72 protein-coding genes and 1 tRNA gene (2 of these 73 only partly in view) are annotated in these 56,248 nt (G+C 45.3%); 71 read left to right on the forward strand and 2 right to left on the reverse strand.

Annotation, left to right across the window (positions count from 1 at the left end; all coding sequences use genetic code 11):
* The 40 genes from flgB to T355_RS0109405 form a co-directional block, all read left to right on the forward strand.
* Positions 1-195, forward strand: the final stretch of a protein-coding gene (flgB, locus tag T355_RS0109210) for a flagellar basal body rod protein FlgB (protein ID WP_027397499.1). It extends 219 nt beyond the left edge of the window; only the last 195 of its 414 coding nucleotides appear in the window; its start codon lies beyond the left edge, outside the window; the stop codon is at positions 193-195.
* 64 nt (positions 196-259) lie between these two features.
* Positions 260-718, forward strand: coding sequence for a flagellar basal body rod protein FlgC (flgC, locus tag T355_RS0109215; RefSeq protein WP_027397500.1), 459 nt, complete (start codon positions 260-262; stop codon positions 716-718).
* A 13-nt stretch (positions 719-731) separates the two neighbouring features.
* Positions 732-1,034 (forward strand): flagellar hook-basal body complex protein FliE, encoded by a 303-nt coding sequence (fliE, locus tag T355_RS0109220; RefSeq protein ID WP_027397501.1) that lies wholly within the window; start codon positions 732-734, stop codon positions 1,032-1,034.
* A 44-nt stretch (positions 1,035-1,078) separates the two neighbouring features.
* Positions 1,079-2,668: a flagellar basal-body MS-ring/collar protein FliF gene (gene fliF / locus T355_RS0109225; protein ID WP_027397502.1), complete on the forward strand. Its 1,590-nt coding sequence runs from the start codon at positions 1,079-1,081 to the stop codon at positions 2,666-2,668.
* 11 nt (positions 2,669-2,679) lie between these two features.
* Complete coding sequence (gene fliG, locus T355_RS0109230) at positions 2,680-3,696, forward strand: flagellar motor switch protein FliG (protein WP_027397503.1); 1,017 nt, start codon at positions 2,680-2,682, stop codon at positions 3,694-3,696.
* A gap of 1 nt (position 3,697) precedes the next feature.
* Positions 3,698-4,480, forward strand: coding sequence for a FliH/SctL family protein (locus T355_RS0109235; protein ID WP_231483019.1), 783 nt, complete (start codon positions 3,698-3,700; stop codon positions 4,478-4,480).
* The gene (gene fliI / locus T355_RS0109240) at positions 4,480-5,787 is read left to right on the forward strand and encodes a flagellar protein export ATPase FliI (protein WP_037330078.1); all 1,308 of its coding nucleotides are present in this window, start codon (positions 4,480-4,482) and stop codon (positions 5,785-5,787) included. Before T355_RS0109235 ends, fliI begins: the two co-directional genes overlap by 1 nt.
* 24 nt (positions 5,788-5,811) lie before the next feature.
* A complete protein-coding gene (gene fliJ / locus T355_RS0109245) occupies positions 5,812-6,261 on the forward strand; it encodes a flagellar export protein FliJ (RefSeq protein WP_027397506.1) in 450 nt (149 codons plus the stop codon).
* A 32-nt stretch (positions 6,262-6,293) separates the two neighbouring features.
* A complete protein-coding gene (locus T355_RS0109250; protein WP_419670103.1) occupies positions 6,294-6,857 on the forward strand; it encodes a lytic transglycosylase domain-containing protein in 564 nt (187 codons plus the stop codon).
* A gap of 21 nt (positions 6,858-6,878) precedes the next feature.
* The gene (locus T355_RS14140; protein ID WP_071997195.1) at positions 6,879-7,502 is read left to right on the forward strand and encodes a MotE family protein; all 624 of its coding nucleotides are present in this window, start codon (positions 6,879-6,881) and stop codon (positions 7,500-7,502) included.
* A 128-nt stretch (positions 7,503-7,630) separates the two neighbouring features.
* A complete protein-coding gene (locus tag T355_RS14825) occupies positions 7,631-9,313 on the forward strand; it encodes a flagellar hook-length control protein FliK (RefSeq protein WP_027397508.1) in 1,683 nt (560 codons plus the stop codon).
* 23 nt (positions 9,314-9,336) lie between these two features.
* Entirely contained in the window at positions 9,337-9,834 is a 498-nt protein-coding gene (locus tag T355_RS0109265; protein WP_027397509.1) for a flagellar hook capping FlgD N-terminal domain-containing protein, read from the forward strand.
* An 18-nt stretch (positions 9,835-9,852) separates the two neighbouring features.
* Positions 9,853-10,245: a TIGR02530 family flagellar biosynthesis protein gene (locus T355_RS0109270; RefSeq protein WP_027397510.1), complete on the forward strand. Its 393-nt coding sequence runs from the start codon at positions 9,853-9,855 to the stop codon at positions 10,243-10,245.
* 93 nt (positions 10,246-10,338) lie between these two features.
* On the forward strand, positions 10,339-12,360 hold the full coding sequence (locus T355_RS0109275; protein ID WP_027397511.1) for a flagellar hook-basal body complex protein: 2,022 nt from the start codon (positions 10,339-10,341) through the stop codon (positions 12,358-12,360).
* A gap of 108 nt (positions 12,361-12,468) precedes the next feature.
* Positions 12,469-12,666 (forward strand): flagellar FlbD family protein, encoded by a 198-nt coding sequence (locus T355_RS0109280; RefSeq protein ID WP_027397512.1) that lies wholly within the window; start codon positions 12,469-12,471, stop codon positions 12,664-12,666.
* Positions 12,667-12,773: 107 nt separating this feature from the next.
* Complete coding sequence (locus tag T355_RS0109285; protein ID WP_027397513.1) at positions 12,774-13,292, forward strand: flagellar basal body-associated FliL family protein; 519 nt, start codon at positions 12,774-12,776, stop codon at positions 13,290-13,292.
* A gap of 45 nt (positions 13,293-13,337) precedes the next feature.
* Entirely contained in the window at positions 13,338-14,345 is a 1,008-nt protein-coding gene (gene fliM, locus T355_RS0109290) for a flagellar motor switch protein FliM (protein WP_027397514.1), read from the forward strand.
* Entirely contained in the window at positions 14,338-15,609 is a 1,272-nt protein-coding gene (gene fliY / locus T355_RS0109295; RefSeq protein WP_037330079.1) for a flagellar motor switch phosphatase FliY, read from the forward strand. The genes fliM and fliY overlap by 8 nt, the downstream gene beginning before the upstream one ends.
* Before the next feature lie 126 nt (positions 15,610-15,735).
* Complete coding sequence (locus tag T355_RS0109300) at positions 15,736-16,098, forward strand: response regulator (protein WP_027397516.1); 363 nt, start codon at positions 15,736-15,738, stop codon at positions 16,096-16,098.
* On the forward strand, positions 16,098-16,655 hold the full coding sequence (fliO, locus tag T355_RS0109305) for a flagellar biosynthetic protein FliO (RefSeq protein WP_071997196.1): 558 nt from the start codon (positions 16,098-16,100) through the stop codon (positions 16,653-16,655). The genes T355_RS0109300 and fliO overlap by 1 nt, the downstream gene beginning before the upstream one ends.
* Positions 16,656-16,676: 21 nt before the next feature.
* Positions 16,677-17,426 (forward strand): flagellar type III secretion system pore protein FliP, encoded by a 750-nt coding sequence (gene fliP / locus T355_RS0109310; RefSeq protein WP_027397518.1) that lies wholly within the window; start codon positions 16,677-16,679, stop codon positions 17,424-17,426.
* A gap of 11 nt (positions 17,427-17,437) precedes the next feature.
* Entirely contained in the window at positions 17,438-17,707 is a 270-nt protein-coding gene (fliQ, locus tag T355_RS0109315; protein ID WP_027397519.1) for a flagellar biosynthesis protein FliQ, read from the forward strand.
* 19 nt (positions 17,708-17,726) lie between these two features.
* Positions 17,727-18,509, forward strand: a complete 783-nt coding sequence (gene fliR, locus T355_RS0109320) for a flagellar biosynthetic protein FliR (protein WP_027397520.1) — start codon at positions 17,727-17,729, stop codon at positions 18,507-18,509.
* Complete coding sequence (gene flhB / locus T355_RS0109325) at positions 18,472-19,608, forward strand: flagellar biosynthesis protein FlhB (protein WP_027397521.1); 1,137 nt, start codon at positions 18,472-18,474, stop codon at positions 19,606-19,608. The genes fliR and flhB overlap by 38 nt, the downstream gene beginning before the upstream one ends.
* A gap of 27 nt (positions 19,609-19,635) precedes the next feature.
* Positions 19,636-21,711: a flagellar biosynthesis protein FlhA gene (gene flhA / locus T355_RS0109330; protein ID WP_027397522.1), complete on the forward strand. Its 2,076-nt coding sequence runs from the start codon at positions 19,636-19,638 to the stop codon at positions 21,709-21,711.
* Position 21,712: 1 nt separating this feature from the next.
* The gene (gene flhF, locus T355_RS0109335; protein WP_027397523.1) at positions 21,713-23,392 is read left to right on the forward strand and encodes a flagellar biosynthesis protein FlhF; all 1,680 of its coding nucleotides are present in this window, start codon (positions 21,713-21,715) and stop codon (positions 23,390-23,392) included.
* Between the two features lie 5 nt (positions 23,393-23,397).
* Positions 23,398-24,315, forward strand: coding sequence for a MinD/ParA family protein (locus T355_RS0109340; protein ID WP_027397524.1), 918 nt, complete (start codon positions 23,398-23,400; stop codon positions 24,313-24,315).
* 37 nt (positions 24,316-24,352) lie between these two features.
* Positions 24,353-25,033 (forward strand): flagellar brake protein, encoded by a 681-nt coding sequence (locus T355_RS0109345; protein ID WP_027397525.1) that lies wholly within the window; start codon positions 24,353-24,355, stop codon positions 25,031-25,033.
* 12 nt (positions 25,034-25,045) lie between these two features.
* Positions 25,046-26,290 (forward strand): protein-glutamate methylesterase/protein-glutamine glutaminase, encoded by a 1,245-nt coding sequence (locus T355_RS0109350; protein WP_027397526.1) that lies wholly within the window; start codon positions 25,046-25,048, stop codon positions 26,288-26,290.
* A 20-nt stretch (positions 26,291-26,310) separates the two neighbouring features.
* Positions 26,311-28,383 carry a chemotaxis protein CheA gene (locus T355_RS0109355; RefSeq protein WP_027397527.1) on the forward strand — a complete coding sequence of 691 codons (2,073 nt, stop codon included), beginning with the start codon at positions 26,311-26,313 and terminating at the stop codon, positions 28,381-28,383.
* Positions 28,384-28,401: 18 nt separating this feature from the next.
* Positions 28,402-28,869, forward strand: a complete 468-nt coding sequence (locus T355_RS0109360) for a chemotaxis protein CheW (RefSeq protein ID WP_027397528.1) — start codon at positions 28,402-28,404, stop codon at positions 28,867-28,869.
* Between the two features lie 20 nt (positions 28,870-28,889).
* Positions 28,890-29,507, forward strand: a complete 618-nt coding sequence (locus tag T355_RS0109365) for a chemotaxis protein CheC (protein WP_027397529.1) — start codon at positions 28,890-28,892, stop codon at positions 29,505-29,507.
* A 1-nt stretch (position 29,508) separates the two neighbouring features.
* Positions 29,509-29,994 (forward strand): chemotaxis protein CheD, encoded by a 486-nt coding sequence (locus T355_RS0109370; RefSeq protein WP_027397530.1) that lies wholly within the window; start codon positions 29,509-29,511, stop codon positions 29,992-29,994.
* A 12-nt stretch (positions 29,995-30,006) separates the two neighbouring features.
* Positions 30,007-30,402 carry a hypothetical protein gene (locus T355_RS0109375; RefSeq protein WP_155851709.1) on the forward strand — a complete coding sequence of 132 codons (396 nt, stop codon included), beginning with the start codon at positions 30,007-30,009 and terminating at the stop codon, positions 30,400-30,402.
* Between the two features lie 38 nt (positions 30,403-30,440).
* Positions 30,441-31,196: a FliA/WhiG family RNA polymerase sigma factor gene (locus T355_RS0109380; RefSeq protein ID WP_027397532.1), complete on the forward strand. Its 756-nt coding sequence runs from the start codon at positions 30,441-30,443 to the stop codon at positions 31,194-31,196.
* An 81-nt stretch (positions 31,197-31,277) separates the two neighbouring features.
* Entirely contained in the window at positions 31,278-32,957 is a 1,680-nt protein-coding gene (locus T355_RS0109385) for a DUF342 domain-containing protein (RefSeq protein ID WP_027397533.1), read from the forward strand.
* A gap of 21 nt (positions 32,958-32,978) precedes the next feature.
* Positions 32,979-33,320 carry a hypothetical protein gene (locus T355_RS0109390; RefSeq protein ID WP_027397534.1) on the forward strand — a complete coding sequence of 114 codons (342 nt, stop codon included), beginning with the start codon at positions 32,979-32,981 and terminating at the stop codon, positions 33,318-33,320.
* Positions 33,321-33,332: 12 nt separating this feature from the next.
* Entirely contained in the window at positions 33,333-34,325 is a 993-nt protein-coding gene (locus tag T355_RS0109395) for a hypothetical protein (RefSeq protein WP_027397535.1), read from the forward strand.
* Positions 34,326-34,519: 194 nt separating this feature from the next.
* Positions 34,520-34,595, forward strand: a tRNA-Ala gene (locus tag T355_RS0109400).
* A 72-nt stretch (positions 34,596-34,667) separates the two neighbouring features.
* Entirely contained in the window at positions 34,668-35,267 is a 600-nt protein-coding gene (locus T355_RS0109405) for a hypothetical protein (RefSeq protein ID WP_027397536.1), read from the forward strand.
* A 100-nt stretch (positions 35,268-35,367) separates the two neighbouring features.
* On the opposite strand, the gene T355_RS0109410 is transcribed toward T355_RS0109405, so the two are convergent.
* Positions 35,368-35,769 (reverse strand): hypothetical protein, encoded by a 402-nt coding sequence (locus tag T355_RS0109410; protein ID WP_051555510.1) that lies wholly within the window; start codon positions 35,767-35,769, stop codon positions 35,368-35,370.
* A gap of 14 nt (positions 35,770-35,783) precedes the next feature.
* Positions 35,784-36,617: a polysaccharide deacetylase family protein gene (locus T355_RS0109415; RefSeq protein WP_051555511.1), complete on the reverse strand. Its 834-nt coding sequence runs from the start codon at positions 36,615-36,617 to the stop codon at positions 35,784-35,786.
* A gap of 206 nt (positions 36,618-36,823) precedes the next feature.
* Here T355_RS0109415 and map point away from each other — a divergent pair, with 206 nt between their 5' ends.
* From map to secY, 31 genes are all read left to right on the forward strand, one after another.
* Positions 36,824-37,699 carry a type I methionyl aminopeptidase gene (gene map / locus T355_RS0109420; protein WP_027397539.1) on the forward strand — a complete coding sequence of 292 codons (876 nt, stop codon included), beginning with the start codon at positions 36,824-36,826 and terminating at the stop codon, positions 37,697-37,699.
* Positions 37,700-37,720: 21 nt separating this feature from the next.
* Positions 37,721-38,086 carry a chorismate mutase gene (gene aroH, locus T355_RS0109425; protein WP_027397540.1) on the forward strand — a complete coding sequence of 122 codons (366 nt, stop codon included), beginning with the start codon at positions 37,721-37,723 and terminating at the stop codon, positions 38,084-38,086.
* 35 nt (positions 38,087-38,121) lie between these two features.
* Positions 38,122-38,502, forward strand: a complete 381-nt coding sequence (locus T355_RS0109430; RefSeq protein ID WP_027397541.1) for a RidA family protein — start codon at positions 38,122-38,124, stop codon at positions 38,500-38,502.
* A 32-nt stretch (positions 38,503-38,534) separates the two neighbouring features.
* A complete protein-coding gene (gene tkt / locus T355_RS0109435) occupies positions 38,535-40,532 on the forward strand; it encodes a transketolase (RefSeq protein WP_027397542.1) in 1,998 nt (665 codons plus the stop codon).
* A gap of 480 nt (positions 40,533-41,012) precedes the next feature.
* Entirely contained in the window at positions 41,013-41,270 is a 258-nt protein-coding gene (locus tag T355_RS0109440) for a L7Ae/L30e/S12e/Gadd45 family ribosomal protein (protein WP_027397543.1), read from the forward strand.
* Positions 41,271-41,404: 134 nt separating this feature from the next.
* Positions 41,405-41,788, forward strand: a complete 384-nt coding sequence (gene rpsL / locus T355_RS0109445) for a 30S ribosomal protein S12 (protein WP_027397544.1) — start codon at positions 41,405-41,407, stop codon at positions 41,786-41,788.
* Between the two features lie 55 nt (positions 41,789-41,843).
* On the forward strand, positions 41,844-42,314 hold the full coding sequence (gene rpsG, locus T355_RS0109450) for a 30S ribosomal protein S7 (RefSeq protein WP_027397545.1): 471 nt from the start codon (positions 41,844-41,846) through the stop codon (positions 42,312-42,314).
* Between the two features lie 38 nt (positions 42,315-42,352).
* Positions 42,353-44,431, forward strand: coding sequence for an elongation factor G (gene fusA / locus T355_RS0109455; protein ID WP_027397546.1), 2,079 nt, complete (start codon positions 42,353-42,355; stop codon positions 44,429-44,431).
* Between the two features lie 20 nt (positions 44,432-44,451).
* Positions 44,452-45,639: an elongation factor Tu gene (gene tuf / locus T355_RS0109460; protein ID WP_027397547.1), complete on the forward strand. Its 1,188-nt coding sequence runs from the start codon at positions 44,452-44,454 to the stop codon at positions 45,637-45,639.
* A gap of 268 nt (positions 45,640-45,907) precedes the next feature.
* Positions 45,908-46,219 (forward strand): 30S ribosomal protein S10, encoded by a 312-nt coding sequence (gene rpsJ, locus T355_RS0109465; RefSeq protein WP_027397548.1) that lies wholly within the window; start codon positions 45,908-45,910, stop codon positions 46,217-46,219.
* 15 nt (positions 46,220-46,234) lie between these two features.
* Positions 46,235-46,879, forward strand: a complete 645-nt coding sequence (gene rplC, locus T355_RS0109470) for a 50S ribosomal protein L3 (protein WP_027397549.1) — start codon at positions 46,235-46,237, stop codon at positions 46,877-46,879.
* Between the two features lie 22 nt (positions 46,880-46,901).
* Positions 46,902-47,525 carry a 50S ribosomal protein L4 gene (rplD, locus tag T355_RS0109475; protein ID WP_027397550.1) on the forward strand — a complete coding sequence of 208 codons (624 nt, stop codon included), beginning with the start codon at positions 46,902-46,904 and terminating at the stop codon, positions 47,523-47,525.
* Complete coding sequence (gene rplW, locus T355_RS0109480; protein WP_027397551.1) at positions 47,525-47,806, forward strand: 50S ribosomal protein L23; 282 nt, start codon at positions 47,525-47,527, stop codon at positions 47,804-47,806. Before rplD ends, rplW begins: the two co-directional genes overlap by 1 nt.
* 25 nt (positions 47,807-47,831) lie before the next feature.
* Entirely contained in the window at positions 47,832-48,659 is an 828-nt protein-coding gene (gene rplB / locus T355_RS0109485; protein ID WP_027397552.1) for a 50S ribosomal protein L2, read from the forward strand.
* Positions 48,660-48,687: 28 nt separating this feature from the next.
* Complete coding sequence (gene rpsS / locus T355_RS0109490; protein ID WP_027397553.1) at positions 48,688-48,969, forward strand: 30S ribosomal protein S19; 282 nt, start codon at positions 48,688-48,690, stop codon at positions 48,967-48,969.
* 23 nt (positions 48,970-48,992) lie between these two features.
* A complete protein-coding gene (gene rplV / locus T355_RS0109495; protein WP_027397554.1) occupies positions 48,993-49,325 on the forward strand; it encodes a 50S ribosomal protein L22 in 333 nt (110 codons plus the stop codon).
* 18 nt (positions 49,326-49,343) lie between these two features.
* Positions 49,344-50,012, forward strand: a complete 669-nt coding sequence (gene rpsC, locus T355_RS0109500) for a 30S ribosomal protein S3 (RefSeq protein WP_027397555.1) — start codon at positions 49,344-49,346, stop codon at positions 50,010-50,012.
* Positions 50,012-50,455 carry a 50S ribosomal protein L16 gene (gene rplP / locus T355_RS0109505; RefSeq protein ID WP_027397556.1) on the forward strand — a complete coding sequence of 148 codons (444 nt, stop codon included), beginning with the start codon at positions 50,012-50,014 and terminating at the stop codon, positions 50,453-50,455. Before rpsC ends, rplP begins: the two co-directional genes overlap by 1 nt.
* The gene (gene rpmC, locus T355_RS0109510; protein WP_027397557.1) at positions 50,445-50,636 is read left to right on the forward strand and encodes a 50S ribosomal protein L29; all 192 of its coding nucleotides are present in this window, start codon (positions 50,445-50,447) and stop codon (positions 50,634-50,636) included. Before rplP ends, rpmC begins: the two co-directional genes overlap by 11 nt.
* Positions 50,637-50,674: 38 nt before the next feature.
* Complete coding sequence (gene rpsQ / locus T355_RS0109515; protein ID WP_027397558.1) at positions 50,675-50,932, forward strand: 30S ribosomal protein S17; 258 nt, start codon at positions 50,675-50,677, stop codon at positions 50,930-50,932.
* Between the two features lie 39 nt (positions 50,933-50,971).
* Positions 50,972-51,340 (forward strand): 50S ribosomal protein L14, encoded by a 369-nt coding sequence (gene rplN / locus T355_RS0109520; protein ID WP_027397559.1) that lies wholly within the window; start codon positions 50,972-50,974, stop codon positions 51,338-51,340.
* Between the two features lie 18 nt (positions 51,341-51,358).
* A complete protein-coding gene (rplX, locus tag T355_RS0109525; RefSeq protein ID WP_027397560.1) occupies positions 51,359-51,691 on the forward strand; it encodes a 50S ribosomal protein L24 in 333 nt (110 codons plus the stop codon).
* A gap of 21 nt (positions 51,692-51,712) precedes the next feature.
* A complete protein-coding gene (gene rplE, locus T355_RS0109530; RefSeq protein ID WP_027397561.1) occupies positions 51,713-52,252 on the forward strand; it encodes a 50S ribosomal protein L5 in 540 nt (179 codons plus the stop codon).
* Positions 52,253-52,269: 17 nt separating this feature from the next.
* Positions 52,270-52,455, forward strand: coding sequence for a type Z 30S ribosomal protein S14 (locus T355_RS0109535; RefSeq protein WP_027397562.1), 186 nt, complete (start codon positions 52,270-52,272; stop codon positions 52,453-52,455).
* Between the two features lie 36 nt (positions 52,456-52,491).
* Complete coding sequence (gene rpsH, locus T355_RS0109540; RefSeq protein WP_027397563.1) at positions 52,492-52,890, forward strand: 30S ribosomal protein S8; 399 nt, start codon at positions 52,492-52,494, stop codon at positions 52,888-52,890.
* 26 nt (positions 52,891-52,916) lie between these two features.
* Complete coding sequence (gene rplF, locus T355_RS0109545) at positions 52,917-53,468, forward strand: 50S ribosomal protein L6 (protein WP_027397564.1); 552 nt, start codon at positions 52,917-52,919, stop codon at positions 53,466-53,468.
* 23 nt (positions 53,469-53,491) lie between these two features.
* The gene (gene rplR / locus T355_RS0109550) at positions 53,492-53,851 is read left to right on the forward strand and encodes a 50S ribosomal protein L18 (protein WP_027397565.1); all 360 of its coding nucleotides are present in this window, start codon (positions 53,492-53,494) and stop codon (positions 53,849-53,851) included.
* A gap of 22 nt (positions 53,852-53,873) precedes the next feature.
* Entirely contained in the window at positions 53,874-54,374 is a 501-nt protein-coding gene (gene rpsE / locus T355_RS0109555) for a 30S ribosomal protein S5 (RefSeq protein WP_027397566.1), read from the forward strand.
* A gap of 13 nt (positions 54,375-54,387) precedes the next feature.
* Positions 54,388-54,570, forward strand: a complete 183-nt coding sequence (gene rpmD, locus T355_RS0109560) for a 50S ribosomal protein L30 (protein WP_027397567.1) — start codon at positions 54,388-54,390, stop codon at positions 54,568-54,570.
* Between the two features lie 24 nt (positions 54,571-54,594).
* Positions 54,595-55,035: a 50S ribosomal protein L15 gene (gene rplO / locus T355_RS0109565; RefSeq protein WP_027397568.1), complete on the forward strand. Its 441-nt coding sequence runs from the start codon at positions 54,595-54,597 to the stop codon at positions 55,033-55,035.
* A 1-nt stretch (position 55,036) separates the two neighbouring features.
* On the forward strand, positions 55,037-56,248 hold the 5' portion of the coding sequence (secY, locus tag T355_RS0109570) for a preprotein translocase subunit SecY (protein WP_027397569.1). The gene runs 45 nt beyond the window's last position; the window shows 1,212 of its 1,257 coding nt (coding positions 1-1,212); it begins with the start codon at positions 55,037-55,039; the stop codon falls past the right edge of the window.

The following is a 56,248-nucleotide window of genomic DNA, read 5'->3' on the forward strand; positions in this document are numbered from 1 at the left end:
CCTATTCCTATGAGGGAGCGGGCAGAGGCTACTGTGGTTATGGACGAAAGTACCACAATGAGAACAGATAAGAATAATGTTGATATTGACAAGGAAATGGCAAATATGGCCAAGAACCAGATTTATTACAATGCCATGACTAAGGAAATGGGCAGCTTTATTCAGAAGCTGAAGACTACTATTACCAGCAAGTAAAATAGCAAATTACAGAGTATATTATTAATTCTTTCATTATATATTACAGAATGGAGAACAGCTTATGAGTATGTTTGGTGGCATAGATGCGGCTGCTTCCGGTTTGACAGCTGAGCGTCTCAGAATGGATGTTATATCCAACAACATTGCTAATGTTAATACTACCCGTACTGAGAACGGTACCCCGTTCAAGCGTAAGTTCGTGGTATTTGAACCTAGAGAAATGCACAACAAGAATTTTGCCAGAGTTCTCTCCGGTGAAATTTCCAAGTCCGAGTTTGGCAAGAAGAGTGGCGATGGCGTTCGTGCTGTGGCTATTCAGGAGGATCCAAGTCAGGGCAAGCTGGTATATGATCCGGGCCATCCAGATGCAAATGCGGACGGCTATGTTGAGCTGCCAAATGTTAACATTGTAAATGAGATGGTGGATATGATTACTGCATCCCGCGCCTATGAGGCCAATGTTACTACCATTAATGCAGCGAAGAGTATGGCTACACAGGCCTTGAGTATCAGTAAATAAATGAGGTGACATGATGCAGATAGAAGCATTAAAAATGACTCCGGTTTCTATGCATGCTGAGAGCCATTTGGGTGAGACCCAGGAAGCTCCTGTCGTAAAGACCTTCGGTGAATATCTTGGGGATGCCTTGGGCAATGTAAATGCCCTTGAAAAAGAATCAGAGAAAATGAATGCCCTGCTGGCAGCCGGCCGGGTAGAAGATATATCTCAGGTTGTAGTGGCAGCTGAAAAGGCTGATATCGCATTGCAGCTTACCCTTCAAGTTCGCAATAAAGCTGTGGAGGCTTATCAGGAAATTATGCGCATGCAGGTGTAATTTTTTGATAAAATCATGCAAAACACAGCGAAGGGATTGAGATAATGGGCGAGTGGAAAGAAAAATACCTTCAGCTTTGGGAAAAAACCACTAAAAAACAGCGTTATTTGGCCATCGGCGGAATTGTACTGCTGGTGCTTCTGATTATTGGTGCCAGCTTCATGTATGGCGGCAAGCCTGATATGGTTCCTTTGTTCACGAATATGGAGACAAAGGATGCTGGTGAAGTAGCGGCAAAGCTCAAGGAAGATAAAATAGAATACGAGGTTCAGGAGACTAAGCAGGGCACCACAATTTTGGTTCCATCTGCCAATGTTCATGAAGCCAGACTGCAACTTGCTACCGAGGGACTCCCTCATGGTAACAAGGGCTTTGAGATATTTGATGATAGCAAGCTGGGCGTTACTGAGTTCCAGAACAAGGTTAACTATCTCCAGGCGTTGCAGGGCGAGCTGACCCGTACTATTGAACAGATTGAGGCTGTAGAGAAGGCCAGAGTGCATATTGTACTCCCGGAGGACAGCCTTTATAAGAAGAATGAAAAGCCAGCAACAGCATCCATTATGCTGAAGCTGAAGGCAAACACTCAGTTAAACAAAAAAGAAATAAAGGGCATTGTTAACCTGGCTTCCAATAGTATCCAGGGTCTTTCGCCTGAAAATATTACTGTAGTTGACGAAACTGGTAAAATCCTCAACGATCCAGATGATGAAGAGGAAAATAGTGTAAGCGTCAAGACCATGACTCAGCTGGAAATGACCCGCAAGGTTCAGGACCGTATGCAGAAGGATGTTCAGACCATGCTGGATCAGGCCTTGGGCGAGGGACGTTCCTATGTCCGTGTCAATGTGGAGCTTGATTTTGACCAGCGTCAGACTGATACTCAGACCTTTACTCCTGTAGTAGATGATTCTGGTATTATCCGCAGTGAGCAGACTGTCAATGAGTCCTATAATGGTACTTCTAATGCTCCAGGTGGTCCTGCGGGCACTCAGTCCAACGTACCAGGGTATGTGGCTACTGAGAATAATTCCAATGCTGAGTATTCCAAGAAGGAAACCACCAAGAACTACGAAATTAACGAAGCCAAGGCAAAGACCATTGCTTCACCTGGCTCCATTAAGCGTGTAAATATTGCCGTTCTGGTAAATGACGATATTACTCCTGCCCAGCAGGAGAGCATTTCCCGTTCTGTATCCTCTGCCGTTGGTATCAATCCGGATCGTGGGGACACAGTCTCTGTTGAGCCGTTGCCATTCAGCACAGAGCTGGCTGACAGACGTGCAGCTGAGGAACAGGCGGAAAAGGATCGTCAGGCCAGAAATATGTATATTGCCATCGGCCTGATACTCCTGATAATTGCTCTTATCGTTGGCTTCTATATCAGAAGAAAACGGGAAAAGGAGCGTTTGGCAAGGGAGGCTGCCGAGGAACAGGCAAGATTGGAAGAGGAAGAGAGATTGCGTTTGGAAGCAGAACGTGCTGCTGCTATTGAGGCTGGTACTGTTGAGCCAGACGAGCTCACTCCAGAGGAGCAGGAACATCTCAACGAGCGCCAAGTTATCGAGGAACTCATCCGTACCAAACCTGCCGAGATTGCTTTGCTTGTTAAGACTTGGCTGTCGGAGGACTAAAGACTATGGATATGTATGGTGATAAAGAACCAGAAATGACAAATCAGCAGAAAGCTGCGATTTTGTTTATAACCCTCGGCCCAGAGTATTCTGCCATGCTGTTCAAGCACATGAACGATGAAGAAATTGAAAAGCTTACATTGGAAATTGCTAATCAGAAGCAGATTTCTCCAGAGCAGAAAAGAGCCGTAATCAGTGAATTTTATCAGATGGCCATGGCCAAGAGCTACTTGTCCTCCGGTGGTCTGGAATATGCTCAGAACGTACTGGAAAAAGCCCTGGGCTCCGAAAAGGCGTCTGCTATTATCAGCCGTCTTACTACCAGCCTTCAGGTGCGTCCATTTGACTTCCTGCATAAGACTGACCCAAGCCAGCTGTTAAACTTTATTCAAAATGAGCATCCTCAGACCATAGCTCTGATCATGGCCTATCTTGACCCAGATCAGGCTGCTACCATTTTGGCTTCATTGCCAACGGAACGCCAGGCTGAGGTTGCCAAGAGAATTGCTATCATGGACCGTACATCACCAGATGTACTCCGTGAGGTGGAAAGAGTTTTGGAACGCAAGCTGTCTGCTCTGGTAACTCAGGACTTCACCGATGCCGGTGGTGTAAAGGCTATCGTAGAGGTACTGAACCGCGTAGACCGTGCTACAGAGAAGGGTATCGTGGATGCCCTGGAAGTGGACAACCCAGAGCTCACCGAAGAAATCAAGAAGCTCATGTTCGTATTCGAGGACATTGTAATGATCGACGACCGTTCCCTTCAGATGGTACTCCGCGAGGTGGATACCAAGGACCTTTCCTTGGCCCTCAAGGCTACCAATTCCGATGTTCAGGGCAAGGTTTTCAAGAACATGTCCAAGCGTGCCGGCGATATGCTGCGTGAAGAAATCGAGTTCATGGGCCCTGTTAAGATTCGCGACGTTGAGGAAGCTCAGCAGCGTATCGTAAATGTCATCCGTCGTCTGGAAGAAAAGGGCGAGATTGTTATTTCCCGTGGAAAGGGTGACGAAATGATTGTCTAGGGTGCTGAAAGGTGTAGTCTGGAAGGATGATCCCCATATAGTGGAGACTCCCAAATTTGAGCGTCCCAAGGAGCAGGTGGAAGACGATTCCCCGGAGATGAGCGAAGAAGCTCGTGAAAACATGTTGGCCAATATCCGCCGTAAGGAGGAGGCGGCCATTCAAAAGCTCAAGGATGCTGAAATAGCCAGTGAAATCACAAGACAGGAAGCCCGGGTTGAGGCAGAAAAAATTATTTCTGAAGCCACCACCCAGGCGGATAAGATAAAAGATGAAGCTAGGGAAGCCGGAAGACAGGAAGGCATTGAAGCCGGACGTCAGGAGGGCATGGAGCAGATCAAAGAGGAACAGCATCATATAATTGTTGATGCCAATGCCAAAGCTGAGAACACCGTAAAGGTGGCCCAGCAGGAGGCTCTTGATTATGTAACAAAGGCAGAAAATACCATTGCTGAAATGGTCATTGAAATTGCCAATAAAGTCATTCCCCAGCATTTTATTGATATACCACAGATGGTATTGCCATTGGTGCAAAATGCCATCGAAAAGGTCAAGGACCAGCCCCAGATTACTGTCCGGGTTTGCCCTGAGGCCTATGAATTGGTGCTTATGGCCCGCTCCGATTACCTTACCACCATGGAGGGAAAGTGTGAGCTGACCATTGAATCCGATGAAACCTTGAAATTAGGTGATGTGGTTGTTGAATCACCTAATGGAACTATAGATGCCAAGCTGAGCACTCAGCTTGAAGTAATTGAGCAGTCTATTAGGGATGTTATGAAATAATGGAAATCAACCTGAAAAAGTTTACTAACGCAGTTGAAAACAGCAAGCCTATGCGTATGATAGGCAAGGTGGTACAGATGGTTGGTCTGGTTATTGAGTGCCAGGGACCAAATGTAAGCATGGGGGAATTGTGCTATGTTAAGTCGCATTTTCCCGATGTGGAGCCAGTTCCTTCTGAAGTAGTAGGCTTTCGAGATGGTAAGGTTCTTCTCATGCCTTTGGGTGATTCCAAGGGCATTGGACCAGGCTGTGAGGTTGTATCCGCCCAAAAGGTTCTCCAAGTCAAGGTTGGTCCGGAGCTTTTGGGAAGGGTAATCGATGGTCTGGGAAATCCCATAGATGGCAAGGGTCCTATCCTTTGCAAGGAGGAATATCCCCTCCAGGCTGATCCGCCGGCCCCTCTTGACAGGCCGGTTATCAAGGAATCCCTTTATGTTGGTGTAAGGGCCATTGATGGCCTTATAACCATGGGACAGGGCCAGCGAATTGGTATTATGGCCGGCAGTGGTGTTGGTAAATCCACCCTTCTGTCCATGATAGCCCGTAATACCGAAGCCGATATCAGCGTAATATCACTGGTGGGGGAGCGTGGCCGTGAGGTGAAGGAGTTTATCGAGCGTGATTTGGGAGAAGAGGGCTTAAAGCGTTCTGTAGTAGTTGTAGCTACATCAGATAAGCCTGCACTGGTGCGCATCAAGGGCGCCATGACAGCCACTGCTATTGCGGAGTATTTCCGCGACAGAGGCCGTAAGGTTATCCTTATGATGGACTCAGTAACCCGATTTGCCATGGCTCAGCGTGAGGTGGGACTTACCGTTGGTGAGCCACCAGCCACAAGAGGCTATACACCGTCAGTATTCGCCCTTCTCCCAAGACTTTTGGAGAGAGCGGGTACCAGTGAAAAGGGTTCCATAACCGGGATTTATACTGTACTGGTTGATGGTGATGATATGAATGAGCCAATAGCCGATGCGGTGCGAAGTATTCTGGATGGTCATATTGTGCTTTCAAGAAATATTGCGGCCCAGAACCACTTCCCAGCCATAGATGTATTAGCCAGCGTATCCCGTGTAATGTCAGCCGTTGTGCCGGATGAACACATGGATGCCAACCGAAAACTAAGGGCCCTTATGGCAGTATATAAGGATGCCGAGGATTTGATACACATTGGTGCTTACGTCAAGGGCTCCAGCCCGAAAATTGACGAGGCCATACAGAAAATAGATGCCATAAATGACTTCCTATGTCAGGGGGTATTCGAGGTTCAGGGCTTCGATGAGACCATAGAGAGATTGGAAGCCATTTAGTATAGACGGTGGAGGCAGTGAAACATGAAAAAGTTTCGGTTCCAATTGGAAACCCTATTGAAGGTTACCAAAATGAATAAGGACCAGGCCCAGGTTGAACTGGCCACTGCCACCAAAAAGCTTGAAGAAGCAAGACATCACCTGGAGGAATTGCTGGAGCAGATGGCTCAAGGCCATAAGGATTACGATGCCCTTACCAGCAAGGGAACTATTACAGTGGGAACTCTGATGACCTATAACAGCTTCTTCAATTACAAGCGTGAACAGATAGAGCAACAGCAGCATTACATTATGGAATGCCAGGCTGAAAGGCAGAAACGCATGACAGAACTGGTGAAGATAATGAACAAGCTGAAGAGCATTGAACAGCTGAAGGAAAAACGGTTCCAACAGTACATGGCTGAGGTCCTCTTTGAGGAACAGAAGGTGCTGGATGAAATCGGCGGTCAGCTCTATTTCCGAAATATGGGTTAACACATCTATACATGTGAAGGTGATTTTAGATGATGAGAATAGAAGGGCTGGAAAGTGTTGTCCAGCGTATTAGTGAACTTAATGATAGATTTGGTATCAGCAAGCCTGCCTACAATGCCAATGCTGCAGGTAAAAACTCCTTTGCTACAGAGCTGAAGGCAGCGGAGGGCAAGCTGGACCCTACCAAGGATTTTAGTGGAACTAAGGTAGAGGCCACCTCCTTTGGGGGAGATACCTCTGCACTTATAAATGAAGCAGCCTCCAAGTATCACGTTGATCCGCGTCTTGTGGCAGCAATTGCCCAGACTGAATCCGGCGGCAATCAGGAGGCCGTATCCTCTGCAGGAGCTGTTGGCATTATGCAGCTTATGCCAGACACGGCTGCATCCTTGGGGGTTGACCCATATAACAAGCAGCAGAACATTGATGGCGGTGCCAAGTATATAAAGGAAATGCTTGATACCTTCAATGGTGACGTGAAGAAGGCCGTGGCCGCATACAATGCCGGTCCTCAGGCTGTTAAGGATTATGGTGGGGTTCCTCCTTATATTGAGACCCAAAATTATGTAAATAAGGTACTGGATATTTATCGATAATAAGTATATAGGGTGGATTTAATGGACGAGAATCAGAATGGCGAAGCTGAGAAAAAGCCAAGTAAATTCAAAAGAATATTGAAGTTTCTTCTGATAGCCCTGGCGCTGTTTATAATAATTGTTGCTGGCTTCTTTTTAGGCATCTATTTCAGAATCATTGACACCAATGAAGCTAATGAAAAATATGGTCTTTATGAGCTGCCGATTATAGGAGAATATTTTGTAAGGCCAGTAGAAGATGGTGAGTCATCTGTGGATGAGGCGGAAAAGCGTACCGAAACCAAGAAGGATGACAAGAAGGCTGATGCTAAAACCAAGTCCAAGCCAGTGGTTCTTTCCAAGGAGGAAATAGAAAAGCAGACCAAGGAAAGACAGGCTGCAGAAAAGAAACGTGTTTCCAAGCTGGCCCGTCTTTACAACGAAATGAAGCCAGAGGAAGCTGCCAAGATATTGGAATCCATGGATGATGATATTGTTATATCCATCCTTCAGCGTATGGATGAGTCCCAGGTGTCCCAGGTTCTTACCAAGTTTGATACGGACCGGGCAGCCAATATTACCAGGATTATGTATAACGGTGCACCAAGGCGGGTTATGCAGAATCCACCACAGACTGAGCAGAATCAGAGTGGTAATCCTGAATAAAGATATTGTTAATTAATTAATAATCTTTCTTAATTATGATTTAATCTTCTTTTGATAAAATAATCTTGATGGTTAGGCACCCTATAAGCCTTCCATATATATTATTACTTTTTTAAGGAGGTGAATTCATGGGAACAAATGTAAGTACAAATCTCTTTACTGCCGCACCCGCTACGCCACAGGCCAACGTACAGCAGAAAAATGTCAACACTGCCTTTGAGGGCCGCAAGGCATCCACTGGCAAGCAGGGCAAGGACTTCTCATCTGAGCTGAAGGACGTTACCAAAGATGCCACCAATGATGCTACTAAGGATGTAGCAAAGGATGACAAGCTGGCCCAGGCTGCCAAGGAAGCTGTAGAAAATCCTGTAGCCGAAAAAGCTGTGCAGAAAAATTCTGAAAAGGCTGATACCAAACCAGATGCTGATGCCAAAGAGGCTGTAGCTGAGGTGGTGGATGAGGCAGCAGAAGAAATGGCAGCCGAAGCAGTGGCTACCACTGTGGTTCAGCTTCCATTGGCAGAACTGACTACTTCCGCTCAGCCAATGCAGACGGAGTCAGCTTCACTAGCATTGGAACAGCCGGTTCAGATTGAGGCAACAGCAGTAGCTATGGAACAGCCAATTCAGCAGATGGCGCAGGTGGATACCACAGCACCAGAGGTTAGTGCAGCAGCCCAGGAATTACAGCAGCCAACAGCAGCTACTCAGCTCCAGCAGCAGTCCATTCAGACTGAGGCAAAGGCTCAGGACACTGCAAAGACAAATGTAGTGGTAAATGATGCTGTAGTAACAGAAGCAGAGGCACAGCCAATGGCTCAGAGTGAAAATACTCAGCCACAGGTGAAGCAGTCAGAGATGCACCAGCCTAAGTCCATTGAGGCACTGTTAAAACCAGTACAGCCAGTGGAAAAGGTAACTGCACCAGATGGCTCCCAGGTAGTGAATTCAGGAGACATGACCAAGGAACAGCAGCTGCTGGCAGTTTTGTCCGGCAGGGTTGTAGCCCAGGAAACGAAGGCTGTTGAAACGGCTCCTCAGAAAACTACTGTGGAGGATATGAACAACCTTATTGGTCAGCAGACTCAGGTGGTAGCTGGTAATGATGCCAAGCGGGGCTTAAATCAAGATGGACAGCAGTCTCAGCAGGGCTTCCCACAGGCAACAGAAACAGAAGCCATGGCAGTACCACAGTCTCAGCCAGCAGAAAGCGAAGAAACAACCTTCACCAACCGTATGGATGCAGCCCAAGCTGCAAATGTTTCCAACATTCAGACTCAGACCACTGATAATACAGCCCAGATTCCGGGTCAGCAGAACGTGAGCCAGACCAGAGCTGATTATCAGATTAATCAGCAGATTGTGGAGCAGGCCAGACTTCTCCGTAATGCTGAAAACACCGAAATGGTAATCAAGCTGAATCCAAGACATCTTGGTGATTTGACTCTGAAGGTTGCTGTAAACAGCAACGGCGGCGTAACTGCCACCTTCCACACTGATAACGCTCAAGTTAGGGCAATGCTTGAAACCTCAATGATTCAGCTACAGAAGGAGCTGAACGAGCAGGGCATCAAGGTTGACAGTGTAGAGGTACAGACCGGTCTTTCCGATGGACAGCTTCCAGAGGGACAGAGCCAGGGCTATTATCAGCAGCAGCAAGAACAGCAGAATGTCAGAAGCCAGCAAATTGATTTGAAGGATTTTGAGGATGATGTGGAGAATCTTGCAGCAGAGCCTGTAAACAAAGCCACCGAGGTTATTCGCGACAGCGAAGGCAACAAGATTTCTGATGGCGTTGATTACGCAGTATAAAATTTCAGAAAGGAGAGAAATATATGGCAAATTCATTAAATACCATTACTGTAGATGGCAAGACCTATGATCTGGAAACCTACAAGACTACACAGGGTGTGAAGGCCTCTGAGGTTGGCAAGAAGAATGAGCTGGACAAAGACGCATTCCTTTCCCTGCTGGTAACCCAGATGCAGTATCAGGATCCCCTTTCTCCAATGGACAACACCGAATATTTGGCACAGCTGGCCCAGTATTCCTCCTTGGAGCAGATGACCAACGTAGCATCCAAGCTGGGTGATGTTTATTCTCTGGTGGAAAACATCGATTCCTCCGTATTGGTGGGACAGCTTAGCAGCATGATTGGCAAGAATATCCAGTGGCATGATGGCAGCAACAATTTCTATGAGGGCAAGGTTAGCGGTGTAAGTGTTACTGATGGACAGACCTCTGTTATTGCAACTGTTAAGGCTGCTGATGGTTCTGAGATGCAGACCAAGGTAGAGATTGCAAATATTACTCGCGTAGGCGATGGTGTATAAAAGTATTGGAGGCAGAATATGAGTGACCCACGAATTTATTTTCCGTCACAACCCATTTTGCCAGTGGAAAATTCCAGTCTCAATAGTCGCCGAACCAATGCTGGTTCAGCAGTAAACAAGGGAGCATCCTTTGCCAGCTTGTTAAAGGAAAGCTCCAACAAGGTGATGTTTTCAAATCATGCAATTCAGAGACTCAATGACCGAAATCTGAATTTCAGTGAAGAGGACCTTGCGAAGTTGGATGACACCGTAGCCAGGATGGCTGAAAAGGGAGCTAAGGAATCCGTTATCTATATGAATGATACCGCTTTAGTTGTCAGTGTCGCCAACAGGACTGTAATTACCGCCATGGATGGATCAAGTGCAAAGGAAAACATTTTTACGAATATTGACAGTGCGGCCATATTATAAAGCTTGGACCTATATGGAGAGCTTAAAGGACGGAATGACAGATGTCCTTTACCACACAGCCGCATCAGAACAAGAAAAGGAGATTGATTCATTATGATGCGTTCACTTTTTTCCGGCGTTTCCGGTCTTAAAAATCATCAGACCCGTATGGATGTTATTGGTAACAATATTTCCAACGTAAACACCACCGGTTTTAAATCCTCCCGTGTAAACTTTGAGGATTCCCTTAGCCAGACCCTTACCGCTGCTTCCCAGGCCTCCGGCACCACTGGTGGTACCAACCCTAAGCAGATTGGTCTCGGCTCCAAGATTTCTGCTATTGATGTAAACTTCAAGGATGGTTCCGTACAGACCACTGGTATTAACACTGATTTGTGCCTTTCCGGCAACGCACTCTTTGTAGTAAAACAGGGTAACCAGACCTACTACACCCGAAATGGTGCCTTTAATTTTGATGCTGATGGTAATCTGGTAAATGCAGAGGGCTTGTATGTTCAAGGGTATGCTAATGCATCAGCTACTGATCACAATTCCATTAATACCAATGGTGCTACTTCTGCTATTCAGATTCGTGCTGGTAAAACAATGCCATCTTCTGAAACTAGTATTGTTAATTATCTAAATAATTTAAATGCTTCATCTGCTGGGATTGAGAGCATTTCTTACACTGATAAAGATGGTAAGACTTATTCTACTAAGGTGAAGGGAGCTGTAGTTGATTTAACTCCTACACGAACAGATGAGGTAACTATTACGATAGGGCTGGCTGATGGGCGTAAGGTAGATAAAACTGTACCTCCATCCATGGCAAATTCGTATACGACAGGGAAACCATTTAAAGAAACAATTAAGTATGTATTTAAAAATGCAACTTCTAATAGTGCTGGTGATCTTGCGCTTAAACTTGCGTCAAATAGTGGGCAAACAATAGTTTTCAGAAATAATCCTATTGATGCTACTGTTGGAAAAACATATTCTTTAGGTCAGAAGTACGAAATTTCCTCGATAATAAGCGAGGTAACTGCTAATACAGATGGTACAGTAACTATAAAGTTTGATTCAGGTGATGTTGAGTCAGTTACAATTCCAAAACCACCTGAGGAGGGGTTGTTTGTACCAGGAGAGCCATTTGAAATTGATGCAAAGGTCTCGGAGATTGAGATGCATGCAGGAGCTACATGTGAGTTGCAAGATTACAGTGACAAAAATGGTTCGTATACTATACCAGCAGCAACCGTTGTGACTGTTGTTGAAGGTGGAACAGAAGAGGTTTCAGTAGAATATGATAGTACTATCACAGATATAGCACGTGCTGTAACCCGTGGTGAATCTGAGCAAAGTATCGTCTCAGCTGTACTTACGATGTCTGATGGTACTACTCAAACTGTAACATCTGGTAAGTATACGGTTGGTAATAGTATACCGCTTTCCACTACTGTTAAGGTTTATGATTCTTTAGGAGCGGATCATGTTGTTCCTATTACTTTGGAGAAGAGTTACTTGGCAGATAATCAATGGATAGCTAAATTGGCTAAGGATACAATTGTTGAAGAAGATGGAACAGAGACTACTCTGTCTATGCCAGATACTGTAGTTCCGTTTACTGAATCTGGAGCCTATGCTTCAACTGGTTCCCCTGGTATATTGAAGTTACAATATGGTAATGGCGCTGCTGACCAGCAGGTAACCATTAACTATTCCAATTTAACTCAGTATGCTAATTCCAGTACCGCCAATGCTGAGGCCAATGGCTATGCTTCTGGTACTCTTGAAACTGTCACCATTGATGAGTCCGGTACTGTTGTTGGTACCTACACCAACGGTGTACTCCGCAAGGAGGCACAGATTGCAGTGGCTCAGTTCACCAACGCTCCTGGTCTTACCAAGAAGGGTAATTCCCTTTATGTTGAGTCCAATAACTCCGGTACCCCTAACATCGGTACTGCACAGAGCTTTGGCGCCACTATTACTGCATCTGCACTGGAAATGTCCAATGTAGACGTAGCAGAAGAATTCAGTAACATGATTATCACTCAGCGTGGTTTCCAGTCCAACTCCAAGATTATCACCGTATCCGATGAGATGCTGGAGAACCTCATCAACATGAAGAGATAATAAATAGGTCTTAGTAATTAGGACTTTAAAAGGGTTTTCAAATATTTATTGGCAGGTGCTTCCTGCACCTGCCAATAAGTATTACAATGTTCTAAGGGGGAGCTTATTATGATTAAGCTTACAAAATTTAATTCCGAGAAGAAACAGAAGGCAGAATTTGTATTAAATGCAGAAATAATTGAAACAATAGAGGAAACACCAGATACTGTTATTACTCTCACCAACGGTAAGAAGATTATCGTTGAGGAGTCAATGGAGGATGTTGTCCGCCAGGTGGTAAAGTATAAGAGAGCCTGGTTTAAATAAATAGTTGTATTTTGCCATAGAATTGGTAAAATATTAATATTGAATATATTTTGATGAGAAAGGATTCTCGTCAATGGTATAGATAAAAAATGAAGGAGTGACATAGAATGGCTGATGAAGAAAAGATCGAGGAACCGGCTCCCGAAGCAGGTGGCAAAAGTAAGAAGTTCCCTATCATTATTGTAGTAGTTCTTATTCTTTTTGGCTTGATACTGGCCGGCGGTATTTCCTTTTTCATTACCACTCAGGTGATGTCCAACGGCTCTAACGTAGCAGGTGGTGAAGTAAAGAATCACGACCCTGGCGTTTTTGTTAAGCTCGGCGATCCCAAGGAAGGTATGATTGTCAATGTTGGTGGCATTAAGGCCAGCAGATTTTTGAAGGTCGGTGTAGTTATGGAGCTGAATCCTGAGAAGGAGGAGGTCGTAAAAGAGGGCAAGCTCGTCCCTATGGCTGAAACCAAGATTATGGACTCCACCCTGCAGATTCTTCGTACTGTAAAGATCGAGGAGCTCGATGCCAACAAGCAGGACGATTTGAAGGCCAAGATTAAGAGTGAGGTAAACAAGGCTCTCGGCGAGGGCAGTGTTTATGATGTTTACATCACCAGCTTTATGCTTCAGTAAAAATGTTACATTATATATATCTTGAGAAGGAAAGGGGGATGAAGCTTGGCAGATGATGTACTCTCACAATCTGAAATAGATAAACTACTGGCCCAGTTCGCTTCTGGTGAAGCCGACGCTGAGGAGATGAAGAAGGAAGAGAACCAGAAAAAGGTTAAAACTTACGACTTCAAGCGTCCAGATAAGTTCTCTAAAGATCAGATTAGAACATTAAATATGCTGCATGACAACTTTGCACGCCTATTTAATACGTACCTGTCCACCTACTTGCGTGCACTGGTATCTGTAGAGGTTGTGTCAGTTGAGCAGTTGACATATCAGGAATTTGTCCAATCGCTTTCAAACCCTAGTGTTATTGGAATATTGGCAGTACCGCCTCTTAAGGGTAATATTATTTTGGAGATGAACTCTGGTATTGCTTTTTCAATTATAGACCGTGTATTTGGCGGTCAAGGAGATAATACCATTAAGCCCCGGGTACTCACTGAGATAGAGGAGGCCGTTATCAGAAGAATTTTTGATAAGGCTTTGGGACATCTCAGAGAAGCGTGGTTCAATGTTGTTCAGTTTAATCCTAAGATGGAGGCAATGGAGTCAAACCCTCAGTTTGCTCAGATTGTACCACCTAGTGACATGGTTGTTATCATTACGCTGAAGACACAGATCGGTTCAGTAGAAGGCTTCTTAAATATTTGTATTCCATACCTTGTACTGGAGCCTATCATGTCCAAGCTGACCACAACCTTCTGGGTATCTGCTAATGTCAGCAAGGAGGACCATCCTGAAAATACTGATATTATTAAAGAGAAGCTCAGGAGGACAAAGGTTCCTGTTATAGTTCAGATGGGACAATTCGATATTTCAGTTCGTGAATTCCTGTCATTAAGCTATGGTGATGTTTTACAGCTGGATACCAGAGTTGATGACGAGCTGAAATGTATTATAGGAAGTGACACAAAATTCTTGTGTCGGCCGGGTACATCCGGCAAGCGATCTGCAGTGCAGATTACGAAATTGATTAAGACGGAAGGAGATGAAGGCACTAATGGGTGATATGCTTACACAGGAGGAGATTGATGCGCTTATGAATGGCGGCGGCGGATCTTCTGAAAGCAGTGATCCAGAGCCTACTGAAGCGGCACCGGCTCCTTCCGATGCTGGAGCAGATGTTGAGGGCATGCTTTCAGACATAGAGAAAGATGCTTTAGGAGAGATTGGTAATATATCCATGGGCAGTGCGGCCACAACCTTGTCCGTACTTCTCGGCCACAAGGTTAACATTACCACTCCTACAGTTTCCATGGCTACCATGCAGCTCATCAAGGATGAGTACCCAATGCCTTATCTGGTAGTTGAGGTAGGATATGTAATTGGTATAAATGGTAATAACATTTTGGCCATTCAGGCCCAGGATGCTTCCATCATTGCCGATCTGATGATGGGCGGTGATGGTCTTAACCCACCAGGAGAGCTCACCGAGATTCACATGAGTGCAGTGGGCGAATCCATGAATCAGATGATGGGTACAGTTGCTACCTCATTGTCTACCATGTTCAATAAAAAGATTGATATTTCGCCACCAAAGGTTAATCTGGTTGACTTCGGTTTGGAGCCGAACAGTGAGGTGAGCGAGCTCCTTAGTCAGACTGAACCAGTGGCGAAGATTTCCTTCAGAATGGAAGTGGATGGTCTCATTGATAGTGAGATTATGCAGATTCTCCCAGTGGAAGTGGCTAAGGAAATGGTAGAGTTCCTCATGAATGGCGGAGCTCAGCCAGAGGAAGAGCCAGAACCGGAGCCTGCTCCAGCACCAGCAGCACCTGCCCCAGCGGCAGCTCCTGCTCCTGCACCAACGCCAGCACCAGCTCCAGCGGCGGCACCACCTCCACCACCACCTCAGGCGGCACCAATGGCACCGCCACCACCTCAGATGATGGCTGCACCACAGCCAATGTACGCTCCACCAGCACAGTATGCAAATTCTGCTGTGGTTGGCGCCGGAGTTCCAGTACAGAGCGCACAGTTTGCTCCTTTGACCAACGAACCTACCGTGGCCAATACAGCAAATATCAGCCTCATTCAGGATGTTCCATTGCAGGTTACTGTTGAATTGGGACGTGCCAAAAAGTCCATTAAGGAGATTTTGGAATTCTCCACTGGTTCGATTATCGAGCTGGACAAATTGGCCGGTGAGCCAGTTGACATTCATGTAAATGGTCAGCTCACAGCCAAGGGCGAAGTTGTTGTAATTGACGAGAACTTTGGCGTTCGTATTACGGAAATTGTAAGTCCTATGGAAAGAGTACAGAGTCTGTAATTCCATAGATGTGTTGCAAAACAGTAATACTTGTTAAATCTCGTTGATTAAGATATAATAAAATGTACTAAGGTAAGTATAATTTCAATTCAAAATATGAGAATATTTGATGAGGAGAGATGACAAATGGCAGTAAGAGTATTAGTAGTTGATGATGCAGCATTCATGAGAATGATGGTAAAAGATATTTTATCCAAGAATGGATATGAAGTAGTTGGCGAGGCAGAGAATGGCGCCAAGGCACTTGAAAAGTATCAGGAGCTGAAGCCAGACCTTACCACTATGGATATCACTATGCCAGAGATGGATGGCATCAGCGCAGTTAAGGAAATCAGAAAGATTGATCCTAACGCAAAGATCGTTATGTGCTCCGCTATGGGCCAGCAGGCAATGGTTATCGAGGCTATTCAGGCCGGTGCCCGTGACTTTATCGTAAAGCCTTTCCAGGCTGACCGTGTTCTTGAAGCTGTTCGTAAAGCAGTTGGCTGATGATTGACTGGAGACGTTTCTGCTCCATGGCATCTGTCCTATGTATTTTTATATTGGTGTTATCAGTGCTGTCGCCAGATTGTCTGGCGGCAGCTGATTCAGCAGGTGGCGGTGGTTATCTGTCTGGATATGAGAATGCCGATCCAAAACCTTCTCAAATGTCATGGTGGTCGACATTGGCATACGTTATCAGCCTTGTGGTTGTGTTTGCCTTTGTGGTTGTCATGGCATATTTTGCGTCTAAATTTTTAGGCGGCAGATTTGGACAGAGTGTCAATAATAATGGCGGCAGAATGTTGGAGCATTTACCCCTGGGGCCACATAAATCAGTATGTGTTGTTGAGTTGGCAGGAAAAATTTTGATGCTGGGTGTTACGGACCAGCAGGTTACCCTGTTGGGTGAAGTGACTGATCCTGAAGAAATCGAACGGCTTAGGAGACAGTCAGTTGTTCAGCCAATAGAAACTGGAATGTTTGCCAGCCAGCTGTCATCCTTGGATGAGCTGACCAAGAGGGTTCCATCGTTTATTCGTGATGGTTTGAATCGCAGAAGATAGGGGTTGTGAGGCTTGACAAAGCTGCAGCGGCTACTCTTAGTAGGAGGAAGCCTGCTTTTCTTTTTTTTATTTGTAGGAGATGCCAGTGCGGCACCTCTTATTCCTAATGTGAATATTGATGTTGGATCTTCGGATAATCCTCAGGATGTTGCAGTGACTCTGCAGCTCATGGCGGTATTGACCATTTTGTCCATCGCACCTTCAATTCTGATAATGACTACAGCCTTTATCAGGATTGTTGTTGTCCTTGGATTTTTACGTAACGCCATGTCCACACAGACAACACCGCCAAACATGGTAATAATAGGATTATCCTTATTTCTTACATTTTATATAATGGCACCTTACTGGAATCAGGGCTATGAAAATGGCCTCCAGCCCTATCTTGCAGGGCAGATAACCCAGGAGGAGGCTCTTGACAATGTGGTGGAGCCTATCAGGGAATTTATGTTTAAGCAGACCAGGGAAGCTGATCTGGCAATGTTCGTAAATTTGGCTGATGCCCCTCGTCCAAACGGACCAGAGGAAGTTTCCACCTTTACATTAATTCCGGCCTTTATGATAAGTGAGCTAAAGACAGCATTTCAGCTGGGCTTTATGATTTATATCCCATTTATCGTAATAGATATGATTGTAGCTAGTACCCTCATGTCCATGGGTATGATGATGCTGCCGCCGGTAATGATTTCATTGCCGTTTAAGATATTGCTGTTCGTTCTGGTGGATGGATGGCACTTGCTGATAAAGTCCTTGATAATAAGTTTTCATTAGGGGATGATTAAGTGTCAGGAGATCTTGTAATACAGATGGCCCAGGAGGCCTTAAGGGTGGTACTTTTGGTATCTGCCCCAATGCTGGGACTAGGCCTGGCTGTTGGTCTGATGGTCAGTGTATTCCAGGCTACCACCTCCATTCAGGAGCAGACCTTGGCCTTTATTCCAAAAATTGTGGCAGTATTTGTGGCCATATTGATTTTTGGTCCTTGGATGCTCAGAATTATGGTGGAGTATTTTACAAATGTTTTTGTAAATCTGCCAATTTATATAGGTTAGGTTCAATGAGGTAAAATAGGTGGATTTTTTTGATTTATTGCAAAATCATGCCGCTGTTTTTCTGTTAATGATGACTCGGATTAGCGGTATGTTCCTGATTGCGCCATTTTATGGCAGCCAGAATATACCAATATATTTCAGGGCTGGGGCTTGTTTTGCCATATCGCTGGTTATGTTTCCGGTGATAGACCAGAACTATCCTATAGAGGCGCCCATGTCATTGTTTGCCTATTCGTTGTCAGTGCTTTCTGAAATGTTTGTGGGTTGGCTTATAGGCTTTGTATGCTATGTGTGCCTTCAATGCGTTACCATGGCTGGTAAGATAATGGACATGCAGGTGGGCTTTGCAGTAGTAAATGAAATGGATCCAACATCGGGTCAGCAAAATCCACTGATTGGTACATTTCTTTACTATCTTACTATGATAGTCTTTCTGGTGACCAACGGCCATCACATGTTATTGACGGCCATAATCAGGAGCTTTGACGCCATACCAATGGTGGGTATACATTATGATGCCGCCATTACAGATTTAATAATAGATTTTACCGCTAACATATTCTTAACCGGTGTACAGATAGCCATGCCGATTACCTTCGCCATACTTCTTACGAATGTGTCCCTTGGTATATTGGCCCGTACCATGCCACAGATGAATATCTTCGTTGTAGGTATTCCGATGCAGATTGTTATTGGTACCTTCACTTTGGCTATTGTTATTCCATTTTATATATTGTTCTTGGATGTGTTGTTCAATGAGATGTATGGAAACATCACCATCGCCTTACGGGCAATACAATAAAAAATACAGACAACCTCTTTTCCAGTTTGATCTGCAGCTGTTCGCCGGTGAAAAAACCGAGGAACCAACTGCCAAGCGTAAGGCTGATGCCCGCAAAAAAGGTCAGGTTGGTAAAAGTCAGGAAATAAATGCCGCCTTCGTGTTGTTGGCCGGCTTTATGGTACTTAAAGTTCTTGGTGGCAATGCTGTGGCCGAGATTATGAATTATTCCACCTACATTTATGGTAACTTGAATGTTGATATAAATGAGGAGTCCATCATGCAGATGTTTATCGGCATGATAATCCTTCTGGCCAAGACCTCCATTCCGCTGATGGTATTTATTATGATTATCGGTTTGGCTATGAATCTGGCACAGGTAGGTCTTAATTTTTCCACAGAAACCATCAGCTTTGACCCTAATAAGCTCAATCCTATTAATGGTGCCAAGCGAATGTTTTCCAAGCGTTCATTGGTGGAGCTCATTAAGTCTTTGCTTAAGATAATAATAATAGGCTACTTTATTATCACTTATCTTAAAGATGAGGTTTTCCAGATACCGAAGCTCATTTACATGGATATATTCGCCGGGCTAAATAAGATGTCGGATACCATATTCTTTCTGGCATTTAAGATTATTGGCGTGTTCATCGTCATGGCGGTACTGGATTTTGCTTATCAGAAATGGCAGAACCTGCAGGATTTGAAAATGTCCAAGCAGGAGGTAAAGGAAGAATTCAAGCAGCAGGAAGGTGACCCTAAGATTAAGGGCAAGATTCGTCAGAAGCAGCGTCAGATGGCTATGGCCCGTATGATGCAGGAGGTTCCACAGGCTGACGTAATCGTAACAAACCCTACTCACTTTGCTGTTGCCTTAAAATATCAGTCGGGGATGTCTGCTCCTATTGTTATAGCAAAGGGGCAGGATTTGGTCGCCCAGAAAATCAAGGCCATTGCCAGGGAAAGCAAGGTTCCTATTGTGGAAAACAAGCCTTTGGCAAGAGCCCTCTTCGCCGCCGTGGAAATAGGTGCCGCTATTCCTCAGGAGCTGTACAAGGCTGTGGCTGAGGTGCTGGCTTATGTATATAGGCTAAAGAGAAAGACCAGATATTACGCGTAAGTTTTATTGATACATTAGGAGAACAACATGGCTGCTCCCGAGACGGCTGCCCAGGAGAAGGGCAGTTTTATAACTAAATACAGTGATGTAATGGTAGCAGTAGGTATTGTTACCATCGTTGTAATGATGATTATTCCGCTGCCAACCATGCTGCTGGACCTGTTGTTGTGTATGAACATAACCCTGGCCCTGATAGTTGTTATGGCGGCTATATATAATGTGGAGGCACTGGATTTGTCCGTGTTCCCATCACTGCTGTTGATAACCACACTGTTCCGATTGGCACTGAATGTATCTTCCACCCGACTAATTTTGTTGGAAGGCTACGCCGGAGAGGTAATCATGTCCTTCGGTAACTTCGTAGTGGGTGGTAATGCAGTAGTAGGTTTCATTATCTTCATAATTCTGATTATCATTCAGTTTATTGTTATTACCAAGGGTGCCGAGCGAGTTGCTGAGGTATCCGCACGATTCACACTGGACGCAATGCCTGGTAAGCAGATGTCCATCGATGCTGACCTTAACCAGGGTGCTATTACCGATGCTGAGGCCAGTGAGCGCAGAATGAAGATTCAGCGCGAAGCTGACTTCTACGGAGCCATGGATGGTGCCAGTAAGTTCGTAAAAGGTGATGCTATTGCGGCTATCATCATTATTTTGATTAATATAACCGGTGGTTTTATCATCGGCATGGTTCAGAGAAATCTCACAGTTCAGCAGGCACTTTCCAACTATACACTGCTTACTGTAGGTGAGGGTTTGGTAAACCAGATTCCTGCTCTGTTGATTTCCACTGCAACTGGTATTATTGTTACCCGTGCTGCTTCTGACAGCAATTTGGGTCATGACCTCGTTACCCAGCTGGGGCGTCATGACCGTGTATTCTTTATCGTTGCCGGTGTGCTTTTGGCATTGGCACTGGTTCCAGGCCTTCCAGGACTGCCATTCAGTATTTTGGCTGCAGTCTGTGCCTTTATCGGCTATCAGAAGACCAGAGGACAAAAAGAGGTGGAGGAAACTGCCACTGTTCAGAAAAAGGAAAAGAGCAAAACCGAGGCTACCAAGCCGGAAAATATTGTTTCTCTCCTGCAGGTTGATCCTATGGAGCTGGAAATTGGTTACAGCTTGATTCCACTGGTTGATACCGGCCAGGGCGGTGACCTTTTGGACCGTATCGTTATGATTAGGCGTCAATGCGCATTGGAACTGGGTTTGGTGGTTCCTACCATTCGTATCCGTGATAATATTCAAATAAAACCTAACGCATATATTATAAAACTTAAAGGAATTGAGATAGCGAAGGGCGAATTATTACTAGACCACTTCTTAGCGATGAATTCAGGTACTGTGTTTGAGGAAATTCAGGGAATTGAAACACAGGAGCCTGCTTTTGGCTTGCCGGCACTCTGGATTCCAGAAGCATCAAGGGAGCAGGCTGAGTTGAATGGTTATACTGTAGTAGATGCTGTATCTGTTCTGGCAACTCATTTGACTGAGGTTATCAAGGCCCATGCCGATGAAATCCTTGGCCGTCAGGAGACCCAGAACCTTATTGATAATGCACGTAAGACCAACTCTACCCTTGTGGACGAGATTGTGCCTGATCTGATGAGTGTTGGTGAAATTCAGAAGGTATTGGCAAATCTCCTACGGGAGCGTGTATCTATCAGAGATATGGCTACTATTTTGGAGGTATTGGCGGATTATGCCCGTGCCACCAAGGATACGGAGATTTTAACTGAGTATGTAAGACATGCATTGTCTCGACAAATCACTCAGCAATATACCCAGAATAATCAGCTTACATGTATCACACTTGACCCTACCATTGAGAACCGCATTGCCGGTGCCGTTCAGCGTACCGACCGGGGTTCCTATGTAAGTCTTGATCCTGATACTATGCAGAAGATTCTTACCGCATTGGGTGCAGAACTGCAGAAGCTGACGGACATGGGGTATCAGCCAATTGCCCTTACAAGCCCGACTGTGCGCCTGTATTTCAGAAAATTGGTTGAAAGGTCCGTTCCTGGGATTATCGTTCTGTCTCACGCTGAGATAGAGCAAACTGTAGAGATACAGATTATTGGGGTGGTGAAGATCTAAATTGAGGATAAAAACATTTAAGGCACCTACGCTGAAGGAAGCCATGGCTAATGTTAAGGCTGAGCTTGGCATAGATGCAGTTATTTTACATACAACTCGTTCAAAAAAAGGTGGACTTCTTGGCTTTGGCAGCAAGGAAGTGGTTGAGGTAATTGCTGCTGTGGAGGATGAGCCACAGCAAAAGCCGATTAAAAGGGCAGCTGCAAAAAATCCTGCTCCATCACAAAAGGCAACAGCTGCAGTTCCGCCTCGTATGTCAGCGGCTACTGCAGCACCATCAGCAGCTCCTGCTCATGCAATGGGAAAAACAGCCTCGGCTCCAGTCATGGGCAATCCGATTTCGGCTCCAACCATGGGGAATCAGGCTTCCGCTCCTGCTATGGGAACATCTGCTGCAGAGCCTATGGTACCGCCTATTATTCCTAGAAAAACCGCAGTTTCCCAGTATCAGACTGCTGGCACTCAGTTTAGTGTTGATAATGCCCAGCTTAGGGCTGATCAGTATGATGCGGGACATACTGCCTCTGCAGTTGGGGGGCGCAATACCCAGGGACCACAGGTCCAGTCTACGTTTGAGGATATTTTATCCTCTCTTGACCGCATCAAAGCAGCTGACAATGATAGTGTTCAGTCAGCTATAGGAGCCTCTCGTGCCGATGAAAATCTCATTACTGTAGGTCGTATAATTAAGCCTATGGAAAAAAAGGAAGAACCGGAGCCAGTAAAGGCTGCGGAACCTTCTGCAACAGATTTGGCCGCTATGGCAGAGGCTGCTGCCAAGGAAGAAGCCTTCGTCAAGGCGGCAAAGCAGGTCGAGGATGACCAGGAAACCATTCAGTCTTTGCAGAATGAGCTTGACGAAATGAAAGAAATGCTGGCCCGTATGGGGAAAGCAGCTTCTGATCAGGACCAGGAGATTACTCTCCAGCAGGCCCTTCGTTCATGTGATATTGATGAAAAAATTATTCAGGATATGATCCGTCGCCTTTCCGGAGCGGAAATTCTTGAAGACAAGGACTCCGAAAAAGCGCATCGTTCTTTGGAGAAATTCCTAAAAAAGACAATAAGGGTAGCTTCGGGCATTACCCTTTATTCTGATAAACCTAAAATCGTGGCTCTCATAGGTCCAACTGGTGTGGGCAAGACCACAACTCTTGCCAAGATTGCTGCTAAGTTTGTGTTGGAAAAAGGTGTAAGCGCAGCTCTGATTACTGCCGATACCTATCGTATCTCTGCAGTGGAGCAGCTTAAGACATATTCTGACATTTTGGGCTTGCCCATCGAGATTGTTTATTCTCCTGAGGCATTGCAGCAGGCTATTGAAAAGCACTCTGACAAGCAGCTTATTCTTATTGATACTGCTGGAAGAAGCCAGTACAATGAGTTCCAGATGAAGGAGCTCATGGGACTTTTAAAGGCAAACAAGGACATTGAAAAGCATCTTGTACTTAGCTCTACTACCAAGCACAGGGATGCTGAGGAAATCCTGAACAGATTTATGCCTTGTGAGCCTGAAAGGGTAATCTTTACTAAGACTGACGAAACCAGCTCTTTAGGACTTATTATGAATCTTCTTTACAAGAAAAAAATTGCTTTGTCCTATGTTACCAACGGACAGAGTGTTCCTGATGATATTACTCCGGCCAGCTATCCGAAGCTGGTAGAAATGCTGCTGAGGTAAGTATTATGAATGATCAGGCAGCAAATCTCCGTCGCCTTGTGGAGGATAAGAATGTTTATCCAGAACCGCCAATTCTCAAGGAGACAGATGAAAAAGAAAAAATAACAAAAATCAAGGCGGAATCCAAGGGCCCTCGTACTATTGCCATAACCAGCGGCAAGGGGGGCGTTGGAAAAACAAATCTTACAGTTAATCTGGCTATTGCCCTTGGCAACATGGGCAAGCGGGTAATTATAATCGATGCCGATATGGGCATGGCCAATGTGGACATTTTGCTGGGTACTTCATCTAGGGTGAATCTTATGAATTTGCTTGATCCCGATGTAGCCCTGGAGGATGTTCTTCTCAGAGGCCCTTATGGTGTGAGCTATATTTCCGGAGGCTCCGGCATGGAGCATGCCGCTGAGATGACCGCAACCGAGCGGGAGGTACTCTTTAATAAGCTGGGGGCCTGCGAGGATTGGGCAGATATTATATTGGTGGATACGGGTGCTGGTATTGGCAAAAACGTGCTTGATTTTATCGTTTCTGCTGATGAAGTACTGTTGGTTACCACCCCGGAGCCTACAGCATTAACTGATGCTTATGCCGTTATGAAGGGCTACAGCAGAACTACTGAAAATCCAAACCTTAAGCTTGTCGTAAATCGGGTTATTGATGAGCCCGAAATACGGGAAGTGGTTGGCACTTTATCAAGGACCGCAGAAAAATTTCTGAAGCTTTCCGTAGAGTGCATTGGATATATATATGACGATCAGATGATGGTGAAGTCGGTAAGGTCTCAGGTGCCTATAATGTCAGGGCATCCGGAGGCAATATCGGCCAGATGTATAGCATCTATTGCCAGTGGTCTCGTCAATGGGCGTCAGGAGAAAATTAAACTTGGCTGGCGCGGATTCCTGAGAAGACTGTTTAGGAAGTGATGTCTTCTTAAACGCGATGAGTTGGAAAGGAAATACAATGAAGAGAGCAGAAATTGTCAAAGCTAATAAAGTGCTGAGATTTGGGCAAAGAGCACAGGTATCTCTTATGGATGATACCCGCTTTTATAATAGCAGAATTGAGGACATGAAAGACAATTATATGGTTCTGGCAATGCCCGTAGATGATAAGCATCGTCCTCTAATACCGGAGGTAGGTACTAATGTCATCTGCAAGGTGTTGGATGAGCGTTGTTTCTATCTTTTCCGTGCTGTTTTTATGGATAAGGGTATAGAAAATATACCTGTTTGGTATATTTCCAGACCAGAGGAAGTTGAAAAGGCTCAGAACCGTGAATTCGTTCGTGTAAAGGCTACCTTGCCAGTGGTTGTGCGCCCTGTAAACGATGAAGGTGCTCTGGAGGAAATGGTACTTACATCATCAGTGGACCTAAGTGGCGGTGGCATGTGTATTGCTTTTAAACGCCCGTTGCCAGTGGACAGCAAGATAGCAATAGAACTGGATGATATTCCAAATATTGGTCTTTTACAGCTGATGTGCCGTGTGGCCCGTTGTGTTGAAATTGATGTTAACGGCGAAAAAGTTTATCATATAGGTACGGAATTTCTGTCGATTGACAGAAATGTCCAAAATCGACTTATAAAATATATCTTCGATTTACAACGGAGAGGATTGGCCAAGGGGATTGATAAGCTTTAAGGGGGTGTCGGTATGATTCGCGTATTAATAGCTGATGATTCGTCCTTTATGAGAAAGGTTCTGTCAGACTTATTTATGTCGGCTCCTGATTTTGAGGTAGTCGGAACTGCTCCGGATGGTAGTGAAGCGGTCAAGCTCGTTTCAAGATTGAAGCCGGATTTGGTAACTATGGACGTAAATATGCCCATTATGAATGGCTTGCAGGCTTTGGAAGTAATAATGGAATCGTGTCCAACACCTGTGGTTATGCTAAGTAGTCTGACCAAGAAGGATGCTGATGAAACCATCAGGGCACTTCAGCTTGGGGCAGTGGATTTTATCACTAAAGCAGGCGGATCAGTATCGCGAATAGACACCATTAAGGATGAAATTCTGGAAAAAAGTCGCAACGCGGCAACTGCGAAAGTAAAAAAAATTATAAATAATGAGAATATTCTAGGAAAAAAGCAGGAAGCAGCGAATTTAAAGCGAATAAATATACTTGAAAGAAAAGGTGTTACTACACCTAATAGGGGAATAGCCCCAACATCAATCGTTGCCAGTCGCTTGAAGCCTACGGCTCATGTGACTGCAACATCAAGGACATCCTCCATATTGCAGCAACGCAGCTCAGTTACAGAGAAGCTTGCGAAAAGGGAGAACCCATATTTGAAAATGCGTAGTGCTCACAGCAGTGGTTCTTCGGGAGGAAACAAGCTCATAGCTTTAGGGACTTCCACAGGTGGTCCAAAAGCTTTGCAGTATGTGGTTCCCAAGCTGCCGGCTGATATGCCGTGTGGCATGGTAATAGTGCAACATATGCCCGCAGGCTTCACTAAATCGTTGGCGGAGCGTTTGGATGACATGTCTCAGGTGAAAGTTAAGGAAGCTGAAGATATGGAGCCAATTTTACCGGGTTGTGTTTACATAGCTCCAGGTGATTATCACATGGAGATAACTGGTAACGGTTCACAAAGAGTAATCTCACTGAATCAGAACCCACCTTTGGCGGCCCATCGCCCGGCAGTAGACATAATGTTTGACTCTGTTGCCCAGTATGGCGATGACGTGGTGTCCGTCATATTAACCGGCATGGGGTGTGATGGCACCGCTGGAATGAAAAAGATTAAAAAGGCCGGAGGATACATTATTGCTGAGTCCAAGGAGACTTGCGTAGTGTATGGGATGCCAAAGGCCGTTGTGGACGCTGGAATATCTGACGAGGTCCTGCCCGTTCAGAACATAGCTGAAGCAATTATGAATGCAGTTAGAAAATAAGTTAATCAGGGGGAATAGAAATGGAAACAAATCAGTACATGGAAATGTTTTTGGACGAGTCGCGGGAACATTTGCAGTCTCTGAATGACGGCCTGCTGAGTCTGGAAAATGATCCGGAGGATTTGTCCGTCTTAAATGAAATCTTCCGTAATGCCCATACTTTAAAGGGTATGTCCGCAACTATGGGGTACACAAAGACAGCAGAATTGACCCATGATATGGAAAATTTGCTCGATATGCTCCGTAAGGAACAGCTGAAGGTTAGCCCTGAAATTATAGATGTAATTTTCAAGTGCTTGGATACCTTACAGGAAATGGTTGAGAATATCAGCAACGGTGAGTCTGAGGATTTGGTAGATGTATCTGATCTGGTTCGTCAGGTAAATGCAATTGCCAAGGGCGAATCCGCAGATGCAGCACCAGCTGAAGCAGCACCTGCTGCAGATGCTGCACCAGAGGCTTCCGGGGAAGCTGGCGCTATTCATATCAGTGATACTGAAAAAACTGTTATTGTTGAAGCAAAGAATAGCGGCCTTGTTCCTTACCACGTTCATGTGGAAATTTCTGAGAACTGTATATTAAAGTCAGCTCGTTCCTATATGGTAATGAACGCGCTGGATGAAATCAGTGATGTAATTAAGTCTGTTCCACCTGCAGAGGACTTGGAACAGGAGAAGTTTGATCACAGCTTCGATGTAATTATCGTCAGCGATGCTGATGCCAAGGCTATTGAGAGTGCAGTTTCTGCTATTTCTGAGATCACAGTTGCAAACGTAACAGAGTTTGATCCTGAAAAGGCAGCAGCACCAGCCGCACCAGCAGCTCCTGCAGCTGCTCCAGCAGCAGCTTCTGCTCCAGCAGCACCAGCAGCAAAGGCAGCACCTGCTCCAGCCAAGAAGGCTGATGCTAAGCCAGCAGCCAAGGATGCTAAGAAGACTCACATGGGTGGTCAGTCAGTACGTGTAGATATTGAAAAGCTGGATACACTCATGAATCTGGTAGGAGAGCTTGTTACCAACAAGGTTCGCCTTGAGCAGATTGGCATGACCCATAGACTGACAGATCTTACAGAGACTTTGGAGCAGATGGACAGAGTTACCACTGACCTCCAGTCAGTAGTAATGAAGGTCCGCATGGTGCCAGTTAGTCAGGTATTTAACAGATTCCCTCGTATGGTCCGTGACCTTACCAAGGAACTGAACAAGGAAATCAACCTTACAATTGAGGGTGAGGATACAGAGCTGGACCGTACAGTTATCGATGAGATCGGCGATCCATTGATGCATCTGCTCCGTAATTCCCTTGACCATGGTGTTGAGCATCCTGATGAGCGTGAAGCGAAGGGTAAACCTCGTACTGGTGAGGTTGGCCTTATTGCCCGCCATGAAGGTAACAATGTTGTTATCATGGTTACTGATGATGGTTCTGGTATCAATGCTGATAAGATTCGTAACAAGGCCGTTGAAAAAGGTATGATTAGCCGTGAGGAGGCTGACGCATTACCAGATGCTGATGCAGTCCGTCTGATCTTCCTGCCAGGCTTCTCCACCGCGGAGGTTATTACCGACGTATCTGGTCGAGGCGTAGGTATGGATGTTGTTCGCAGCAAGATTGAATCCTTGGGCGGTAATGTAGACGTTGAGACCAAGATTGATGAAGGTTCTGTATTCAAGATTAAGTTGCCTCTGACTCTGGCTATTATCCAGGCTATGCTGGTTAAGGTTCAGAATGAGATGTATGCAATTCCTCTTGGATCTATTGACAGCACCATTAATATCACTCCTGATGATATTAAGACCGTACAGAACAAGGAAGTTATTGTTCTTCGCGGTGAGATTATTCCAATTGCCCGTCTGGGTGAAGTCCTTAGCGTGCCTAAGGGTGAGGATACCAACGAGGAAGACATCTTTGTGGTTGTTGTACATGTTGGTGATCACAAGATGGGTATTGTTGTTGACAATCTCATTGGTCAGCAGGAAATCGTTATTAAGACACTTGGCAAGCTCCTGTCCGGTCTGAAGATGCTGGCTGGTGCTACTGTTCTGGGTGATGGTCATGTTGCTATGATCCTGGACGTAAGTTCATTGATGTAATCATAGGAGGGGTGAAAAATGGCTAACATAGAAGGACAGATAGTATCTGACGGTGAGGTTCAGGTAGTTGCTTTTAAACTTAGAAATGAAGAATATGGTTTTAGTATTTTAAATGTTCAGGAAATAAAAGGGCTGACAGATATTACCAGAGTTCCATTTGCTCCGGAATTTATCAAGGGAGTAATAAATCTTCGTGGTAGTGTATTGCCAGTAATCGACTTGAAGCGTCGTCTCGGCTTGGAGGATACTCCATATACTGCAAATACCCGTATAGTAATCGTCCAGCTGGATGAGGTTTCTGTAGGTATGCTGGTTGATGCAGTGACTGAGGTTAGAACTATCAATGCAGATGACATTGATTCTACCAGAGCTGTAACTGGTACAGATGCAAATTCAAGATTTATCTCTGGTATTGGCAAGGTTGATGGAAGACTGATAATTCAGCTTAACATTAGCGAAATCATTGGTCTTACTGGCGAAGAATAATTTCTGGATGGGGTGAAGATATGTCAGATGATGTTGCAAGCTTATCTGCTAACCAGATGGATGCGCTACGTGAGATTGGTAATGTTGGTGCTGGAAACTCAGCTACTGCTTTATCCCAGATTATAAACAGACGCATCGATATGAACGTCCCAAGGGTATCAATAGTACCCCTTGGTGATGTTCCTGACCTGGTAGGTGGACCTGATGTTATGGTTGTAGGAGTCTTCCTCAGAGTATATGGTAAGGCTCCTAGTAATATTCTGTTCCTGTTGCCAAGGGATAGTGCGTTCTATCTCGTTGACATGCTCATGGGCAAGAAGCGTGGTGATACGCAGAAGCTGGACTTTATGGATGAGTCCGCACTTATGGAGATAGGTAATATCCTTTCCGGTGCATATTTGAACGCTTTGTTCAATTTTACTAATATATCCCTGCTGCCAACTATTCCTGCTTTGGCAATGGATATGGCAGGTGCTATTTTAAGCGTAGTATTGATTCAGCTTGGTCAGATGGGTGACCATGCTTTAGTTATTGAGACTGAGTTCAATACCGATGATGAGGGTATCAAGGGACACTTCTTCTTGGTACCTGATCCTGGTTCATTGGAAACTATACTGTCTGCAGTGGGAGTTGAATGATATGCCAGAATTAGTTAAGGTTGGAATGGCCGATGCAAAAGTCGGTACAGCTCCATCAACGTTAATTAGTTATGGACTTGGTTCATGTATTGGCATCTCACTATATGATCCGCAGACTAAGGTCGGCGGGCTCCTTCATATAATGTTGCCAGACAGTACCCAGTCCAGGGCTAACGAAAACAGGGCAAAATTTGCGGATACTGGTATACCAGATATGCTGAATGAAGTGCTGAAGTTGGGTGCTTCCAGGAGCAGATTGGTTGCCAAAATTGCTGGTGGCGCCCAGATGTTTGCTTTTGCCAACGCTACAGATATAATGCGTGTGGGGCAAAGAAATGCTCAAGCTGCCAAGGATGTTCTTGCCGGCTTAGGTATTCCTATTATCGGTGAAGATACGGGTGGCAGCTATGGTCGTACAGTATCCATCGATTTATCAAATGGTGTATACAAGGTTAAGACCATTGATAAGGGCGAGAAAGAAATTTAGACGGTGATTGATGTGTTTAAGCTAGGTGCAGCTTCAGTTTGCGGGGCTATAGCAGCTTTGACTGCTATAGTCGCAGGACTGTTATCAGATGCCCGGTTGCAGATTATTCTTGGCCGGGCATTTTGTAGCTTTATAGTGTCAGGACTGGTTGTCTATATTGCTATCTTCTTGTTTGACCGTTTGGGTTATGCCTCAATAATTCATGAGTTTGAGGAAAACTGGAAGAATGGGGAAAAGGAAGAAGAAACGGCAGTAGGGGACAAACAGGAAACAGAGGAGAATTCAGAGGATTCAGGAGAAGCAGGGGAAGAAGCTCCTCAGGAGGAATCTGATTTGACTGAAGACGGAGGTTTTACTCCACTTCAGGCTGATGAGTTGCGTCATGTGGCAACTGATCAGGAGGAATAAGTTTTTTTGCGTGGGTTTTATAATGGTGGTGAGAGAAGTTGCAGAGCACAGCGTTAAGTCCTGAGGCAGTTAAAGAGCTTTGGATTGAATACAGTCGTGACAAGGACAACATAGACATCAGGAATCAACTGGTAGAGCATTATCTCCCACTGGTTAATATTATAGCCGGCAGATTGGCCATTAGTCTGCCAAGTCATGTGGATACCGATGACCTGAAGGTCAGCGGGTATTTTGGTTTAATGGACGCTGTGTCCCGATATGACTATAATCGGGGCAATAAATTCGAGACGTATGCAGGTATCAGAATCAGCGGGGCTATGAAGGATGATCTTCGAGCCCGGGATTGGATATCTGTTTCCTTGCGTCAGAAAATAAAAAAATATGAAAGTACGATAATTACTCTGGAGGGAGAGTTAGGGCGCACTCCAACAGATGAAGAACTGGCAGATGCTCTTGAAGTGACCATGGAACAGCTTCATGCACTGGAGCAGCAGGTGAGTGCCTCTACAATCATCCCTTTGGGAGAATATATAAAATTTGAAACAGCATCTTCTGCTGTGAATGATCCTACTAAAAGCCTTGAGACAGTGGAAATGAAAGAAACACTGGCCAAGGCAATAGATCAGCTGTCCGAAAAGGAACGGCTGGTAATAGCACTTTATTATCACGAAGAGTTAACCATGAAGGAAATCAGCCAGGTATTGCATTTATCTGAGGCCCGTATCTGTCAGCTGCACACAAAGGCAGTATTTAAGCTGAGGGGCTTTTTGGCAAACGAGGCGTTGGATCTTTAAAATAAATCAGTTTGCAAATGCAAGGATGCATTTGTTGGTTGTTCCTCTGGAGAGGGTGGGATAACCAAAGGAGGGCTGTTTATGGATAATACAAGTTCAGTCTCTACAGTGGGTAGCCGTGATTCTGGTTATTTGTTTGAATTCCGCAATGATGGTGTATATTTGACTGTATACGAATCTTCAGAACCGGGTATTCAATTTGAATTATCAGATATGCGTCAGATATTAAGGGAATTTAGTGTTGATGACTATAATCTGGAGCTTTTGGCCAGATTGGTCCGCGAAGCAAATGGTGTTCCTACAAAGATATCTGACACTTTTGTTGTTCCTGAAAATTATAAAGAGGGCGGCCGGCATGGAAATACTGATGTCCAGCTGACAACTGAGGAACTACAGGAAAACAGGGAATATGGTAATGTCTTTGTGGATGTTTCCAAAGATAAGCTGGAGGTAACAGTTCGCTTCGATATTAGAGAGAATCAGGCGATACCAACTGTTGATATGATAAAGGAAGCTCTGGCTATCAAGAATATTGTTTTTGGAATTGACGAGGAAGCTGTTAAGGAAGCAGCTGAATCCGGACGTATTACAAAGGTTGCATTTGGTATTCCACCAGAGCATGGCCTTGATGCTCAGATAATTAAGAAATTTGACATGAGCATTACTGGTAGGCCAGTGGCGGACGAATATGATCGTGTGGACTACAAGAACCTTAATATTTTCCTTTTGGCGAAGAAGGGGCAGGTACTGGCTGAGAGAATTCCTCACACCCAGGGCAAGCCGGGAACCAATGTTCATGGGGCCACAATTCGTCAGAAGCCAGGTAAACCAAAGCCTGTTCCAGCTGGTAAAAACACCGTTATTAAGGACGAAAATTTTGTTGTGTCCGAAATTGATGGGCAGATCGTGGATAACGGGAACAAGATAAGCGTTGACCCACATTTGGACGTTAAGGGTGATGTGGGGATGGCCACCGGCAATATAGATTTTGTTGGTGGTGTTACTGTAAATGGCAGTGTTCAGCTTGGGTTCCAGCTGAAAGCTACCGGCGATATTGAAATAAAGGGCATGATCAGCGGCGGCGATGTTATTGGTCGAAATATCGTTGTTAAGGGCGGTGTTCAGGGTATGAGCCGTGGCACTGTTCGGGCAGAAAACGATTTTCAGGCTACCTTTGCAGAAAATGCTGATATTGAGGCTGGAGGCAATGTAATAATTACGGATGTCGCCATGCACTCCACCATCAGAGCGGGCCATACTCTTATTGTTGAGGGTAAAAAGGGTCTGATTAATGGTGGAAATTTGGCGGCTGGTGAAGAAATAAGAGCCACCAATGTTGGTAATGCCTCCAATGTTGTTACCCGACTTACTGTTGGGGTAAATCCAATGCTTCAGAAGCAGTATCAGACTGTATTAAAAGAATATAATGAGGCCAAGAAACGCCTTGATCAGGTTACTAAGATGATTAACACCCTTGGTAAGCTTGATATAAGCCAACTGCCACCTGATAAGGCAGAGCGTTTTAATGCCTTGATTCGTTCCCAGTTCCCATTGGCAGGTACGGTGGAACGTAACGAGCGTCTTCTTAAAGAGCTGGATGTTGAGCTTCAAAAGATGAAACGTGGTAAGATTAGAGTAAAGGATACCATGTATCCGGGGGCCAGATTGAGCATAAACTCCATTATGAAGAATGTTCAGGTGGAGGAGAAATGCTGTACTCAGTATGTGGAAGATGATTTCATAAAAATAGGTGCATATTGATAGGCGAAAGGGGCTGTTTTTATGGATTTTAGCCCAATGAATATCAGAATGACTGTACCACAGTCGGCGGATGTTGGCCAGATTCAGCATAACATGAACCAACACGGAGCTGTGGTACATGATTATCAGGCCGTAAAGGACCAGCAGGAGCAGGAGCATCTGCAGCAGCAGGTTCGTAGTAAGGAAGAAGCTGAAGGTCAGAAAATTAAGGATAATCCTGACGAGGAGCGGGGTAAAGGTGGCTATCGTGGAAGGAAGCGTAAGGCCGCTCCAGTGAACAGCGAAGAAGAAATACAGGAAGCTGAGCCAGAGAAAATGGCAGTTGACCAATATAGAGGTCATAATATAGATATTAGTTTTTAATGGGAGAGTTAGATGACCACTGAGATTTTAGGTTTTATAATTATTGTCGGAGCGATTATTGTATTATTGGCTCGCCGACAGCTCCAGAAGGTGGAGGAGGATCCTGAGGTGATGGAAGCCTCTGCAGGGAGACTTCGCTATGAGCTGGAGCAATCAGCGGATGAGATTATTAATCGCATGGCAGGTCATATAGACCACTTGGAAGGCCTGCTCCGGGAAGCTGATTATAAGGCGGAGATGTTGCAGCAGCGTATTGACGAGCTGCAGAAGTTGCAGCAAAGTCCTGTGGTTAATTCTGTCCAATCCCAACAGTTCCAGGCACAGTCAGTAGCTGAGCCACAATCGATAGCAGTGAACCAACCAACAGCCGAACCTTTGGCATCTGAGGAAGTTGTATTCCCTCGGGATGGAGAAAGCGATTTTTCCCAGCTGCTGGAGTCTAATATGCAGGACCCGAATCTGGTGATTCCTGAAAATGTGGAATACGCAGAAAACTTACCACAGAGCTCTGAAATATCAGCGGAAAATTTGGAAGACGCTCAGGGTGTTTATGATGAGTTCCCTACTGAAGCTGTTAACCAGCCAGAAGCTGAAGCTGACAGTGGCATTTCCGAGGAAGCAAAGCTTGCTTTGGAGGCATTTCGGGAGGTTTCTAAAAATCTTGAGGCGGCTCAACACGATATGGGGCTGAATATAGATATAAGCTCTGAGCCGGAGCCAATGCTGGAAATGGGGCCTGAGTATGGGATAGCTTCAGAGTATGAATCAAATCAGGAAGCTGGATATACCACAGCACCAGAATATGTATCTGAGCCTGCTGCGCCTATGATGGAGCAACAGCCGCTGGAACCGGTGATTGAGGATCCGGAGATTGATGATAGGGATGATGCGACTGAAATAGCCAGAAAGCTCTTAATGGCCGGCTATACCCCAGAGGATGTGGCACGTTTTACAGGCTTGGGCATGAATGCAATTGCCTTGCTAAAGCAAATCCACAATATCTAAAAGCGAAATTGTATGAAAATCTTGTTGACATAAAGTCTGTGGTTTCATATAATACTTTTTGTGTGAAGTTGTTATGTTTAACTTCAAGCATAAGTGAAATACGAAGTTATTTCACTGCTTATACAACTTGCGCAGGATTTTTGTCACAGTGCGAGGAAGAGCAACAAAGTAATGTGACAAAAAGACAAGCAAATGGGGGCGTAGCTCAGCTGGGAGAGCACCTGCCTTGCAAGCAGGGGGTCAGGAGTTCGATTCTCCTCGTCTCCACCATATTGTAAACTAGGCCTCAGAGGAATCTGAGGCTTTTTTATTTCATTATATAAAAGAGAAGGGGATCAGAAAATGGAAAATGTTATGCCAATGGTGGTTGCCGGTATTTTTGCACTGCTTTGCGTAATGGGTGTAGTTTACGTAAAGGTGTCTGACCGTGAACTTTTGCAGGAAAAGGAAGAGGGCATCAAGACCCTGAACGCTGAAATGCAGAAGCGGGATCAGGAGATTGAGGCTTTGGAGGAAGAAATACGGGAGTTGAACAGAAATAAGGAAATCCTTGATTACGTGAAGGTAAAATATCCCGTTATCGGTGATTTGATTGAGAAGGAGCATCTGAATGAAGGTACCGTTGTAAAACGGGATGAGGCATATAATGACTATCAGCATGCTTTGGAGAACTTCAAGCCTGCAACTGAGTATGAGGCAGAAATTCAGAAGCTGAAGGATGAGCTTTATGTGGAGAAAATGGAGGGTGAGTACCTAACAGTTTTCAGAAACATTGTTATCCGCAACAGCGAAAAGCTCAACGATGAGGTTGTGGTAAACAGCTCCTACAATTATGACAGGGCCATTAAAGGGGAACCAGGTCATGCTGCAGGCTTTGACATTGATATTGATATTCTCAAGGGTGATATTAAGAAATATCATCACAAGATGGAAGATAAATAAGCCCATATACATAAAAACATATAAATACAGACACAGTAAAAGGGACTGCCGGAGCAGTCCCTTTTAGATTACAATATTAAAAACGTTGCTATTACAAATATCAAAAGTGGAAGTAGTTCATCATCTTCATAGTGAGTGGCTTTGCATCATCATCCTTATGCTGAAGGAGATATTTCAGGGAACCATAGAAAAAGAAGGAATTAACAGGAATATAGCGCTTGCGCTTTTTGAAGTTTGCCCAGTAGATGAGTTTGTCAAAAATAATGGTGTAATCCTCTTCTGTGGCATTGAATTTATTTATGAGGCCCTTCAAACGAAAATCGTTGCAGGCGTATTGGTACATTCTTGAAATAAGCTCTTCTTTGGAGATGGTCTGGTAATCATAAAAGCCGAGAATAAGCTCATTTATGACATTGTCCCTTTTTAAAATGCGGCGCATGGCCACCAGGAAGAAAACGATAAGACCGATGAGGCAGACGTATGATATGATGTTAGCTATCATAGATAGAAATCTCCTTATGGTATAAAAATGAGCTCTGCCAAAGTCGGATAACCGGCATCAATGAGCTTGGAACGGAAGCGCTCCATGCGTCCAACTACTGGAGCCATGTGAAGACGAATCCAAAATCTTGGCATTACAAAATGCTGGGAACCAAATATGGCAATGCGGTTGATGGTATAAGGGTCATCACCCTGACGGACATAATCGTTATATACGGTAAAGCCACCCTTATAGCCAGCCTTTTTCACTTCGGACAGTACCATCTGATGATAAAAGCCACCTGGGTAAGCAATATACTCACAGAATTTAAAGGTTTTCCATTCCACAGCCAGCTTTCCACCCACCAGCTGATTTACCAGCTCTGCCTGATCAAGGGGAGTAAGCTCAAAGTGGCTTAATGTGTGGCTACCAATATAAATCTGATTTTCGCTCATTTCATACACCTTGTCCCAGGTGAGATAATTTTCAAAGCGTCCCATGAAGTCGGAAACCAGAAAGATAGTTGCCTTCATATTATGCTCTTTTAAAATAGGATAAGCATATTCATAGTTGTCAGCATAGCCATCATCGAAGGTGATAAGTATAGGTTTTTCGGGAAGCTCCTTGCCATCCACCAGAAAATCCTGAAGCTCATCAGGAGAAATAGTGTGGTAGCCGTTTTCCTCCAAGTATTTCATCTGAGCTGCAAAATCACTGGTTGGTACTGTTAAAGGGTTCTTTTCCGTTGGATTTATCTGATGGTAGTTCAGCACCGGTATACCTTCCTTGCTTTCCCGGATATTCCATAGACCTATTATCAGGATAAAGCAAAAGATAACATATATAATAGTAAGAATTCTATTTTTCAAAATTAAGGACAATCCTTTCTGTTTAGCCTGTGGCCCATTGACAGAGCCACCGTTTTTTATTGTAATACCCTATATATACGATGTCAATTACTGCCATATGATAAAATAATAAGTGCAAAGAGCCAAGAGAAAAAACTTGCCACTTCACAATTACTATGTTTAAATAAAGATTGGACTATAGTTGTTGAAAGGAAGCATCCAGTAGAATGAACAGAAATGATTTGTGTTGGTGTGGCAGTGGACTTAAATACAAGAAGTGCCATCTTGATTTTGATGATCGCATTGATTCCTATAAATATGATGTATTTAAATCCCAGTGTAAGCCACCTCATAATATAATACTTACCCCAGCAGATATTGAGGGGATCAGAAAAAGTGGTGTGGTAAATGATGCTGCACTGGATCTGGCAGGGACCATGGTGGAGCCAGGCCAGAATACAGAGGCTATTGATACAGCCGTAAAGGAATTTATCGAGAAGAATGGCGGTATTCCTGCCTGCCTGAATTATGAGGGATTCCCAAAGAGCATCTGCATCTCAATTAATGAAGTAGTTTGTCATGGTATACCTTCCAAGAAAACCATTCTTAAGGAAGGGGATATTGTGAATATTGATATTACCACTATTTTGGACGGCTATTATGCTGATGCCTCCCGTATGTTTATTGTAGGTGGCAAGACCAGCCCGGAAGCAGAAAAGCTGGTGCGGGTAGCTAAAGAATGTATGGAGCTGGGCATTGAGGCTGTTAAGCCTTGGGGCTGGCTGGGAGATATTGGTGCCGCAGTAAATGCCCATGCCAAGGCCAATGGCTATTCCGTTGTTACCGAATTGGGTGGTCACGGTGTAGGCAAGGATTTTCACGTGGAGCCATTTGTGCCACATGTGGGACAGCCAGGAACCGGAATGCTTTTGGTTCCGGGTATGGTATTTACAGTGGAGCCAATGATTAATGCGGGCAAGTATAAGGTTACTGTTGACAAGAAGGACGGCTGGACTGTACGGACCAAGGATGGCTCTTTATCCGCCCAGTGGGAAAAGACCATTCTGGTTACCGAAACAGGCACAGAGGTATTGTCCAGTTAATATCGTATGGGAGGAATGGATTTGCGGGGATTACGTGGAGCTACTACTGTAGAGGAAAATACTGCCCAGGCAATTTGGGCTGCAACCCAGGAAGTTGTCAGCGAAATGCTGAAACGAAATAATGTGAAAACGGAGGATATTGGGGCGGCAATTTTCAGTGCCACTGAGGATATAACCGCAGCTTTTCCAGCCTCCGGTGCCAGAAAGCTGCCAGGCTTTGATGCCGTTCCGCTTTTTGATGCCCGCCAGATGGATGTGGAGGGAGCCATGGAAAAATGTATCAGGGTTCTCTTGCTGGTGGATACTGACCTGAAGCAGCGTGAAATCAAGCATGTTTTTTTAGGAAAGGCCGCCAATCTGCGTCCTGATTTAGCCAATAATAAATAAGTTATTTATTGTTTATCTTGCAAGGAGGATTAATTATGAACGAGATTATTGCTACTACAAATGCCCCAGGTGCCATTGGCCCTTATTCTCAGGCCGTTAAGACTGCCGGTGGCATGTTGTTTGTTTCCGGACAGATTCCTTTGGTTCCTGCCACTGGTGCTGTTGTGGAAGGCGGCATTGTGGAGCAGACTACTCAGGTTCTTGAAAACCTGAAGGCCATTGTTACTGCAGCAGGCTATACCCTTTCTGATGTAGTAAAGACTACCGTTTATATTACCAACATGGGAGACTTCGGCAAGGTAAATGAAATTTATGGCAAGTACTTTACTGAAAATTGTCCTGCCCGCGTATGCGTTGAGGTGAGCAAGCTGCCAAAGGATGTTTTGGTTGAAATTGACGTAATTGCTTCCAAGTAATATATTCAAGATATTTTAAGGAGTGAATTTCTTTGAGTAATGTAGAGAAAAATAGCGTAAATGCTATCCGTATACTGGCTGCTGAAATGATTCAGAAGGCCAAGTCCGGCCATCCTGGACTTCCAATGGGTTGTGCACCAATTGCGTACGAATTGTGGGGCAAGCACATGAATCATAATGGGAAGAATCCTAAGTGGGCTAACCGTGACAGATTTATTCTTTCTGGCGGTCATGGCTCTGCTATGCTGTATTCCCTGCTTCACCTCTTTGGATATGGACTTACCATTGATGATCTGAAGAATTTCCGTCAGCTGGATTCCCTTACTCCTGGTCATCCTGAATATGCCCATACTGTTGGCGTTGAGGCTACCACTGGTCCTTTGGGAGCAGGTATGGCAATGGCTGTAGGTATGGCAATGGCTGAAAGACATCTGGCTGCCGAGTTCAATAAGCCGGGTTATGAAGTAGTGGACCATTATACCTTTGTTTTGGGCGGCGATGGTTGCCTAATGGAAGGCATTTCCTCTGAGGCCTTCTCTCTTGCAGGTACTCTGGGGCTGAACAAACTGATTGTTATTTATGACAGCAACCGTATTTCCATTGAAGGCAGCACTGATATTGCCTTCACTGAGGATGTTATGAAGCGCATGGAAGCCTTCGGTTTCCAGACCATAGATGTGGCTGATGGTACTGACTGTGCCGCTATTGGCGCAGCTATCGAAAAGGCCAAGGCTGATACTACCAGACCTTCTTTCATTCGTGTTCACACAGAAATCGGTTATGGCTGTCCTGCAAAGCAGGGTACTGCCAGCGCCCATGGGGAGCCTCTTGGTGAGGATAATCTCCAGGCTGCCAAGGAAAATTTGCAGTGGCCTGAGCAGGAAGCATTCAAGGTTCCTGAAGAGGTTTATGCTGATTATAAGGAGCTGGCTTCCAGAGGTGAAAAGGCGGAAGCTGAATGGAATAAGCTCTTTGCGGCATATTGTGCCAATTTCCCTGAGGAGGCCAAGCGCTGGGAGGAGTTCCATGCACCAGTTGATGCGGAGGCTCTCCTTAATAATAAAGAATTCTGGGCAAGAAATGACAAGCCTACTGCCAGCCGTGCCCTTTCCGGTAATCTTATCAACAAGCTGAATGGTATTCTGCCAAACATGTTCGGTGGCAGTGCTGATTTGGCTCCTTCAAATAAGACTGAAATGAAGGGTGAGTCCTTCTTTGCAAAGGATAATTATGCCGGAAAGAATATCCATTTCGGTGTTCGCGAGCTGGCTATGAGTGCTATTGCCAATGGTATTACCCTCCATGGTGGTCTGCGCACTTTTGTGGGTACCTTCTTTGTATTCTCCGACTACTTAAAGCCAATGATTCGTCTGGCTGCTATTATGGGATTGCCTGTTACTTATGTATTGACCCATGACAGTATTGGCGTAGGCGAGGATGGTCCTACCCATGAGCCAATTGAGCAGCTGGCAATGCTCCGTAGCCTGCCAAACATTAATGTATTCCGTCCGGCAGATGACATGGAAACTGCTGCGGCATGGTACAGTGCTATTACCAGCACCAAAACTCCTACGGCATTGGTGCTTACCCGTCAGAATTTGACTCCACTGGCTGGCAGCAGCAAGGAAGCTCTGAAGGGTGCCTATGTGGTATCCGATTCCTCCAAGGAAGTTCCGGATGGTATTATCATTGCCACCGGCTCCGAGGTCGCTCTTGGTATTGAAGCCCAGGAAATGCTTAAGGATGAGGGCGTAGACGTCCGCGTTGTGTCCATGCCATGCATGGATATTTTTGAGGAGCAGAGTCAGGATTACAAGGACAAGATTCTTCCTAAGAATGTCCGTGCCCGTGTAGCTGTAGAGGCTGGCAAGGACTTTGGCTGGGGAAAATATATTGGCCTTGATGGTGCTACCGTGTGCATGACTTCTTTTGGTGCATCTGCACCTGCTGCACAGCTCTTTGAGAAGTTTGGCTTCAACAAGGAGAATGTAGCTGAAGCAATGCGGAAAGTTATTGCAGGATTAAAGTAAAATTTTAAATATATTCGGGCAGGTAATGGCCGCCTATCGCAAGAACACTTTGCTAAAACGATTTTTTACAATAATTAAATCAGGTATGTAAAAAATAGTTTCTTAACGCTCTGTGTTCAACTACTATAGGTGACCATAACCTGCCCTTGTTTATTTTTGGTATGTTTTCAAAAATGTACTCAAAAAAATACAAAAAATTAAAAAAATATTTTAGTAAAGCTGTTTGAAAAAATGTGCAAATCGAGTTGAAAATAAGTAAAAAATGGGTAGGTGTTGGTTAGGTGTTCCAAAAAAAGCAAATGGTGTGCGTGTTAAAAGGACAAAAGTATATAGTAAATGACATATGTGTAACTTATGACACACCAGACTGCGTGTACAATGAAAAGCTTGAAAAATAAAGTGTTGACATTGGTTTTAGGGGGTGCTAAAATACCTTTGTGCCTAAGGTATGAGGATTTCCAATTTATAGGAGTGAAGCGTATGCAGCTGGATGAATTGAAGAAGGCAGAGCATGTTACAGGTATCAAACAGGTAACCAAAGCCATCAACAAGGAACAGGTTGCTTGCGTTTTTCTGGGTGCCAACGCAGAGGGCAGGGTTACAGATCCCTTAAAAATACTCTGTGAGGATAAAGAGATCCCAGTGGAAGCAGCATATACCATGGAGGAGCTTGGCAAGGCCTGCTCGATTGGTGTTAAGGCTGCTGCAGTGGCGGTTCTCAAACAAGGCCATTGTTAAAAAATTATGCTGTCTACAAAGAGATGACCTCATCCGTCAGCCTGTCGGCTGCCGTCTTCCCCAAGGGGGAAGGCACAGACAGTGTGATTTTTAATAAATACTAAATACTCAATTTGAAGGAAGGAGGTGCATGTATGCCTACAATTAATCAGTTAGTTCGCAAGAGCAGACAGAGCATGCAGGATAAATCTACAGCACCGGCATTAAAGAATTGCCCACAGAAACGTGGCGTTTGCACAAGAGTTTACACTACAACTCCTAAGAAACCAAACTCCGCATTGCGTAAGGTTGCCCGTGTTCGTTTGACAAATAGCATTGAAGTAACCGCATACATCCCAGGCATTGGCCATAATCTGCAGGAACATAGCGTTGTTTTGATCAGAGGCGGACGTGTTAAGGACTTACCAGGTGTACGTTATCACATCGTTCGTGGTTCCTTGGATACCGCAGGTGTTCAGGATCGTGCTCAGGGTAGATCCAAGTACGGCGCTAAGCGCGCTAAGGCTAAGAAAGCATAAGAGCTGCTAAAAAACAATTCTAAAGACTGAAGATTATGGAAGGAGGCAAAAACAGATGCCAAGAAAAGGTTCAGTACCTAAGCGTGACGTATTACCGGATCCAGTGTATCATTCCAAGATCGTCACTAAGTTCATCAATAAGGTAATGCTTTCTGGTAAGAAGGGCGTTGCTGAAAGAGTAGTATACGATGCATTCGAAATCATTCGTTCCAAGACCGGCCAGGATCCACTGGAGGTTTTTGAGACTGCATTAAAGAATGTTATGCCAGTTCTGGAGGTTCGTGCCCGCCGTGTTGGTGGTGCTAACTACCAGGTTCCAGTTGAGGTTCGTCCTGATCGTCGCATGACCCTCGGTATTCGTTGGACTGTAAACTACGCAAGACTGCGTGGCGAAAAGACCATGGATGAGAGACTTGCCGGCGAGCTGATGGATGCAGCAAACAACACTGGTGCAGCAATCAAGAAGAAGGAAGATACCCACAAGATGGCTGAGGCTAACAAGGCTTTCGCACATTATCGTTGGTAATCTTCTATAGTAGTTAAGTTTTAAGGAGCGATATACAAGTGGCAAGAGAGTATAGTCTCGAAAAGACTCGTAATATCGGTATCATGGCTCACATCGATGCCGGTAAGACAACCACTACTGAGCGTATCCTCTTCTATACAGGTGTCAACCACAAGATTGGTGAGGTTCATGAAGGCGCTGCCACCATGGACTGGATGGAGCAGGAGCAGGAGCGTGGTATTACCATTACTTCCGCTGCTACCACTTGCCATTGGAAGGAACATCGTATCAATATCATTGATACCCCAGGCCACGTTGACTTCACTGTAGAGGTAGAGCGTTCTCTGAGAGTATTGGACGGTGCCGTTGCAGTTCTGACTGCCCGCGGCGGCGTTGAGCCTCAGACTGAGACCGTATGGCGTCAGGCTGAGAAATACAGCGTACCACGTATGGCTTATGTAAATAAGATGGATATTACTGGTGCGGATTTCTATAACGTAATCAACATGATGAAGGAGCGTCTCCAGGCTAATGCAGTTGCAATCCAGCTGCCAATCGGTGCTGAGGATGACTTCCAGGGCATCATTGATCTTGTTAAGATGGAAGCTATCATTTACGAGGATGACCTTGGTAAGGTAGCTGACGAAGTTGAGATTCCTGCTAATATGAAGGATAAGGCTGAAGAGTATCGTGAGATTCTCATGGAAGCTCTTTCCGACTTCGATGATGAGTTTGCAATGAAGTATCTTGAGGGTGAGGAGATTTCCGAAGAGGAGATCAAGACTGTAATCCGCAAGGCTACCATTGCTTGTAAGATGTGCCCAGTTACCTGCGGTACTTCTTACCGCAACAAGGGTGTTCAGCCTATGCTGGATGCTGTTGTTGACTACATGCCTGCTCCTACTGATATCGCCGCTATCAAGGGCGTTAACCCTGAGACTGGCGAGGAGGATTCCCGTCCTTCCAGCGATAAGGAGCCATTTGCTGCATTAGCATTCAAGATCATGGCTGACCCATTCGTTGGTAAGCTGGCATTCTTCAGAGTTTACTCCGGTACCCTTTCCTCCGGCTCTTATGTGTACAACTCCACTAAGGGCAAGAAGGAGCGTATCGGCCGTATCCTCCAGATGCATGCAAATAACCGTAAGGAACTGGAAATCGTATACAGCGGTGATATCGCTGCTGCAGTAGGCCTCAAGGACACCACCACTGGTGATACCCTCTGCGATGAGAGCGCACCAATTATTCTGGAGTCCATGGAGTTCCCAGATCCAGTTATTTCCGTAGCAGTTGAGCCTAAGACCAAGAACGACCAGGAGAAGATGGGTATTGCCCTTCAGAAGCTGGCTGAGGAGGATCCAACCTTCCGCGTTCGTACTGATGAAGAAACTGGTCAGGTTATCATCTCCGGTATGGGTGAGCTTCACCTGGAGATCATCGTTGACCGTATGCTCCGTGAGTTCAAGGTTGACTGCGTAGTAGGTAACCCACAGGTTGCTTATAGAGAGACCATCCGTAAGGAAGTTGACTGCGAAGGTAAGTTCGTTCGTCAGTCCGGTGGTCATGGCCAGTATGGTCACTGCAAACTCCAGCTCATTCCTCAGGAGCCAGGTGCTGGCTTCAGCTTTGAGAACAAGGTTGTTGGTGGTGCTATTCCTAAGGAATTCATCAACCCAATCGAGGCTGGTATTAAGCAGGCTATGGAAGCCGGCGTTCTCGCTGGTTACCCAGTTGTTGATGTTAAGGCTATCGTTTATGATGGATCTTACCATGAGGTTGACTCCTCTGAGGCTGCGTTCAAGGTTGCCGGTTCCATGGCATTCAAGAACGGTGCTCTCAAGGCTGATCCAGTAATTCTCGAGCCTTATGTTAAGGTTGAGGTTATCGTTCCAGAAGAGTACATGGGCGATGTAATCGGTGACCTGAACTCCCGTCGTGGTCGTATCGATGGCATGGAAGCACGTAATGGTGCCCAGGTTATCAACGGTTTCGTACCACTTTCCGGCATGTTCGGTTATTCCACTGATCTGCGTTCCAAGACTCAGGGCCGCGGTAACTACTCAATGGAAGTTTCTCACTACGAGGAAGTTCCTAAAAATATCGCAGATGGCATTATTGCCAAGAATAAAGGCGAATAATAAGGAGGAAATAATCCAAAATGGCAAAGGAAACATTTGAAAGAACAAAACCACATGTTAACATTGGTACTATCGGTCACGTTGACCATGGTAAGACCACTCTGACTGCTGCTATCACCAAGGTTCTCTCTGAGAAGGGTATGGCTCAGTTCGAGGATTACGCTAACATCGATAAGGCTCCAGAGGAGAGAGAGCGCGGTATCACCATCAACACTGCACACGTTGAGTACGAGACTGAAGCTCGTCACTATGCACACGTTGACTGCCCAGGCCATGCTGACTATGTAAAGAACATGATCACTGGTGCTGCTCAGATGGATGGTGCTATCCTGGTAGTATCCGCTGCTGATGGTCCTATGCCTCAGACCCGTGAGCACATCCTGCTCGCTCGTCAGGTAGGTGTACCTGCAATGGTAGTATTCCTCAACAAGGTTGACCAGGTTGACGATCCTGAGCTCCTCGAGCTCGTTGAGATGGAAGTTCGTGAGCTGCTCTCCAGCTACGAGTTCCCTGGCGATGACATTCCAGTAGTTGCTGGTTCCGCTCTGAAGGCTCTCGAGGGCGACGAAGAGCAGAAGGCTAACATCCTCAAGCTGATGGCTGAGGTTGATGCTTACATCCCAACTCCTACCCGTGATACCGATAAGCCTTTCCTGATGCCAGTAGAGGACGTATTCACTATCACTGGTCGTGGTACTGTAGCAACTGGCCGTGTTGAGCGTGGTGAGCTGAACCTCAACGACACTGTTGAGATCGTAGGTATTGCTGAAGAGACTCGTTCCACTGTTGTAACTGGTATCGAGATGTTCCGTAAGCTGCTCCCTAGCGCACAGGCTGGTGATAACATCGGTGCTCTGCTCCGTGGTGTTGACCGTAAGGACATTCAGCGTGGTCAGGTACTTGCTAAGCCAGGTTCCATCAACCCACACACCAAGTTCAAGGGTCAGGTTTACGTACTGACCAAGGAAGAGGGCGGCCGTCACACTGCTTTCACTTCCAACTACCGTCCACAGTTCTACTTCAGAACTACTGACGTTACCGGTGTTGTAACTCTCCCTGAGGATGTACCAATGGTAATGCCTGGCGATAACGTAGAGATGTCCGTAGAGCTCATCACTCCAATCGCTATCGAGGCTGGTCTCCGCTTCGCTATCCGCGAGGGTGGCCACACTGTAGGTGCTGGTCGAGTAACTGAGATCGACGCTTAATCCTAAGCAGTTAGTCTTAGTAACTAAATAGATTCATCTAAAATCCTTATATAGTAAGGGCGGCCCACGGGTCGCCCTTATAATAAGGTTTATGGTACTCTCCATATTGACATTTTCAGTATGGTATATATAATAAGAAGCGGTGTGCTTCTAAGTACCCCCAATGCGATGACGTGGTAGATGGCTTGCAACGCTTCGGGCGTTAGTAAGGGAACTACTACGGAGAAATGTTTGGGCCTGGAGCCCGGACGAGAAGGAGGAAAATAAATTGTCTAAGCAGCAGAAAATCAGAATTCGTTTGAAGGCTTATGATCACAAGGCATTGGATCAGAGTGCAGTTAAGATTGTTGAAACTGCAAAGAGAACCGGTGCACAGGTATCTGGCCCTATTCCGCTCCCAACTGAGAAGCAGGTATACACAATTCTGCGTTCTCCACACGTTAATAAGGATTCCCGCGAGCAGTTCGAAATGAGAACTCACAAGCGTCTTATTGATGTTCTGGAGCCAACCCCTAAGACAGTAGATGCGTTAACCCGTCTCGAACTGCCAGCAGGTGTTGATATCGAGCTTAAGTTATAAGAGGAGGTGGAATAATTGGCTAAAGCAATTTTAGGTAGAAAGCTGGGCATGACTCAGATCTTCACTGAAGAGGGTCAGGTTGTTCCAGTTACAGTTGTTGAGTCTGGCAACAATGTAGTTGTACAGAACAAGACTGTTGAAAATGATGGTTATAATGCAGTACAGCTTGGCTTCGGCGTAGTCAAGGAACACAAGGTAAACAAGCCTATGAAGGGTCATTTCGCAAAGGCTGGTGTTACTCCTGTTAAGTACATCCGCGAGATGCGTTTGACTGATGCTTCTGAATATAACACTGGTGATGTAATCGGTGTTGACATATTTTCCGCCGGAGAATTAGTTGACGTTACTGGTACTTCCAAGGGTAAGGGTTTTGCCGGTGGTATCAAGCGTCATAATTTTGCTCGTGGACCAATGGGACATGGTTCCAAGTCTCATCGTGAGCCTGGTTCTACAGGTGCGATGATCAGTGGTCACGGTGGTCGTGTTCTTAAAGGTAAGAAGCTGCCAGGTCAGATGGGCGGCAACAAGGTTACCGTACAGCGTCTCTCCATTGTTAGAGTTGATGCAGATCGTAACCTGCTCCTTATCAAGGGCGCAATTCCTGGTCCTAAGAAGGGTCTCGTAATTGTAAAGGCAACCGTTAAACCGGGTAAAAACTAATTCGGAAGGAGGATAAGTAATAATGCCTACAGTAGCAATTTACGACATCGCTAACAAGAAGGTTGGCGATCTCGAATTAAATGAAAATATTTTTGGCGTAGAGATGAACGCAGGTCTGGTACATCAGGCTGTAGTTATGCAGCTTGCTTCCCAGCGTCTTGGTAATCATGCTACCAAGACCCGCAGCATGGTTCGCGGCGGTGGCCGTAAGCCTTGGAAGCAGAAGGGTACTGGCCGTGCTCGCAGTGGTTCCACCCGTTCCCCAATTTGGGTAGGTGGCGGTACCGTATTCGGTCCATCCCCACGTTCCTACGCATTCAGCATGCCTCGTAAGCAGCGTCGCCTTGCTATCATGTGCGCTCTGTCTGACAAGGTTGCTAATGGTGAAATCGTAGTTCTCGACAGCATTAACTTCGACGCTCCTAAGACCAAGGAAGTTGTAAAGATGCTGGAGAGCTTCAGTGTAGATAACAAGGCTCTCATCGTTACTGCAGACTATGCAGAAAACGTTGACAAGTCTTCCCGTAATATCCCAGGTGTTAAGACCATTAACACTATCGGCCTGAATGTATTTGACATCCTGAACGCTGACAAGCTGTTCATCACTAAGGATGCCATCGCTCGTATTGAGGAGGTATACGCATAATGGAAGCACGTGATATTATCATTCGCCCTCTCATTACTGAAAAGAGCACTACTCTCATGGCTGAGGGCAAATATGTATTTGAGGTAGCCAAGGCTGCCAACAAGATTGAAATTGCCAAGGCAGTTTCTACTATCTTCAATGTAAAGGTTGCTGGTGTAAACACCGTCAATGTTGAAGGTAAGAAAAAGCGTATGGGTCGCTTCGTTGGTAAGCGTTCCGATTATAAGAAAGCTATTGTTAAACTTGCAGCTGGCGAAACCATCGAGTTCTTCGAAGCGTAAGATTAGGGAAAAGGAGGTTAATTAAGTGGCAGTAAAGAGTTTTAAACCATATTCTGCAGGCAGAAGATTCATGACTGTAGCATCTTTCGATGAAATCACTACTGATAAGCCTGAGAAGTCCCTCGTTGAGCGTCTGAAGAAGCACGGTGGTCGTAATCAGCAGGGTAGATTGACCGTTCGTCATCAGGGCGGCGGCCATAAGCGTTTATATCGTATTATCGACTTCAAGCGTACTAAGGATGGTATCCCAGCACGCGTTGCAACTATCGAGTACGATCCAAACCGCAGTGCCCGTATTGCACTTTTAAATTATGTAGACGGTGAGAAGCGTTATATTATCGCTCCTAACGGTCTTAAGGTAGGAGACATGGTTGAGTCTGGTCCTAATGCCGATATCAAGCCAGGTAACTGTCTCCCATTAAAGAACATTCCAGTAGGTACCGAGGTTCACAATATTGAACTTAAGATTGGTAAGGGTGCTCAGCTGGTTCGTTCCGCTGGTGCTTCTGCACAGCTCATGGCAATTGAGGGTGACTATGCAACCCTTCGTATGCCATCCGGTGAAATGCGTAAGGTACATGTTAACTGCCGTGCAACTATCGGTGTAGTTGGCAATGCCGAGCATATGAACATCACTATTGGTAAGGCTGGCCGTAACCGCTGGTTGGGTATCCGCCCTGAAAACCGCGGTGTAGCTATGAACCCTAATGACCATCCACATGGTGGTGGTGAGGGCCGTTCCCCAGTTGGCCGCAAGCATCCTGTTACTAAATGGGGTAAGTGCGCTATGGGTGCTAAGACCCGCCGTAAGAAGGCTTCTGATAAGTTAATCGTTAAAGGCCGTACCAAATAAGAGATAATCACCGGAAGGAGGATATAAATTGTCAAGATCAGTAAAAAAGGGACCTTATGTTCATGAAAGCTTAACTAAGAAGATTGATGCCCTGAATGCAGCTAACGACAAGAAGGTCGTAAAGACCTGGTCCAGAAGTTCAACTATTCTGCCAACTTTCGTTGGTCACACTATCGCTGTACACGATGGCCGCAAGCACGTTCCAGTTTATGTAACTGAGGACATGGTTGGCCACAAGCTTGGTGAGTTCGCACCAACTCGTACATTCAAGGGTCATGCCGGTGAAGAGAGAAAGACCGGTCTTAGATAAGATTTTGAAAGGAGGATTCCTCTGTGGAAGCAAAAGCAGTTGCTAAATATGTTCGCATTGCACCTCGCAAGGTACGCGTAGTTATGGATCTTATCCGTGGCAAGAGCGTTGCTGAGGCATTTGCGATTTTAAAGTTCACACCAAAAGTTGGTGCTGAAGCTATAGAAAAGGTTCTCAAGTCTGCAGTAGCAAACGCTGAGAACAACTTTGATATGAATGTTGATAACCTCTATGTTTCTTCTTGTTTCGTTGATCAGGGACCAACTATGAAGCGTATTCATCCACGTTCCCGTGGCCAGGCCTTCAAGATTTTGAAGCGTTCTTCCCACATCACCGTAGCAGTAGACGAAAAGTAATAAAAGGAGGTTATAAACTTGGGTCAGAAAGTAAATCCACATGGTATAAGACTTGGCATCGTAAAGACTTGGGATGCTAAGTGGTATGCTGGCAAAGATTATGCAGCTAATCTGCATGAAGATATTAAAATTCGCCGTCACCTGAAGAACCTTCTTCAGAGCTCCGGCGTTTCCAAGATTGAGACTGAGCGTTCTAAGAACCGTCTGAAGCTGACTATCCACACTGCAAAGCCTGGTATGGTAATCGGCCGCGGTGGTTCCGGCATTGAGCAGATCAAGGCTGGTCTCAAGAAGTTCACTAACAGCAATGTAGACATCAGCATTGAGGAGATTAAGAATCCAGATATGGATGCAACTCTGGTAGCTGAGAACATTGCAGGCTCCCTGGAGCGTCGTATTGCTTTCCGTCGTGCTATGAAGCAGGCTGTAGGCCGTACTATGCGTCTTGGTGCAAAGGGTATTAAGATTATGTGCTCCGGTCGTCTCGGCGGCGCTGAAATCGCACGTAGCGAATCCTATCGTGAGGGTTCCATTCCTCTTCATACTCTGAGAGCTGACATCGACTATGGTACTGCAGAGGCAGCTACCACTTATGGCCGTATCGGTATCAAGGTTTGGATCTTCAAGGGTGAGGTTCTTCCTGAGAGAAAGCAGCCTGTTGCTGCTGTTGAAGGGAGCGAAGCTTAATGTTATTACCAAAGAGAGTAAAATATCGTAAACAGTTCCGTGGTCGCATGAAGGGTAAGGCTCAGCGTGGTAACAAGGTTTCTCATGGTGAGTATGGTCTTGTAGCTCTTGAGCCAGCATGGATCACTAACAGACAGATTGAGGCAGCCCGTATTGCTATGACTCGTTACATTAAGCGTGGCGGTAAGGTTTGGATCAAGATTTTCCCTGACAAGCCTGTAACTGCAAAGCCTGCTGAGACTCGTATGGGTTCCGGTAAGGGTTCACCAGAGTACTGGGTAGCAGTAGTTAAGCCAGGCCGTGTAATGTTCGAAATGGACGGCGTTTCTCGTGAGGTAGCTGCTGAGGCTATGCGTCTTGCAGGCCACAAGCTCCCAATCAAGACAAAGTTCGTAGTTCGTGAAGATTTAGAAGCAGAGGGCGGTGAAGTAAATGAAGGTTAATGAAATTCGTGATTTGAGCGCTGAGGAACTTAACCAGAAACTTGCTTCTCTCAAAGAGGAGTTATTTAACCTCCGTTTCCAGCTCGCTACTGGCCAGTTGGAGAACCCAATGCGTATCAAGGAAGTAAAGAAGACTATTGCCCGTATTAAGACTGTACAGACTGAACAGGCTAATGCTTAATTGAACGAATTGATATGCAGATGAAAGGAGGCTCCCTAATGAGCGAAAGAAATGAACGCAAGACTAAAATTGGTAAAGTTGTAAGCGACAAGATGGACAAGACTATTGTAGTAGCAGTTCTTGACATCGAGCAGCATGCATTATATAAGAAGGCCGTTAAGAAGACTGTTAAGTTCAAGGCCCATGATGAAAATAACGAGGCTCACATTGGTGACACTGTTTCCATTATGGAAACTCGTCCACTTTCCAAGGATAAGCGTTGGAGACTTGTAGAGATCGTTGAGAAAGCTAAATAATTTCCTGATGATGGAAATTCTGGTTGAGGAGGTTAACTGATGATTCAGCAACAGACTTTACTCAATGTTGGCGACAACACCGGTGCTAAGGAAATTATGTGCATCCGTGTTCTTGGCGGTTCTTATCGCAAGTATGCTAACATTGGTGATATTATTGTGGCTGCAGTAAAATCTGCATCCCCTGGCGGTATGGTAAAGAAGGGTGACGTTGTTAAGGCCGTTGTAGTACGTTCCAAGAAGGGCCAGCGTCGTAACGACGGTTCTTACATTCGTTTCGACGAAAACGCTGCCGTAATTATCAAGGAGGATAAGACTCCAAGAGGAACCCGTATTTTTGGACCAGTTGCAAGAGAGCTTCGTGATAAAGACTTCATGAAGATCGTTTCCCTGGCTCCAGAAGTTCTTTGATAGTTAGGAGGTGCTATTTTGTCCATTACAAAACTGCATGTAAAGAAGGGCGATACCGTACTGGTATTGTCTGGCAAAGATAAAGGCAAGCAGGGCAAGGTTATCCAGGCTCTGCCTAAGAAGAATAAGGTTGTAGTTGAGGGCGTTAACAAGGTTAAGCGTCACACTAAGCCAAATCAGAGTGCCCCACAGGGTGGCATCCTTGTTAAAGAAGCTCCTATGTTTGCGGCAAAGGTTATGCTCGTATGCCCAGCTTGTGGCAAGGCTACCCGTATTGCACACAAGGATGTAAATGGTAAGTCTGTACGCGCCTGCAAGAAGTGCGGCGAAGTTGTAGACCAGACCAAATAATAAGGAAAGGAGGACCATCTAGTGGATAGATTACAGGAAAAGTACATTAAAGAGGTAGTTCCTGCTCTGACCGAAAAGTTCGGTTACAAGAATGTTATGGAGCTCCCAAAAATCTCTAAGATTATCATTAACATGGGTGTTGGCGAGGCTGTAGGTAATCCTAAGGCTCTTGACTCCGCTGTAAATGATCTGACTATTATCGCAGGCCAGAAGCCTATTCTCACCAGAGCAAAGAAATCTCTGGCAGCTTGGAAGCTTCGTCAGGGCATGCCAATCGGCGCAAAGGTTACTCTTCGCGGCGTTCGCATGTATCAGTTCCTCGACAAGTTCATGAATGTTGCACTTCCACGCGTTCGTGACTTCCGTGGTATCGGTTCCAATTCTTTCGACGGTCGCGGTAACTACGCAATCGGCCTGAAGGAGCAGCTCATTTTCCCTGAAATTGAGTATGACAAGATTGACAAGCTCCGCGGTATGAATATCGTAGTTGTAACAACTGCCAAGACTGATGAGGAAGCTCGCGAGCTCTTAAAGCTCATGGGTATGCCTTTTAAAGCGTAAAGAAGGAGGTACTGACTGTGGCCAAGAAGGCAATGATTGAAAAGTGGAGCAAGGAACCAAAGTTCCCTGTTCGCAAGTACAACAGATGTAAGATTTGCGGTCGTCCGCACGGTTATATCAGAAAGTTCGATATGTGCCGTATTTGTTTCAGAGAGCAGAGCTACAAGGGTGCCATTCCTGGCGTAACCAAGGCTAGCTGGTAACTTAAAGGCGAAAATGAAAGGAGGATATCGGTTTAAATGGTAATGACTGATCCTATTGCAGATATGTTGACTCGTTTGCGCAATGCAAACTCCGTTTATCATGAAAAGGTTGAGATTCCTGGTTCCAACATTAAGAAGGCCATCGCTGGCGTTCTTAAGGAAGAGGGCTTCATCAATGACTTCACTTTCACTGAGGATGGTAAGCAGGGTGTTATCACTGTATCCCTGAAGTACGGTCCTAACCGTGAGAAGGTAATTACTGGTATTAAGCGTATTTCCAAGCCAGGCCTGCGCCAGTATGCAAAGGCTGCTGAGCTCCCTAGAGTTCTCGGTGGTTTGGGTATCGCCATCATTTCCACTTCCAAGGGAATCATGAGCGATAAGAATGCTCGCAAGGCTGGTCTCGGCGGCGAGGTTGTAGCTTACGTTTGGTAATTATTTAGAAGTCAGGAGGTGTACAGATGTCTAGAATTGGTAGAGCACCTATTACTATCCCAGCTGGCGTAAACGTAAAGGTTGAGGATGGAAATAAGGTTACCGTAAAGGGCCCAAAGGGTGAGTTAGTTCGCTCTTTCAGCCAGGATATGAAGATTAAATTAGAGGACGGTGTACTCACTGTAGAGCGTCCTTCAGATAATAAAGATCACAGATCTCTCCATGGTCTTACCCGTACCCTGATCAACAACATGGTTGTTGGTGTTACTGAGGGTTATGCAAAGACTCTTGAGATCAATGGTGTTGGTTACAGAGCACAGCTCCAGGGCAAGAACCTGAACCTGTCTCTTGGTTTCTCTCACCCAGTTATTGTTGAGCCACCTACTGGTATCGTTTTCGAGGTACCAAATCCTACCAAGATCGTTGTAAACGGTATTGATAAGGAAGTTGTTGGCGCTATCGCAGCTAAGGTTCGCGACTACAGAAGACCAGAGCCATATAAGGGCAAGGGTATTAAGTACGAAGGCGAGCACATCCGCCGTAAGGTAGGTAAGGCTGGCGCCAAGGGTAAGAAATAATAACCAGAAAGGAGTAACCGACAGTGTTTGTTAAGGAAGATAAAAATAAAGCTCGTCAGAAGCGTCACCTGCGTGTACGCAATCATATTTCCGGCACTGCTGAGAGACCACGTCTTAACGTATTCCGCAGCTTGAGCAATATTTATGCTCAGGTTATCGACGATGTTAACGGTGTTACTCTCGTATCTGCCAGCACAAAGGATAAGGATTTCAAGAACTACGGTGGTAATATTGAGGCTGCCAAGGCAGTAGGCGAGGCAGTTGCTAAGCGCGCTCTGGAAAAGGGCATTACCGAGGTAGTTTTCGACCGTGGTGGTTATGTATATCATGGCCGTGTTGCAGCACTTGCTGAAGCCGCTCGTGAAGCTGGCTTGAAATTCTAATATTTGTAAAGGAGGTACATAGATGGCTAGAATGGACAACGAGACTCCTGAGTTCCAGGAAAAAGTTGTATATATTAATAGAGTTGCCAAGGTTGTAAAGGGCGGCCGTCGCTTCTCCTTCAGCGCACTTGTTGTTGTTGGTAATGAGAAGGGTCAGGTTGGTGCAGGCTTAGGTAAGGCTGCAGAGGTTCCAGAGGCAATTCGCAAGGGCGTTGAAGACGCTAAGAAGAACCTTATTGATGTTTCTCTGAAGGGTACTACTATCCCACATGAGATGATTGGTATTTTCGGTGCAGGCCGTGTACTGATGAAGCCAGCTGCAAAAGGTACTGGTGTTATCGCTGGTGGCCCAGCTCGTGCAGTTCTCGAGCTTGCTGGTATTAAGGATATTTTGACCAAGTCCCTTGGTTCTTCCAATCCTAATAACATGGTTCGTGCAACCTTGAAGGGTCTTGAGCAGCTGAAGCAGGCTGAGAAGGTAGCTGAGCTTCGCGGTAAGACCGTACAGGAACTTTTAGGTTAAGGAGGGTTTTGAAATGGCAAATTTAAAAATTACTCTTACCAGAAGTCTGATCGGTAGACCAGCTACTCAGCGTGCTACTATTAAAGCATTAGGACTTAAGAAGTTAAATTCCTCAGTTGAGCTTCCAGACAGCGAGTCTCTCCGTGGCCAGATCCACAAGGTAGAGCATCTCGTAACTGTTGAAGAGCAGGCTTGAGATTCAAGGAGGTGCACTTAAAAGATGAAGTTAAATGAATTATCTCCAGCTCCTGGTTCCCGCAAGAACGCTTTCCGCGTTGGTCGTGGTCTGGGCAGCGGTAATGGTAAGACTTCCGGCAGAGGCCAGAAGGGTCAGAAGTCCCGTTCCGGCGGCGGCGTTCGTACTGGTTTCGAGGGCGGTCAGATGCCTTTATATCGTAGATTACCAAAGCGTGGTTTCAAGAACATCTTTGCTAACGTATATGCAGAGGTTAATGTTGAGACTCTGAACCGTTTTGAGGATGGTGCTACTGTTGATGCTGTTGCATTGATTGAGGCTGGTATCCTTAAGAACGTACGCGACGGTGTTCGCATTCTCGGCAATGGTGAGCTCACTAAGAAGCTGACTGTTGTAGCCAACGGCTTCACCAAGTCCGCAGAAGAAAAGATTACTGCAGCAGGTGGAAAAGTTGAGGTGATCTGATTTGTTATCAGCTCTCTCTAATATCGTCAAGATTCCGGAGCTTCGAGCAAAGATCACTTTTACGCTGATAATGTTCGCCATCTTCAGAATGGGTACTCATATTCCTGTTCCAGGTGTTGATCCATCAGCTATTGAATCACTGTTCAACAATGGCAGTCTTTTCGGTTTACTGGATATGTTTTCCGGTGGTGCTCTTAGTAAGTTTTCTGTATTTGCTATGAGTATTACGCCTTACATTAATGCTTCCATTATCATCCAGCTCTTAAATGTGGTTGTACCTACATTGGAGCAGTGGTCAAAGGAAGGTCAGGAAGGCTATAAGAAAACCACCAAGGTTACAAGATATTTCACAGTATTACTTGCCTTCTTGCAGGCCATGGGTATGTCCATTGGTTTGAAGCAGGCTATCCTAAATCCTGGTCCAGTGTCAATCCTCATTATTGCGATTACACTGACAGCAGGAACAGTTTTCCTTATGTGGCTTGGTGAGCAGATAACTGCTAACGGCGTAGGTAATGGTATCTCACTGATCATTTTCGCCGGTATCGTTGCTGCGTTGCCAAACAACATTGGAAAGATTTATAATTACTTACAGACAGGAACCATTAGTTATATTAATGTTTTCTTCTTTGCAGTGATTGCTGTAGCGATGATTGTGTTTGTTGTTGCAATTCACACAGCTTATCGCCGGGTTCCAGTATCATATGCGAAGAGGGTTGTTGGTCATAAATCTTATGGCGGACAGTCCAGTCACATCCCGCTTAAGGTTAACACCGCGGGAGTTATTCCAATAATCTTTGCGTCATCCGTGCTGATGTTTCCAGTAACTATTGCCCAGTTTATTGATATCCCCTGGGTAAAAACTATTGCCGGGTATTTTGCGTGGGGTACACCGCTACAAACAACAGTTTATGCACTGTTGATTATCTTCTTCACGTATTTTTACACCGCGGTTACTGTAAAGATATCGGATATGGCAGAGAATCTGAAAAAATACGGTGGTTTTATCCCGGGCATTCGTCCGGGAGAGCCAACGGCAGAATATTTAGATTATGTCATGACTCGAATTACGCTTGCTGGCGCGTTATTCCTTGCACTGGTAGCCGTTCTTCCAACATTTATTGCGTCCGCAACTCATCTTGAGGGTGTAAACTTTGGTGGAACTGCACTGCTGATTGTTGTAGGCGTTGGCCTTGATACCATGAAGCAGATT

The sequence above is a fragment of the Anaerovibrio lipolyticus LB2005 genome, from assembly GCF_000621545.1.
GTDB lineage: Bacteria > Bacillota > Negativicutes > Selenomonadales > Selenomonadaceae > Anaerovibrio > Anaerovibrio lipolyticus_A.

Bases quoted from the DNA above. Each gene is read 5' to 3' on its own strand.
- flgC (WP_027397500.1), top strand. From the start codon at position 260: ATGAGTATGTTTGGTGGCATAGATGCGGCTGCTTCCGGTTTGACAGCT.
- fliE (WP_027397501.1), top strand. From the start codon at position 732: ATGCAGATAGAAGCATTAAAAATGACTCCGGTTTCTATGCATGCTGAG.
- fliF (WP_027397502.1), top strand. From the start codon at position 1,079: ATGGGCGAGTGGAAAGAAAAATACCTTCAGCTTTGGGAAAAAACCACT.
- fliG (WP_027397503.1), top strand. From the start codon at position 2,680: ATGTATGGTGATAAAGAACCAGAAATGACAAATCAGCAGAAAGCTGCG.
- fliI (WP_037330078.1), top strand. From the start codon at position 4,480: ATGGAAATCAACCTGAAAAAGTTTACTAACGCAGTTGAAAACAGCAAG.
- fliJ (WP_027397506.1), top strand. From the start codon at position 5,812: ATGAAAAAGTTTCGGTTCCAATTGGAAACCCTATTGAAGGTTACCAAA.
- T355_RS0109250 (WP_419670103.1), top strand. From the start codon at position 6,294: ATGAGAATAGAAGGGCTGGAAAGTGTTGTCCAGCGTATTAGTGAACTT.
- T355_RS14140 (WP_071997195.1), top strand. From the start codon at position 6,879: ATGGACGAGAATCAGAATGGCGAAGCTGAGAAAAAGCCAAGTAAATTC.
- T355_RS14825 (WP_027397508.1), top strand. From the start codon at position 7,631: ATGGGAACAAATGTAAGTACAAATCTCTTTACTGCCGCACCCGCTACG.
- T355_RS0109265 (WP_027397509.1), top strand. From the start codon at position 9,337: ATGGCAAATTCATTAAATACCATTACTGTAGATGGCAAGACCTATGAT.
- T355_RS0109270 (WP_027397510.1), top strand. From the start codon at position 9,853: ATGAGTGACCCACGAATTTATTTTCCGTCACAACCCATTTTGCCAGTG.
- T355_RS0109275 (WP_027397511.1), top strand. From the start codon at position 10,339: ATGATGCGTTCACTTTTTTCCGGCGTTTCCGGTCTTAAAAATCATCAG.
- T355_RS0109280 (WP_027397512.1), top strand. From the start codon at position 12,469: ATGATTAAGCTTACAAAATTTAATTCCGAGAAGAAACAGAAGGCAGAA.
- T355_RS0109285 (WP_027397513.1), top strand. From the start codon at position 12,774: ATGGCTGATGAAGAAAAGATCGAGGAACCGGCTCCCGAAGCAGGTGGC.
- fliY (WP_037330079.1), top strand. From the start codon at position 14,338: ATGGGTGATATGCTTACACAGGAGGAGATTGATGCGCTTATGAATGGC.
- T355_RS0109300 (WP_027397516.1), top strand. From the start codon at position 15,736: ATGGCAGTAAGAGTATTAGTAGTTGATGATGCAGCATTCATGAGAATG.
- fliO (WP_071997196.1), top strand. From the start codon at position 16,098: ATGATTGACTGGAGACGTTTCTGCTCCATGGCATCTGTCCTATGTATT.
- flhB (WP_027397521.1), top strand. From the start codon at position 18,472: ATGGAAACATCACCATCGCCTTACGGGCAATACAATAAAAAATACAGA.
- flhA (WP_027397522.1), top strand. From the start codon at position 19,636: ATGGCTGCTCCCGAGACGGCTGCCCAGGAGAAGGGCAGTTTTATAACT.
- T355_RS0109340 (WP_027397524.1), top strand. From the start codon at position 23,398: ATGAATGATCAGGCAGCAAATCTCCGTCGCCTTGTGGAGGATAAGAAT.
- T355_RS0109345 (WP_027397525.1), top strand. From the start codon at position 24,353: ATGAAGAGAGCAGAAATTGTCAAAGCTAATAAAGTGCTGAGATTTGGG.
- T355_RS0109350 (WP_027397526.1), top strand. From the start codon at position 25,046: ATGATTCGCGTATTAATAGCTGATGATTCGTCCTTTATGAGAAAGGTT.
- T355_RS0109355 (WP_027397527.1), top strand. From the start codon at position 26,311: ATGGAAACAAATCAGTACATGGAAATGTTTTTGGACGAGTCGCGGGAA.
- T355_RS0109360 (WP_027397528.1), top strand. From the start codon at position 28,402: ATGGCTAACATAGAAGGACAGATAGTATCTGACGGTGAGGTTCAGGTA.
- T355_RS0109365 (WP_027397529.1), top strand. From the start codon at position 28,890: ATGTCAGATGATGTTGCAAGCTTATCTGCTAACCAGATGGATGCGCTA.
- T355_RS0109370 (WP_027397530.1), top strand. From the start codon at position 29,509: ATGCCAGAATTAGTTAAGGTTGGAATGGCCGATGCAAAAGTCGGTACA.
- T355_RS0109385 (WP_027397533.1), top strand. From the start codon at position 31,278: ATGGATAATACAAGTTCAGTCTCTACAGTGGGTAGCCGTGATTCTGGT.
- T355_RS0109390 (WP_027397534.1), top strand. From the start codon at position 32,979: ATGGATTTTAGCCCAATGAATATCAGAATGACTGTACCACAGTCGGCG.
- T355_RS0109395 (WP_027397535.1), top strand. From the start codon at position 33,333: ATGACCACTGAGATTTTAGGTTTTATAATTATTGTCGGAGCGATTATT.
- T355_RS0109405 (WP_027397536.1), top strand. From the start codon at position 34,668: ATGGAAAATGTTATGCCAATGGTGGTTGCCGGTATTTTTGCACTGCTT.
- T355_RS0109410 (WP_051555510.1), bottom strand. From the start codon at position 35,769: ATGATAGCTAACATCATATCATACGTCTGCCTCATCGGTCTTATCGTT.
- map (WP_027397539.1), top strand. From the start codon at position 36,824: ATGAACAGAAATGATTTGTGTTGGTGTGGCAGTGGACTTAAATACAAG.
- T355_RS0109430 (WP_027397541.1), top strand. From the start codon at position 38,122: ATGAACGAGATTATTGCTACTACAAATGCCCCAGGTGCCATTGGCCCT.
- T355_RS0109440 (WP_027397543.1), top strand. From the start codon at position 41,013: ATGCAGCTGGATGAATTGAAGAAGGCAGAGCATGTTACAGGTATCAAA.
- rpsL (WP_027397544.1), top strand. From the start codon at position 41,405: ATGCCTACAATTAATCAGTTAGTTCGCAAGAGCAGACAGAGCATGCAG.
- rpsG (WP_027397545.1), top strand. From the start codon at position 41,844: ATGCCAAGAAAAGGTTCAGTACCTAAGCGTGACGTATTACCGGATCCA.
- tuf (WP_027397547.1), top strand. From the start codon at position 44,452: ATGGCAAAGGAAACATTTGAAAGAACAAAACCACATGTTAACATTGGT.
- rplD (WP_027397550.1), top strand. From the start codon at position 46,902: ATGCCTACAGTAGCAATTTACGACATCGCTAACAAGAAGGTTGGCGAT.
- rplW (WP_027397551.1), top strand. From the start codon at position 47,525: ATGGAAGCACGTGATATTATCATTCGCCCTCTCATTACTGAAAAGAGC.
- rplP (WP_027397556.1), top strand. From the start codon at position 50,012: ATGTTATTACCAAAGAGAGTAAAATATCGTAAACAGTTCCGTGGTCGC.
- rpmC (WP_027397557.1), top strand. From the start codon at position 50,445: ATGAAGGTTAATGAAATTCGTGATTTGAGCGCTGAGGAACTTAACCAG.
- rpsQ (WP_027397558.1), top strand. From the start codon at position 50,675: ATGAGCGAAAGAAATGAACGCAAGACTAAAATTGGTAAAGTTGTAAGC.
- rplN (WP_027397559.1), top strand. From the start codon at position 50,972: ATGATTCAGCAACAGACTTTACTCAATGTTGGCGACAACACCGGTGCT.
- rpsH (WP_027397563.1), top strand. From the start codon at position 52,492: ATGGTAATGACTGATCCTATTGCAGATATGTTGACTCGTTTGCGCAAT.
- rplF (WP_027397564.1), top strand. From the start codon at position 52,917: ATGTCTAGAATTGGTAGAGCACCTATTACTATCCCAGCTGGCGTAAAC.
- rpsE (WP_027397566.1), top strand. From the start codon at position 53,874: ATGGCTAGAATGGACAACGAGACTCCTGAGTTCCAGGAAAAAGTTGTA.
- rpmD (WP_027397567.1), top strand. From the start codon at position 54,388: ATGGCAAATTTAAAAATTACTCTTACCAGAAGTCTGATCGGTAGACCA.
- rplO (WP_027397568.1), top strand. From the start codon at position 54,595: ATGAAGTTAAATGAATTATCTCCAGCTCCTGGTTCCCGCAAGAACGCT.